53 protein-coding genes, 1 tRNA gene and 1 riboswitch (1 of these 55 running past the window's edge) are annotated in these 57,671 nt (G+C 60.8%); of the genes, 31 read left to right on the plus strand and 23 right to left on the minus strand.

All coding sequences use genetic code 11. From position 1 onward, the window contains the following. Positions 1–189: 189 nt before the first annotated feature. From pyk to ABH944_RS00020, 4 genes are all read right to left on the minus strand, one after another. The gene (pyk, locus tag ABH944_RS00005) at positions 190–1,626 is read right to left on the minus strand and encodes a pyruvate kinase (RefSeq protein WP_062081363.1); all 1,437 of its coding nucleotides are present in this window, start codon (positions 1,624–1,626) and stop codon (positions 190–192) included. 439 nt (positions 1,627–2,065) lie between these two features. Beyond that, the gene (locus ABH944_RS00010; RefSeq protein WP_404603782.1) at positions 2,066–3,256 is read right to left on the minus strand and encodes a phosphoglycerate kinase; all 1,191 of its coding nucleotides are present in this window, start codon (positions 3,254–3,256) and stop codon (positions 2,066–2,068) included. Between the two features lie 461 nt (positions 3,257–3,717). After that, positions 3,718–4,041 carry an AzlD domain-containing protein gene (locus tag ABH944_RS00015; RefSeq protein WP_404603784.1) on the minus strand — a complete coding sequence of 108 codons (324 nt, stop codon included), beginning with the start codon at positions 4,039–4,041 and terminating at the stop codon, positions 3,718–3,720. Then, positions 4,038–4,889 carry an AzlC family ABC transporter permease gene (locus ABH944_RS00020; RefSeq protein WP_404603786.1) on the minus strand — a complete coding sequence of 284 codons (852 nt, stop codon included), beginning with the start codon at positions 4,887–4,889 and terminating at the stop codon, positions 4,038–4,040. The genes ABH944_RS00015 and ABH944_RS00020 overlap by 4 nt, the downstream gene beginning before the upstream one ends. A 615-nt stretch (positions 4,890–5,504) precedes the next feature. Here ABH944_RS00020 and ABH944_RS00025 point away from each other — a divergent pair. The 8 genes from ABH944_RS00025 (at position 5,505) to moaC (ending at position 11,507) form a co-directional block, all read left to right on the plus strand. After that, on the plus strand, positions 5,505–6,428 hold the full coding sequence (locus ABH944_RS00025) for a branched-chain amino acid transaminase (RefSeq protein ID WP_404603788.1): 924 nt from the start codon (positions 5,505–5,507) through the stop codon (positions 6,426–6,428). A gap of 138 nt (positions 6,429–6,566) precedes the next feature. Then, entirely contained in the window at positions 6,567–6,761 is a 195-nt protein-coding gene (locus tag ABH944_RS00030) for a zinc-finger domain-containing protein (protein WP_062081241.1), read from the plus strand. 272 nt (positions 6,762–7,033) lie between these two features. Then, positions 7,034–8,083, plus strand: coding sequence for a lipopolysaccharide heptosyltransferase II (gene waaF / locus ABH944_RS00035; RefSeq protein ID WP_404603791.1), 1,050 nt, complete (start codon positions 7,034–7,036; stop codon positions 8,081–8,083). A gap of 298 nt (positions 8,084–8,381) precedes the next feature. After that, positions 8,382–8,828 (plus strand): nuclear transport factor 2 family protein, encoded by a 447-nt coding sequence (locus ABH944_RS00040; protein WP_062081245.1) that lies wholly within the window; start codon positions 8,382–8,384, stop codon positions 8,826–8,828. Further along, positions 8,806–8,973 (plus strand): hypothetical protein, encoded by a 168-nt coding sequence (locus ABH944_RS00045; RefSeq protein ID WP_404603793.1) that lies wholly within the window; start codon positions 8,806–8,808, stop codon positions 8,971–8,973. The genes ABH944_RS00040 and ABH944_RS00045 overlap by 23 nt, the downstream gene beginning before the upstream one ends. After that, a complete protein-coding gene (locus ABH944_RS00050) occupies positions 8,970–10,223 on the plus strand; it encodes a YheT family hydrolase (RefSeq protein WP_404603794.1) in 1,254 nt (417 codons plus the stop codon). Before ABH944_RS00045 ends, ABH944_RS00050 begins: the two co-directional genes overlap by 4 nt. Further along, on the plus strand, positions 10,216–10,800 hold the full coding sequence (locus ABH944_RS00055; RefSeq protein WP_404603796.1) for a DUF2946 family protein: 585 nt from the start codon (positions 10,216–10,218) through the stop codon (positions 10,798–10,800). Before ABH944_RS00050 ends, ABH944_RS00055 begins: the two co-directional genes overlap by 8 nt. Before the next feature lie 227 nt (positions 10,801–11,027). Continuing rightward, positions 11,028–11,507 (plus strand): cyclic pyranopterin monophosphate synthase MoaC, encoded by a 480-nt coding sequence (moaC, locus tag ABH944_RS00060; RefSeq protein ID WP_404603798.1) that lies wholly within the window; start codon positions 11,028–11,030, stop codon positions 11,505–11,507. A 32-nt stretch (positions 11,508–11,539) separates the two neighbouring features. Here the strand turns inward: moaC and ABH944_RS00065 are convergent, their stop codons facing one another. The 9 genes from ABH944_RS00065 to recA all read right to left on the minus strand — a co-directional run bounded on the left by ABH944_RS00065 (position 11,540) and on the right by recA (position 22,720). After that, complete coding sequence (locus ABH944_RS00065) at positions 11,540–12,745, minus strand: HNH endonuclease (protein WP_404603800.1); 1,206 nt, start codon at positions 12,743–12,745, stop codon at positions 11,540–11,542. A gap of 186 nt (positions 12,746–12,931) precedes the next feature. After that, complete coding sequence (locus tag ABH944_RS00070; RefSeq protein ID WP_404603802.1) at positions 12,932–14,752, minus strand: PglL family O-oligosaccharyltransferase; 1,821 nt, start codon at positions 14,750–14,752, stop codon at positions 12,932–12,934. 238 nt (positions 14,753–14,990) lie between these two features. Further along, the gene (locus ABH944_RS00075; RefSeq protein ID WP_404603804.1) at positions 14,991–15,614 is read right to left on the minus strand and encodes a pilin; all 624 of its coding nucleotides are present in this window, start codon (positions 15,612–15,614) and stop codon (positions 14,991–14,993) included. Positions 15,615–15,732: 118 nt separating this feature from the next. Next, on the minus strand, positions 15,733–16,443 hold the full coding sequence (locus ABH944_RS00080; protein WP_404603806.1) for a TerC family protein: 711 nt from the start codon (positions 16,441–16,443) through the stop codon (positions 15,733–15,735). A 142-nt stretch (positions 16,444–16,585) separates the two neighbouring features. Further along, the gene (gene sucD, locus ABH944_RS00085) at positions 16,586–17,467 is read right to left on the minus strand and encodes a succinate--CoA ligase subunit alpha (protein WP_031359567.1); all 882 of its coding nucleotides are present in this window, start codon (positions 17,465–17,467) and stop codon (positions 16,586–16,588) included. Positions 17,468–17,592: 125 nt separating this feature from the next. Further along, positions 17,593–18,774 carry an ADP-forming succinate--CoA ligase subunit beta gene (sucC, locus tag ABH944_RS00090; RefSeq protein ID WP_404604262.1) on the minus strand — a complete coding sequence of 394 codons (1,182 nt, stop codon included), beginning with the start codon at positions 18,772–18,774 and terminating at the stop codon, positions 17,593–17,595. Between the two features lie 169 nt (positions 18,775–18,943). Further along, positions 18,944–19,633, minus strand: a complete 690-nt coding sequence (locus ABH944_RS00095; protein WP_404603809.1) for a DUF2889 domain-containing protein — start codon at positions 19,631–19,633, stop codon at positions 18,944–18,946. A 365-nt stretch (positions 19,634–19,998) separates the two neighbouring features. Beyond that, entirely contained in the window at positions 19,999–21,627 is a 1,629-nt protein-coding gene (gene recX / locus ABH944_RS00100) for a recombination regulator RecX (RefSeq protein ID WP_404603811.1), read from the minus strand. 16 nt (positions 21,628–21,643) lie between these two features. After that, positions 21,644–22,720: a recombinase RecA gene (gene recA, locus ABH944_RS00105; protein WP_097261144.1), complete on the minus strand. Its 1,077-nt coding sequence runs from the start codon at positions 22,718–22,720 to the stop codon at positions 21,644–21,646. Between the two features lie 227 nt (positions 22,721–22,947). Between recA and ABH944_RS00110 the strand changes: the two genes are divergently transcribed. The 5 genes from ABH944_RS00110 to ABH944_RS00130 all read left to right on the plus strand — a co-directional run bounded on the left by ABH944_RS00110 (position 22,948) and on the right by ABH944_RS00130 (position 27,938). Next, positions 22,948–23,691, plus strand: coding sequence for a response regulator (locus tag ABH944_RS00110; RefSeq protein WP_404603813.1), 744 nt, complete (start codon positions 22,948–22,950; stop codon positions 23,689–23,691). 23 nt (positions 23,692–23,714) lie between these two features. Then, on the plus strand, positions 23,715–25,292 hold the full coding sequence (locus ABH944_RS00115) for a sensor histidine kinase (protein ID WP_404603815.1): 1,578 nt from the start codon (positions 23,715–23,717) through the stop codon (positions 25,290–25,292). Positions 25,293–25,519: 227 nt separating this feature from the next. Further along, positions 25,520–27,178: an MFS transporter gene (locus ABH944_RS00120; RefSeq protein WP_404603817.1), complete on the plus strand. Its 1,659-nt coding sequence runs from the start codon at positions 25,520–25,522 to the stop codon at positions 27,176–27,178. Between the two features lie 119 nt (positions 27,179–27,297). After that, positions 27,298–27,374 (plus strand) — tRNA-Met (locus ABH944_RS00125). A gap of 90 nt (positions 27,375–27,464) precedes the next feature. Beyond that, positions 27,465–27,938, plus strand: coding sequence for a DUF6538 domain-containing protein (locus ABH944_RS00130; RefSeq protein ID WP_404603819.1), 474 nt, complete (start codon positions 27,465–27,467; stop codon positions 27,936–27,938). A gap of 435 nt (positions 27,939–28,373) precedes the next feature. Here the strand turns inward: ABH944_RS00130 and ABH944_RS00135 are convergent, their stop codons facing one another. The 3 genes from ABH944_RS00135 to ABH944_RS00145 form a co-directional block, all read right to left on the minus strand. Next, positions 28,374–29,276, minus strand: a complete 903-nt coding sequence (locus tag ABH944_RS00135) for an alpha/beta fold hydrolase (protein ID WP_404603821.1) — start codon at positions 29,274–29,276, stop codon at positions 28,374–28,376. Between the two features lie 46 nt (positions 29,277–29,322). Beyond that, positions 29,323–30,372 carry a DedA family protein/thiosulfate sulfurtransferase GlpE gene (locus ABH944_RS00140; RefSeq protein ID WP_404603823.1) on the minus strand — a complete coding sequence of 350 codons (1,050 nt, stop codon included), beginning with the start codon at positions 30,370–30,372 and terminating at the stop codon, positions 29,323–29,325. A 163-nt stretch (positions 30,373–30,535) separates the two neighbouring features. Further along, positions 30,536–31,261, minus strand: coding sequence for a FadR/GntR family transcriptional regulator (locus ABH944_RS00145; protein ID WP_404603825.1), 726 nt, complete (start codon positions 31,259–31,261; stop codon positions 30,536–30,538). 124 nt (positions 31,262–31,385) lie between these two features. On the opposite strand from ABH944_RS00145, the gene dgoD reads away from it, so the two are divergent. Beyond that, the gene (gene dgoD / locus ABH944_RS00150) at positions 31,386–32,534 is read left to right on the plus strand and encodes a galactonate dehydratase (RefSeq protein ID WP_404603827.1); all 1,149 of its coding nucleotides are present in this window, start codon (positions 31,386–31,388) and stop codon (positions 32,532–32,534) included. A 290-nt stretch (positions 32,535–32,824) separates the two neighbouring features. Continuing rightward, on the plus strand, positions 32,825–33,130 hold the full coding sequence (locus tag ABH944_RS00155; protein WP_404603829.1) for a hypothetical protein: 306 nt from the start codon (positions 32,825–32,827) through the stop codon (positions 33,128–33,130). 36 nt (positions 33,131–33,166) lie between these two features. Here ABH944_RS00155 and ABH944_RS00160 read toward each other — a convergent pair whose 3' ends face one another. Beyond that, positions 33,167–34,102 carry a CopD family protein gene (locus ABH944_RS00160; RefSeq protein ID WP_404603831.1) on the minus strand — a complete coding sequence of 312 codons (936 nt, stop codon included), beginning with the start codon at positions 34,100–34,102 and terminating at the stop codon, positions 33,167–33,169. Between the two features lie 442 nt (positions 34,103–34,544). Between ABH944_RS00160 and ABH944_RS00165 the strand changes: the two genes are divergently transcribed. The 4 genes from ABH944_RS00165 (at position 34,545) to ABH944_RS00180 (ending at position 39,344) form a co-directional block, all read left to right on the plus strand. Next, positions 34,545–35,306 (plus strand): c-type cytochrome, encoded by a 762-nt coding sequence (locus ABH944_RS00165; protein WP_404603833.1) that lies wholly within the window; start codon positions 34,545–34,547, stop codon positions 35,304–35,306. Positions 35,307–35,327: 21 nt separating this feature from the next. Then, on the plus strand, positions 35,328–36,626 hold the full coding sequence (locus tag ABH944_RS00170; protein WP_404603835.1) for a c-type cytochrome: 1,299 nt from the start codon (positions 35,328–35,330) through the stop codon (positions 36,624–36,626). A 282-nt stretch (positions 36,627–36,908) separates the two neighbouring features. Further along, complete coding sequence (trhA, locus tag ABH944_RS00175) at positions 36,909–37,529, plus strand: PAQR family membrane homeostasis protein TrhA (protein ID WP_404603837.1); 621 nt, start codon at positions 36,909–36,911, stop codon at positions 37,527–37,529. Positions 37,530–37,850: 321 nt separating this feature from the next. Next, on the plus strand, positions 37,851–39,344 hold the full coding sequence (locus tag ABH944_RS00180) for a DEAD/DEAH box helicase (protein WP_404603839.1): 1,494 nt from the start codon (positions 37,851–37,853) through the stop codon (positions 39,342–39,344). A gap of 176 nt (positions 39,345–39,520) precedes the next feature. Here ABH944_RS00180 and ABH944_RS00185 read toward each other — a convergent pair whose 3' ends face one another. Together ABH944_RS00185 and ABH944_RS00190 are read right to left on the minus strand one after the other, a co-directional pair. Further along, a complete protein-coding gene (locus ABH944_RS00185; RefSeq protein WP_404603841.1) occupies positions 39,521–40,036 on the minus strand; it encodes a hypothetical protein in 516 nt (171 codons plus the stop codon). 87 nt (positions 40,037–40,123) lie between these two features. Beyond that, a complete protein-coding gene (locus ABH944_RS00190; protein WP_404603843.1) occupies positions 40,124–40,951 on the minus strand; it encodes a ferritin-like domain-containing protein in 828 nt (275 codons plus the stop codon). A 745-nt stretch (positions 40,952–41,696) separates the two neighbouring features. On the opposite strand from ABH944_RS00190, the gene ABH944_RS00195 reads away from it, so the two are divergent. Both ABH944_RS00195 and ABH944_RS00200 read left to right on the plus strand, forming a co-directional pair. After that, positions 41,697–42,476, plus strand: a complete 780-nt coding sequence (locus tag ABH944_RS00195) for a DeoR/GlpR family DNA-binding transcription regulator (protein WP_404603845.1) — start codon at positions 41,697–41,699, stop codon at positions 42,474–42,476. Between the two features lie 328 nt (positions 42,477–42,804). After that, positions 42,805–43,002, plus strand: a complete 198-nt coding sequence (locus tag ABH944_RS00200) for a hypothetical protein (protein ID WP_062089577.1) — start codon at positions 42,805–42,807, stop codon at positions 43,000–43,002. Positions 43,003–43,148: 146 nt separating this feature from the next. Here the strand turns inward: ABH944_RS00200 and ABH944_RS00205 are convergent, their stop codons facing one another. Next, entirely contained in the window at positions 43,149–43,529 is a 381-nt protein-coding gene (locus ABH944_RS00205; protein WP_404603848.1) for a hypothetical protein, read from the minus strand. A 245-nt stretch (positions 43,530–43,774) separates the two neighbouring features. Here ABH944_RS00205 and glpD point away from each other — a divergent pair, with 245 nt between their 5' ends. From glpD to ribB, 3 genes are all read left to right on the plus strand, one after another. Next, positions 43,775–45,367: a glycerol-3-phosphate dehydrogenase gene (gene glpD / locus ABH944_RS00210; RefSeq protein WP_404603849.1), complete on the plus strand. Its 1,593-nt coding sequence runs from the start codon at positions 43,775–43,777 to the stop codon at positions 45,365–45,367. Positions 45,368–45,523: 156 nt separating this feature from the next. Further along, positions 45,524–46,264: a helix-turn-helix domain-containing protein gene (locus ABH944_RS00215; protein ID WP_404603851.1), complete on the plus strand. Its 741-nt coding sequence runs from the start codon at positions 45,524–45,526 to the stop codon at positions 46,262–46,264. A 100-nt stretch (positions 46,265–46,364) separates the two neighbouring features. Further along, a riboswitch (FMN riboswitch) is annotated at positions 46,365–46,545 on the plus strand. 159 nt (positions 46,546–46,704) lie between these two features. Next, positions 46,705–47,430, plus strand: a complete 726-nt coding sequence (gene ribB / locus ABH944_RS00220; RefSeq protein WP_404603853.1) for a 3,4-dihydroxy-2-butanone-4-phosphate synthase — start codon at positions 46,705–46,707, stop codon at positions 47,428–47,430. Positions 47,431–47,570: 140 nt separating this feature from the next. On the opposite strand, the gene ABH944_RS00225 is transcribed toward ribB, so the two are convergent. The 3 genes from ABH944_RS00225 to ABH944_RS00235 all read right to left on the minus strand — a co-directional run bounded on the left by ABH944_RS00225 (position 47,571) and on the right by ABH944_RS00235 (position 50,182). After that, positions 47,571–48,440, minus strand: a complete 870-nt coding sequence (locus ABH944_RS00225; RefSeq protein ID WP_404603855.1) for a hypothetical protein — start codon at positions 48,438–48,440, stop codon at positions 47,571–47,573. A gap of 139 nt (positions 48,441–48,579) precedes the next feature. Further along, positions 48,580–49,758: an MFS transporter gene (locus ABH944_RS00230; RefSeq protein ID WP_404603858.1), complete on the minus strand. Its 1,179-nt coding sequence runs from the start codon at positions 49,756–49,758 to the stop codon at positions 48,580–48,582. A 10-nt stretch (positions 49,759–49,768) separates the two neighbouring features. Continuing rightward, complete coding sequence (locus ABH944_RS00235; RefSeq protein ID WP_404603860.1) at positions 49,769–50,182, minus strand: VOC family protein; 414 nt, start codon at positions 50,180–50,182, stop codon at positions 49,769–49,771. Between the two features lie 148 nt (positions 50,183–50,330). Here ABH944_RS00235 and ABH944_RS00240 point away from each other — a divergent pair, with 148 nt between their 5' ends. The 7 genes from ABH944_RS00240 to lnt all read left to right on the plus strand — a co-directional run. Continuing rightward, positions 50,331–51,296 (plus strand): LysR family transcriptional regulator, encoded by a 966-nt coding sequence (locus tag ABH944_RS00240; protein ID WP_404603862.1) that lies wholly within the window; start codon positions 50,331–50,333, stop codon positions 51,294–51,296. Between the two features lie 183 nt (positions 51,297–51,479). Continuing rightward, the gene (gene miaB, locus ABH944_RS00245; RefSeq protein WP_404603864.1) at positions 51,480–52,841 is read left to right on the plus strand and encodes a tRNA (N6-isopentenyl adenosine(37)-C2)-methylthiotransferase MiaB; all 1,362 of its coding nucleotides are present in this window, start codon (positions 51,480–51,482) and stop codon (positions 52,839–52,841) included. A 34-nt stretch (positions 52,842–52,875) separates the two neighbouring features. Further along, positions 52,876–53,961, plus strand: a complete 1,086-nt coding sequence (locus ABH944_RS00250) for a PhoH family protein (RefSeq protein WP_404603866.1) — start codon at positions 52,876–52,878, stop codon at positions 53,959–53,961. A gap of 26 nt (positions 53,962–53,987) precedes the next feature. Continuing rightward, a complete protein-coding gene (ybeY, locus tag ABH944_RS00255; RefSeq protein ID WP_404603868.1) occupies positions 53,988–54,455 on the plus strand; it encodes an rRNA maturation RNase YbeY in 468 nt (155 codons plus the stop codon). A gap of 3 nt (positions 54,456–54,458) precedes the next feature. Continuing rightward, on the plus strand, positions 54,459–55,139 hold the full coding sequence (locus tag ABH944_RS00260) for a gamma-glutamylcyclotransferase (RefSeq protein WP_404603870.1): 681 nt from the start codon (positions 54,459–54,461) through the stop codon (positions 55,137–55,139). A 234-nt stretch (positions 55,140–55,373) separates the two neighbouring features. Then, complete coding sequence (locus ABH944_RS00265; RefSeq protein WP_404603872.1) at positions 55,374–56,294, plus strand: HlyC/CorC family transporter; 921 nt, start codon at positions 55,374–55,376, stop codon at positions 56,292–56,294. Positions 56,295–56,515: 221 nt separating this feature from the next. Continuing rightward, positions 56,516–57,671, plus strand: the 5' portion of a protein-coding gene (lnt, locus tag ABH944_RS00270) for an apolipoprotein N-acyltransferase (protein WP_404603874.1). It continues 560 nt past the right edge of the window; only the first 1,156 of its 1,716 coding nucleotides appear in the window; the start codon lies at positions 56,516–56,518; its stop codon lies off the right edge, out of view.

Consider the following 57,671-nt stretch of genomic DNA (forward strand, 5'->3'; position numbering starts at 1 on the left):
CACTCGTTTGGTGCGTTTCGCTACGGTCATCGTTGCTCCTAGATGCTGGCAGTCTCCTGCCAAATGACCGTTTACACAAAACTAATTACACCCTCGCGTTAATGCCGGGTGGTCGGGGTCAATGCCACGCTGCTGCTTGCCGCAGCGCGACGTCATCAACCCCGAGCCCTATTCCTTGTACGAACCAACTTAAAACGGATCGCCTACCCGCACAATCTTCATTGCGTTAGTTCCACCGGCCTGCCCCATTGGCTCGCCGACAGTCAACACAACCATATCGCCGCGTGCGGCATATCCCTTCGATACAACCACCTCCAGCGCCTGCTGAAGCGCGATATCGCGATCGGTGTTCGTATCCAGGTGCAACGACGTCACGTTCCGATAAAGCGCCATCGTCCGCTCACTGCCAATGCGCGGCGTCAGCGCAAAAATGGGCACATGCGACCAGTGCCGCGACATCCACAATGCCGTCGCCCCGGACTCGGTCAACGCAACAATCGCCTTCGCGCCCAGGTGGTAAGCCGTGAACAACGCACCCATCGCAATGGATTGATCGATCCGCGTGAACGTGCGGTCAAGGAAATCCTTGTCCAGCTCGCTCTGCTCGGACTTCTCGGCCTCCAGGCAAATGGCCGCCATGGTCTCGATGGTCGTCACCGGATACTTGCCCGCCGCCGTCTCCGCCGACAACATCACCGCATCCGTACCGTCCAGCACCGCGTTCGCGACATCGGACACTTCAGCACGCGTGGGCACGGGCGCATGGATCATCGACTCCATCATTTGCGTCGCCGTGATCACAAACTTGTTCGACTCGCGCGCCATCCGGATCATCCGCTTCTGCAACGCCGGCACAGCCGCATTGCCCACTTCCACCGCGAGATCACCACGGGCGACCATGATGCCGTCCGAAGCATCAAGAATGCCCTGCAACGCCGGAATGGCTTCCGCGCGCTCGATCTTCGCGATCATCTTCGGCTTGATGCCATAAGGCGCGCCCGCGATGTTCGCCAGTTGCCGCGCCATCTCCATGTCCGTAGCGTTCTTCGGAAACGACACTGCCACGAAGTCCGCACCGAGGGACATTGCCGTCTTGATGTCCTCCATGTCCTTCTCGGTCAACGCCGGCGCAGTCAGACCGCCGCCCTGCCGGTTGATGCCCTTGTTGTTCGAAAGGTCCCCGCCCACTTTCACCGTGGTATGAATCTCTTCGCCGATCACCCGAACCACGTCGAGCACGATCAGCCCGTCGTTTAACAACAGCACGTCGTTGGCGCGCAGGTCACGCGGCAAATCGGGGTAATCCAGGCCAACGCGTTCGTCATTGCCCAACTCACAACGGGCGTCGAGGATGAACGAATTGCCCGCAATCAACGTGACCTTGCCGTTTTCGAACTTGCCCACGCGAATCTTCGGGCCTTGCAAGTCGGCCATGAGCGCAACTTCACGGCCGCATTGCTTGGCGGCGTCGCGAACGTATTGCGCGCGCTGACGATGGTCGTCGGCGGTGCCGTGCGAGAAGTTGAAGCGAACCACGTCGAGACCCGCCTGCATCATTTGCAGCAGGATCTCAGGGGTACTGGAAGCTGGGCCGATAGTGGCGACAATCTTTGTAGCGCGATGCATGGAATTCCTCGTCTGGGTGGTATCGCCTGAAACAGCGCTGCGAGTACGGTGTGCCGACGGGGATGAAAATGTCTCCGCCTGCGAACGCGCGCCGGCTCGAGCCGGCGTCGCTTTGTGATGGCTATTCGATATCTGCCCGGCGGCTGGAATCAGCGACGCACTCGCGCCGCCAATCATGACCGCCGCTTCCTTGCTGATTACCTTCCTTCTTTCCTGCTTTAAATTCGAGTCACGCCGGGCCGGCGCCGCAGCGGAACGCTTCGACTTGGCCGGTGCGCGAGCGGGGCCGGGGTCAGGTTTCACCCCGACCGCCACCCTCGATCCAATTTCGGCCGCCACCGATAAACCAGCGTCAGCAGCCAACTCTTCTTTATCTGCAGCAACTTCAGCGACTACGGACTCGGGACGATTGCTCTTCGACGTGGCTCGTTTCATGGGCTCAAGCCCGCGATTCAAGCACTTCCACTGCCGGCAACGTCTTGCCTTCCAAAAACTCCAGGAACGCACCACCGCCCGTCGAGATATAGGAGATTTTGTCGTGGATGCCGTACTTCTGGATGGCCGCGAGCGTGTCGCCGCCGCCTGCAATCGAGAACGCCGATGAGTTCGCAATCGCATCCGCCAACGTCTTTGTACCGTTACCGAACTGGTCGAATTCGAACACGCCAACCGGCCCGTTCCACACGATCGTGCCTGCCTTCTCCAATTGCGCAGCAAGCGCCTTGGCGGTGTCCGGACCGATATCGAGGATCAGATCGTCGTCCTGCACCTGATCCACGGCTTTCGTTTCAGCCTTGGCCGTCGCGGCGAATTCCTTCGCGGTCACGACGTCGCTCGGGATAGGCACCGACGCGCCACGCGCCCGCGCTTCGCTGATGATGGTCTTGGCTTCGTCGACGAGATCCTTCTCCGCCAGCGACTTGCCGATCTTCAACCCCGACGCGAGCATGAACGTATTGGCAATGCCGCCGCCCACGATCAGCTGATCCACCTTCTCCGCGAGGGACTTGAGGATGGTGAGTTTCGTCGATACCTTCGATCCCGCGACAATGGCGACCAGCGGACGCTTCGGCTCGCCAAGCGCCTTGCCCAATGCATCCAGTTCAGCGGCGAGCAGCGGGCCGGCGCACGCCACGGGCGCGTATTTCGCGATGCCGTGCGTGGTCGCTTCCGCCCGATGCGCGGTGCCGAACGCGTCGTTCACATAGATATCGCAGAGTTTGGCGAGCTTCTGTGACAGCGCGTCGTCGTTCTTCTTCTCACCCTTGTTGCAGCGGCAGTTCTCGAGCAGCACGACCTGACCCGGCTGAACCTGCACGCCGTCAACCCAGTCGGCGATCAGCGGCACATCGCGACCGAGCAATTCGCCGAGGCGTTTGGCCACCGGCGCAAGCGAGTCTTCAGGCTTGAACTGCCCTTCCGTCGGACGGCCCAGGTGAGACGTGACCATCACGGCGGCGCCCGCTGCCAGCGCTTGTTGAATGGCCGGAACCGAGGCGCGCACGCGCGTGTCTTCGGTGATGTTGCCCTGATCATCTTGCGGAACGTTGAGGTCGGCACGAATGAAAACACGTTTGCCGGACACTTTGCCTTCGGCGATCAGATCGGTGAAACGCAGTACTTTCGTCATGGGAGTCAGCGTGTGAGCGGTAATTGGAAAGCGGTTCGGGCGAGTTACATCTGCGAACCCTGGTCTCATGCCAGCAGGCTCACGAGGATCGCTACGGAGAAATTGAACTGCTCAGGACCATCCCGGCAGCGGGCCAGCGTGCGTGCAGCATCGCCAGGCGAGCGGCGCCAAGCGGACGATTCGAACAAGCAAGGTAATTCGGAGGCGACGAAACAAGGCGTGCCGCGCCTTTCGCCAAAGACCTGGAGGCCCAGGCGACGAGGCGTCGCAGAGGAGAATGGAGCGAGTGAAGCTGGTGTGCGGTGACTGCCGGATACACGTTTCGACCTCATTCGATACGACAGCGAGAGCGCCATTTTAACCGATACCCATGCCCGCCCGACGCTGGAAACGCAAATCCCCGAGATTCGGAAACAGCGATTTTGCGGTGCAGTGCATGACGCACCGCAACAAAATCAAACTCAGGCAAACAGCCGCAACGCTGTGAAAACGATCATGCCGATGACGATCGTCCCGAGCATTCCCCGACGCCAGAGAAACCAGGCGAGACCGCATAGGGATGCGTAGAGCGCGTGATTCGAGAAGGCGATCGACAGGCCGTCCGACGTGGTGAGCAAGTCAGGCACGACAACCGCGACAAGCGCCGCCGCCGGCGCGTAGCGCAGCGCGCGCTGCACGCGCTCGGGAAGGATCATGCGCTCGCCGCCCATCAGGAACAACGCGCGCGTGATGCCGGTGATCAGCGCCATGCCGGCTATCGCCAGCCAGACTTGAGCGGCGCTCATCGGGCGCTCCGGGTGGCTTTGGGGCTGACCGGCGACTTGTCGAGATCGGATGATGGGGGATTCTTCTGCGGCTCGGCGTCGGCGAGACGGGCCACGGGGTTTTCCGAACGCCTTGCTGCACCGATGGTCTTGCGCGCTGCGCCCATCTTCTCGGCCATGAGATCAGCGAACGTGCCGGCGAGCAGCGCCGCCGCCACTGCCAGCGGTAAAGAAAGCCGGTACGGCAGGTCGAGCGTAATCAACGCGATCACGCTTGCCACGCCGACAGCCGCCAGCGTGGAGCGCGTCGCAATAGCCGACACAATCAGCGGAATCAGCGCCAGCGTACCGGCGAGTTCGAGGCCCCAGTTATCGGGGAAAAGACTGGCGAGCAGGATCCCCGCTATGGACGACACTTGCCACGAGGACCAGCTCGTCGCCGCCATGCCCCAGAAAAACGCCTCCTTGCCGGGCTGATAGCCGGTCTGGAAATTACGCTTCTGGAACATCAGGTAAATGATGTCGCCATTGAAATAACCGAGCACCAGCCGGCGGCGCAGCGGCAAATAGGCGAAATGAGGCGCAAGCCCCGCGCTGAAAATGCCGAACCGCAGGTTCACCATGGCAGCGGTCAGCAGGATGGTCCAGAGGGGCAGCTTCGCGGCGAACAGCGGCAGCACGGCCAGTTGCGACGATCCCGCGTAGGCCGCGAGCGACATGCCGAGCGCCTGCGGCACGGTCAGCACGGACTTGGCCATCGCGATGCCTGTGACAAGACCCCACGAGAACGTGGCCGGAACTGCCGGAGAGAGGGTTTTGACGCCATCGAGAAATGCGCGTCGGTTGAGGTCTGACAGCCGGTCGAACATGGAGATTGGTGCGAGTCGCGGTGTGCTTGTGCGGTTGAGCGGCGGAATCCGGCGAAGAACGGGCAAGAGCAGACGGGAGCCGGACGGTTGGCGCGTTGGCGCGGACCCGCCGCGGACCGAGCCTGAAGCGTTGGCTATGAATCGCTGGCTAAAACAACCCGAAACCGCCGTGCCGAGCCTTGAATCGCGCCCTGTCACCACGCCGTATCAAGCCACCCGATCCGCATGGCGGCCTTTCAGGCATTCCTCACGGTTTGCTTTCGAACCGCGACTTTGACTGCACGCTGAGCACATCGCGTAACGGCGAAAGGTGAATTATAGCGTCGTGAAAGGCGCCAAATGGCCGACAGCGCCCATTTTTTAATCGAAAAGACGCTAAAATAACGGTCTTTGGCCGCCCGGCCGTTTGCCGGTTTTGCGCCGGAATCCCGCACCCCGCGCGCTGTCTTCGAAGAAGCGCAACGGCTGCGAACAAGGCGCAGAAGGCCCGTTGTCATCGTCATGCCGGTTAAGCGGGCGAAAGACGCGGGCAGGAAAACTGGCAAGCTAGCGGGATACGCTGGCGCAATCCGGCGGCCCACTCAATATCTGCACACAACTCGCCAGGAGAATCGTATGTCAATGGCCGACCGCGACGGCAAGATCTGGATGGATGGCAAGCTGATCGACTGGCGCGACGCCAACATCCACGTGCTCACCCATACGCTGCACTACGGCATGGGCGTTTTTGAAGGCGTGCGCGCCTACAAGACCGGCAACGGCACGTCGATCTTCCGTCTAAAAGACCACACCAAGCGCCTGCTCAACTCCGCCAAGATCTTCCAGATGGAAGTCCCGTTCGACCACGCTACGCTCGAAGCCGCGCAGCTCGAAGTGGTCGGTGTGAACAAGCTGGAATCCTGCTATATCCGCCCGATCATCTGGGTGGGATCGGAGAAGCTGGGGGTATCGGCTAAAGGCAACACTATTCATGTCGCAATCGCCGCGTGGCCGTGGGGCGCCTATCTCGGCGACGACGGTCTGGCGAAGGGCATCCGCGTGAAGACGTCGTCGTTCACGCGCCATCATGTGAACGTCTCCATGGTCCGCGCCAAGGCGTCGGGCTGGTACGTGAACTCGATCCTGGCAAACCAGGAAGCGATCACCGACGGTTACGACGAAGCGCTGCTGCTCGACGTGGACGGTTACGTGTCCGAAGGCTCCGGCGAAAACTTCTTCCTGGTGAACAACGGCAAGCTGTACACGCCGGACCTGGCTTCGTGCCTGGACGGCATCACGCGCGACACCGTCATCACGCTGGCACGCGACTTCGGCATTCCGGTGATCGAAAAGCGCATCACTCGCGACGAGGTCTACACCTGCGACGAAGCGTTTTTCACCGGCACGGCCGCTGAAGTCACGCCAATCCGCGAGTTGGACAATCGCACTATCGGCGAAGGCAAGCGTGGCCCGATCACCGAGAAGCTGCAAAGCGCATTCTTCGATATCGTGAGCGGCAAGAACGAAAAGTACGCCGGTTGGCTTGCGCAGGTTAAGTAACCGAGCTTAGGTATCTTTAAGCGCAACCCGACGAATGACGTGCAGCGGCGAGCCCGGTTTTCCGGGGCTTCGGGTCTGAATACCGGACTCGAAAACCAGGCTTGCCGCTTCCCCAGACTAGAACGAACGAGATTCCTCATGAGCGAACTGAAGGAAATGCCGCTGGTCCAGTTGTCGGCGAAAGATCTGCCGGCGTTCTGCCCGAACCCGAACATGCCGCGCTGGAGCACGCATCCGCGCGTTTTCCTCGACATTACCCACGGCGAAGCACGTTGCCCGTATTGCGGTACGCGCTACAAGCTGAAAGACGGCGAAACGGTCAAGGGTCATTGAATCTTCGTCTTCGCGAAGAAAGCGGCCGGTGGCCTGAACTGCACCGCCCGCTTTTTTCCGCGGCCACTCGCCATGTTGTGCCGCAACCAGCCGATGCTGCAGCCGATCCCGTTGAACACCACGCTCCGGCCGCGCTCGGCGCCTTGACAGCACAACACGTCGCGCCTCGACACCGGACACGCCGGGTGCCGGGCGCTCACACCCCGATAGCAACAACGCGCCCGCCTGCATGGCGTGAGCTGCGTTATTTTTTGAGACTGGAACTTACATAGATGCGTCGCGCGTTGGTTATCGCACCGAACTGGATTGGTGACGCATTGATGGCGCAGCCGCTGTTTTCGCTGCTGAAGAAGCTGCATCCGCGCATTGTCATCGATGCTGTCGCGCCCGCCTGGGTCGCGCCCGTGCTGGAACGCATGCCCGAGATCCACGACGTCTACGCCACCGATCTCGCCCACGGCAAGTTGCAAATGCTGCGCCGCTGGCAATTGGCGAGCGATTTGCGCGACGTGGGTTACGACGCCGCGTACGTGTTGCCGAACTCGTTCAAATCAGCGCTGATTCCGTGGATGGCGGGAATCAACCTGCGGGTGGGCTATACGGGCGAAAGCCGTTATGGCGTGCTCAACGTGCGGCACGCGAATCCGGGCAAGGGTCAACGCCCGCCGATGGTGGGCCAGTACGCCGCCCTCGCCTACGCGCCGGGCGCGAAGCTACCGTGGCTGCAGGAAAACGCGACGGTTCCCATGCCGGTACCGCGACTCGATACCGACCTGAACGAAGCGGCGCGCGTCTCCGCCCGTTTCAATCTGGATACGCGCGCGCCGCTCGTGGTGTTTTGTCCGGGCGCGGAATATGGTCCGGCGAAGCGCTGGCCGCCCGAGCATTTCGCGGCGCTCGCGCAGTTCATCGCGCAATCGTTCCCGTATGCACGAATCGTCGCGCTTGGGTCGCCGAAAGACTCGCCTATCGCACAGGCCATTGCCGATCGCGCGCCGAATGTGCGCAACCTGTGCGGGCAAACGTCCCTGGGCGAAGCCTGCGCACTGATCTCGCGCGCGAGCGCCGTGGTCACCAACGATTCCGGCCTGATGCATGTGGCCGCCGCGCTGCGTCGCCCGCTGGTGGCCGTGTTCGGCTCGACCGACCCGCGTCACACGCCGCCCCTCTCTGATCTCGCAAAGGTACAATGGCTGCACCTCGAATGCAGTCCGTGCTTTGCCCGCGAGTGTCCGCTGGGTCATTTGAACTGTTTGCGCGAACTCGGCGCCGAGCAGGTTTTCGGCGATTTGCGCGGCATGTTGATGATGCAGCGCCATTAAAGCGGGTCTGGCTGAAGCGGCTTCGGCGCCGTGGCTCATGCTGATTGGGCCGGCTTGGCCGAACCGCTTCGAAGATTGCTTCATGACATCGTCAGAGCAGCGTCTGCCACGTCAGGTTCTCCGGCGCCGGGTCCGCGTCCTCCGAGCTTCCATCGGCGGCGTGTTTGCGGTTCCGAGCCAGTCCTGACATGCCAATGTCCCTAAGCCGGGGCATGCTTTTGAAACTTGACCGAACCATGGCGCTTCACTGTCCGACACCATCGGGCGCCATGCATCGACTGTTAGAGACCCACTAGCCATGCCACGTTTTGCCCGCCTCTTCGAAGCCGCCGCCGATACCCTCAACGCCTACTACCAGGCTGTCGCGGAGGGCAATATCGACAGTGTCATGGCACTCTGGATCGACGAGGAATTCGCCACCTTCATCTGTGCGGACGGTTCGCACCTGAGCGGCCTGGACAGCATTCGCGCGGGCCTTTCGGCGCAACTGGAGAACCGGCCGGTCACGGTCGAGCCACTCGATATCCGCGTCTACGACAGTCTCGGCACCGTGGTCTACGCCATCGCCGAAGCGCATCAGCCGGCCGAACCGGGCAGTTCGCCCATCATGGTGTTCAGCACCTATGTAATGGTCCACGAACGTGGGGAATGGCGCATTGCACATATCCACGCTAGTGCGATGCCAGACGAAGCCGCCGGCCAGGTTGCGGCGAAAATGCGACATGGACAAGGTCCGCTGCATTGACATCGGGTTTGCGGGTACGCTGGGCAAGGTAGCCGGCGTCCGGGGCTCGACGATTGCTCTGGCTGATTGTGAAATCAGCCAGCAAACCGTTCAGCAGACCGCCTACCCGTTCGCATCCAGCATCCTGTGTGAAGACGCGCAATGAAACGCGATCCTGCTCATCTAATCCCTGACGCTCCGGCGCTCAATACCCCTTCTGCGCCTGAGCAGACCGCTTCGGCCGCTCTCCGTGCGGTGAGCCAACCCAAACCTGAAGCCCTGGCCGAATGGCTGTATCTGCCGCCTCGATGGCTGCCCACCGCGCATGCGCAGACCATCGTGCCGGCCTTGTTCGCACAGCGGCCGGCGGTGAAATATCGGCGGGAACGATGGACAACCCCGGACGGCGATTTCATCGATCTCGACTGGCTGTCTTATGACGCCGATGGTGAGGGCCACACGCGCACGGCGCAAGGCGAACGACAGGAAACGGTCTCCGCAGCGATCGATGAAGCCAGGCCGTCGCAAAACGGGGGCTCGGCAGCAGCGCAGCCCGCATCGCCCTTCCCCGACTCCAGCGCCCCGCTTTTTGTGCTGTTCCACGGACTCGAAGGCAGCTCGGACTCGCACTACGCACGCGTGTTGATGGCCGAAGCGAAGGCGCGTGGCTGGTTTGGCGTCGTGCCGCATTTCCGCAGTTGCGGCGGCTCGATGAACCTCCTGCCGCGCTTTTACCATCTCGCCGATAGCGCCGAAGTCGACTGGGTCCTGCGTCGATTGAAGGTGCAACATGCGGGGCCGGTCATCGCGGCGGGGGTATCGCTGGGCGGCAACGTGCTGCTGCGCTGGCTGTGCGAGCAGGAACAGGACGCAGCCGCCATCCTGGATGCCGCCGCGGCAATCTCCGCTCCTCTCGACGTCCACGCCGGCGGCCACGCAATCTCGCAGGGTTTCGGCATGGTCTATACACGCAGCTTTCTCAAGACACTCAAGCGCAAGGCGCTGGCGAAACTGGAGCAGTATCCCGGCCTGTTCGACCGCGACGCCATGCTCGCGGCCCGCACCATGCACGCTTTCGATAACGCCGTGACCGCGCCGCTGCACGGTTTCCGCGATACCGACGACTACTGGACCCGCGCCACCACGCGGCCCTATTTGCCGCGCATCGCCATTCCAACGCTGCTATTGAACGCCCGCAACGATCCGTTCCTGCCGGGGCGCGTGTTGCCATCGGCGGCGGAGGTTTCGGCGGCAGTGACCCTCGATCAACCCGCGCATGGCGGCCACGTCGGTTTTATGACCGGGCCGTTTCCGGGGCGGATAGACTGGTTGTCGCAGCGGGTGTTCGGCTATTTGCAGACCCATGTGCAGCCGGCCAAACCCGCACACCCTTCACCGGATTCCGAGCATGGATGAGATCGTCAAACAGGCGCTGGCCAAATGGCCCAACGTCCCGCATTGCACCGGCTGGCTGCTGCTCGACCGGCGCGGCCAGTGGCGCATGCGCGACGACGCCACGCAAGCTGCAGGCCTTCCCGGCGATATCATCCGGCACGACGCGTTGCTCGGCTTCATCAACCGGAACTATGCCGCCGATGCCGACGGTCAATGGTTCTTTCAAAACGGCCCGCAGCGCGTGTATGTGGAGCTGGGTTACACGCCGTGGATCGTGCGGCTGAGTGAGTTTCACGACGCGACGGACGGGACGCTGCGGCTGACCGATCACGCAGGCGGGCGGTTTGAACCGACGGCGGCTTGGCTCGACGATGAAGGCGCTGTGCTGTTCTCGGATGGTTCGGATGCTCCGCGCGTCGCCGCGCTGCACGATCACGATCTCGATCTGTTTTCCACATACGCCGATCTCGACGATAACGGCGGCGTGTTCCATTTCGCGGCTGGCGTGGATCTGGCGCTGGGGCGTATCGATCGGGCGGATGTGGCGGGCAAGTTTGGGTTTGTTACGAGTCCGGCCGCGAACGCGGCGGCCTCGTAAAGCCTCCTAACTATCGTCCTTCTCCAGCTCCCAACGCGGCGGCAACTAGTCGGTTTGGACGCATGGCAAACTCTGCTACACGGTCGCCGGGATGGCGTGCGGCCACCGGCTGGAACGCTGTGAACGGACAAGCGAAAACGATTTGAAAGGCTTACCGTAGCAGCGTGTGCGCGCCTGGACCACCCGTGCGCCGCTGTTATGATGAGCGCCTGTTGCAAGGAGAGGTTATGTCCGGACTTACACATTTCGATGCTTCTGGCGAAGCGCACATGGTCGATGTCGGCGACAAAAGCGAGACGCGTCGCGTGGCCATCGCGCGCGGTTCCATCGTGATGCTGCCTGCCACGCTCGCGCTGATCCGCGACGGCAAGGCTAAAAAAGGCGATGTGCTCGGTGTCGCGCGAATCGCTGCGATCCAGGGCGCAAAACGCACCTCCGATCTGATCCCGCTATGCCATCCGCTGGCGTTGACGCGAGTGGCGGTGGATTTTTCCATCGATGAAAAACTGCCCGGCGTGTTTTGCGAAGTACGCGTGGAAACGGTCGGGCGCACAGGCGTGGAAATGGAAGCGCTGACCGCCGTGCAGGTGGGACTGCTGACGGTTTATGACATGTGCAAGGCTGTGGACCGCGGAATGACGATCACCGATGTGAAGGTGCTGGAGAAGCATGGAGGGAAGTCGGGGGATTGGGTGGCGGGGAATTGAATTTGAAAGTCTCCTGCCATGTCCCGTAAAACCTAGTTATAAGCCCGTGCCCTCAATGCAATAAAGCCAGATTTCAGGGCTTCGCGACTCTCGCCGAAGTGCGCCTCTCGGTGATGCGACGGACAAAGACACACGACGTTATCGATTGTGTCTACCCCACCGTCAGCGAGCGGCTGGATATGATGAACTTCGCAATACGGCTTGCGATCTTTGCCATTGAAACTTGGATGCGCGCAGCCGGCCACCTCGCATTGAAACTCCGCGCGCACCTTTGCGATAGCAATGACAAGAGGATCGCGTTCGAATACGGTACGTCTGGCGGCCCGACTACTGGGCCTGTCCGCCAGAGCGAGGTGCGACTTCTGCGTCGCATATTTCAAAATCAGATCCTCGTACGTCTGCTGGGCCAGCGTTACCGCCTCTCGATCGATTGCCGTTTCCAGTGCTGCGGCATCAGGTACCACGTCAATCAATGAGTCACTAGTCCCCCACAAACGTTCGTATTCGGCATAAATAGCTGTCGTACACAATTCGAGTGTTTCAGCGTTAAAGAACTCAGCCCAGACGGCTTTATCGATTTCGCCACCACCCGACATGCCCGCGCGAAGGTCCCGCGGATCGATGCTGCGGAAGTTCATGACTTTGTTATAGACTCCGCCGACCGCGCGCCCCGTTACTAGCGAAACGGCGGCGACTGGTGAATTAGCCAGCTTTGATACTGGAATTCCGAGTGTTTTGACGTAGGCCCACAATCCCGCGATCGACTCGCTTCGATTCCAGTCTTGCCCAACGCAAGCCCACATTTGAGCCATCCGGGCCGCTTCTTTTTCGGACAGTAGAAAGTTCGTGTTCGTGGGCTCTTTCAGAATCAGCATGCCTGAAAGTACGGGGTCTTCTTTCAGCCATTCGCGTCGGAGTTGTTCGCGGGAGCTGCCCACCCGAATAATCTTTAACCAAACGCGCTTGGATTCGAGCTGGGCTTCGCTTTCATCAAGCCGAAATCCAGCACCGATAGTGTCGGACGCGTTCGACGCCACCAACGAACTAATGAACGCCTCCGCGACGACGCCAGCCTTGTCTTTCTCGCTACCAGCAGCTCGCCAGATATAAACGCGATCCCCAACATGCATTTGATCGGCTTGATCGAAAACGGGCCAAGTTAATATGCTGGGACGTGTCGCAGAAAAACCTTCTATGTCGAACCTTTCGGGGTTCGCTTGGAATATCCAACTGTGCATGTCGCCTCTCGCTTTGCGCGTAGTTGCCACGAGATTACTGGCAATTTCACGCTGCGAAAAGCCCACTTGAGCGAAGCCTCGCTCAAGCGGTTGTCTCGGGACAACAGCAGAAGGTGCCGCTGAATGGATAGAACGGGTTCTGTTCTGGACAGACCTTAAAGAGCCGCGTGAACCACGGCCCTCTCCTCAATCATCCTCATCATCGCTATCGTCATCCTTGGTCGACGGTGCGGGCACGCCATACATCTTCATCAGTTCAGCCTTGAAGCCGGCCAGCGGCTTACCCTGATCGTCGAGTAGCTGATAAACATCTGCGAGTTGTTGCGGCCAGTCGTGAAGCTCGGTGGAGAAGATCTTCAACCGGGCGATGGTATCCAGCGCGTCCTGCGACTGTCCGGCCAGCGCCTGCAACACCGCATAGCGCCGCAACACAGTTTCCCCCGGCAACAACGCCAGCGCCTGACGATGCATCGCGAGCTTGGTGGCGAGGTCCTGGCTGTTCATCGGCAGCAAAGTCGCGGCGCCGTACTCACCCCAGGCGCGGAACAAGAACGACGGATCCTCACGATATTGCTCAGCCGGTTGCGAGCCGTAATAGAGCACTTCCGACCGGTTGTAATCACGCAAGATGGGGTACAGCGAAGCCAGTCCAAGCACCACCAGCACAACGTACAACCCATAGGAAAACGACCGCGACACCCACCGCACCGGCCGCGTCTCGAGCAAGCCGAAGACCAGCATCGCGGGCATCAGGAAAAACATGTACTGCTGCGGATACTCGACCAGCGCATGCATCATCAGCACGCCCAGCAGCGACAGCGCGAAAATCCGCGCCGGCGTATGCGGCGCACGCAGCACGCGCACGAGCCAGCACACCACGCTGAACAACACAATCGCCATGCCAAGCAAACCGGTTTTCGCGAGCAAATCGATAAAGATATCGTGCGAATTGTTCGCAATCTCCACGCCGCCAAGCTCACCCACGAACTCAAACTGATGCAGCGGGAACTCGCCCCAGCCAACACCCAGCAACGGGTGCGTCAGGAACATGGTCCAGCCATACTTCCAGAGCGCAAGCCGCGGCGCGATCTGATTCGCGTCCTGCATCCGCTCCGCAGCCGATTGGCCAAGTTCAAGTTGAAAACGCAAGTTCGCCCAGCGAATCGCCGCGTTCACGACGAAGAACAACACGAGCAGCACGATCGGAATCAACCACGCGCGTGTTTTGTTGCGGGCGACACGGCTCGCAGGTCCATCCGGGTCATCTGCCCGGGTCGAGCGGCCCTGGATGAAGGCCATCCAGAATCCCCCGACCACGATCACACCCATCTGCAACCACGGCCCCCGCGACACGGTCAACGCCAGCCCTGCGGAAAATATCGCGGACAGGACGAGCCATACAATCACCGGCAAACGTCGTGTCTGCACGAGGTACAGCGCACCCGCCGTTGCGAACGCAATGTAGGTCGCAAGGTGATTCGCCTGCGCCATGTTGCCGAACGGCCGCCGTTCGATCTCGATGTTGTAGGCCACCACGAACGGCGAAAACTTCGGCTCCATGTGGAACAACTGCACGACCTGGCAAAACACGGCGAACAAACCACCCACGATCAACGCCGCTGCACCCCAGCGCAACGCCTTCTCGGCAAGGCCGGCGCGCACGAACCCATAACCGGTATGCACCGCGATAAACGATGCGAGCAGATACCCACCGCCAAGCCAGTTCATCGACGGCTGCGACACCGGCAATACCACCGTCTGAACGACGAGCAGAAAGCCGAGCACAAGCGGCATTAACGCGATGACCGGTGTGGCGAACGGCACCCGCGGTTCGGATAACCTCACGATCAACACCATTGCGCCGCCAAGCACCAGGAACAGTCCAAGCGCGCTGAACTCGGCGTAGAAGGTCGGAATGGGGTACGTGTGGTTGACGACCGCGAACGGAATCGTCAGTGCCAGGCAGAGGACAGCAAGAGAAAGGTAGCGCGCGATGTTTGAAGGCATGTGGGGTCGGGAACGTCGGCAACCGGCGCACTATACAAAAAATTACTGTTGCTGTGCGGCGCAGCGCATGAAATGCGCCGAAATCCCTGTCATTCCTGAAAATTCCGTGGTGGTTTAGGCAAAACATCGAGGCTGTCCGCAATCCGCGTGCTCGCTTACAAGCGTCGTGACGACGATTCACTGCGATTACGGTTTCGTGCGGGCAGCCTTTCAGCTTCGCTAAACGCCTTTCGACTCCCTACGTCCGGCATTCCGGCGGTGCGAGATTAGGCGGCAACGTGGGTGCTTGCGAGGGCGATGGACCCGCGCCTGGCGCCGGCAAGGAAGACGCCGTTTTCGTGGCCGCAAAACATTCCCACGTAATCGATCCGGCCTGAACCGAACCCTTGGTCAGGACGGTTCGCGCCGTTGGCGTCTCGGCATTGTCCGGCGTTGAAGGCACGAGCACGAGCGTGTTCGATCCGGCCGGCGCCACGCGCGTGGAAAACGCGATGGTGACTTGCCCGTTGGTGTCGTCGACATGAATCGATTCCACGTTCCGGGTTCCCGGTGGCGACGCAGATCCACCGCCCAGATCCGATCCGCTCGCGGCGTTCTCCGCCACCGCCAACCGTGCCGACGACGCCAGCGACAAACCCTCGCCCACCCGGCTACGCGCCAGGTAATCCTGATAAGCCGGAATGGCGTACGGCGCGACCACGCCGGCAATCGCGAGCACGATCATCAACTCGATCAACGTGAAGCCCATCCCAAAACGCTTTATCTTGCCGCGCGTAATCAGCCTTCGAAACCAAGCTTTGCTACCACTCGGACTACCTGCTTCATCCGACCTGCATACCGCTGCTGTTATTGCTGCTGCCATTGCTGAACTCCCAAAAAGACGAAGCGCCTGGTTGTGTAATGCAATCCAGACGCTTCGATCTTATTGAGCCCTACCCGGTCTCAACAGTCAGCCAGACGGCTAACGGTCGAACCGAAAATCAATGTGCGGCTTTCGCTTCCGCCGCCAGCACGCGTCGGCGGAAGTACCAGCCGAAGCCCAGCACCAGCACCGCACCTATCACGTGCGCCGTGTATTCAACGCCCAGCAGATTCGATGCGGGCCATCGATCGAGAAACGGATCGTCGATTATCAACCCGCCCGCGATCCACCCGAGCAAACCGGCACCGAGCGCAATCACGATCGGGAATTTATCGAGCAGCTTGAGCACCAGCGTGCTACCCCACACGATCAACGGAATGCTCACCAAGAGGCCAAAGATGACCAGCGCCAACCGATGTTGCGGATCGGCGGCCTCCGCGGCGCCCGCAACCGCGATCACGTTGTCGAGGCTCATCACGGCATCGGCCACGATGATCGTCTTGATCGCGGCCCAGAGCTGGTCCGCCGGCTTGATATTCGGGTCGCTGTGATCCGGCATCATCAGCTTCACGCCGATCCACAACAACATGAGGCCGCCAACGAACTTGAGGAACGGAACATCGAGCAGCAAGACCGCGAACGCAATCAACGCAACCCGCAAGACGATTGCGCCGAGCGTGCCGAGCAGCACGCCACGCGTGCGTTGCTGCGGCGGCAAATTCCTGCAGGCGAGCGCGATAACGACCGCGTTATCGCCGCCGAGAAGAATATCGATGACGATAATCTGAAGAACAGCGCCCCAATGGAGCGTGGCGAAAAATTCGAGCATGAAAAAACCAATGACGGATAGCGACAGAAAAAACGCGCAATAAAAAAGCGGGGAAGCCTTGGCTCCCCCGCTTTTAGTACCGACGTTCTACGAAAGGCTTACGTAAGCATAACGCAGCCCCGCGTTTTCTGTCGATCAGTCCTTAAAGCATCGCCTTCAACAAACGCGCCATTTCCGACGGGTTTTTCGTGACGGTGATACCGCAAGCTTCCATGATTTCCAGCTTGGCATCGGCCGTGTCCGCACCGCCCGAAATCAGCGCGCCTGCGTGACCCATGCGCTTGCCGGCCGGAGCCGTGACGCCCGCGATGAAGCCAACCACCGGCTTCTTCATGTTGTCCTTGATCCAGTAAGCCGCGTTCGCTTCGTCCGGGCCGCCGATCTCGCCGATCATGATCACGGCGTCCGTGTCGGGATCGTCGTTGAACATCTTCATGACGTCGATGTGCTTCAGACCGTTGATCGGATCGCCGCCAATACCGACTGCCGACGACTGGCCAAGGCCAATAGCCGTCAACTGGCCGACTGCTTCGTACGTGAGCGTGCCTGAACGCGACACCACGCCAATACGGCCCTTACGGTGGATATGACCCGGCATGATGCCGATCTTCAGTTCGTCCGGCGTGATGGTGCCCGGGCAGTTCGGTCCGAGCAGCAGCGTCTTGCGATTTTCGCGACGCATACGGTCCTTGATCTCGAGCATGTCGCGCACGGGAATGCCTTCCGTGATGCAGATGGCGAGATCCAGATCGGCTTCAACCGCTTCCCAGATTGCAGCAGCGGCGCCAGCCGGCGGCACGTAGATCACCGAAACGGTTGCACCCGTTTCAGCCTTCGCTTCCGCGACGCTTGCGTAGATGGGGATGCCTTCGAAATCTTCGCCGGCGCGCTTCGGGTTCACGCCCGCCACGTAAGCTTCACGGCCGTTCGCATACTCGCGGCAAGCGCGGGTGTGGAACTGACCGGTCTTGCCGGTAATACCCTGGGTAATGACCTTGGTGTCTTTGTTGATCAGAATCGACATAGTGTGACCTCTGTTCGTCGACGCCGCTTTTCACCTGCGCACCTTGTTTCAAGGCGCGGCGGGCGGAAAAGCACCGCCTTTCGTGTCTGGTGGAACGCTCGTAATTGCCGGAATGACCCAGGCGATTACTTGCCCTCGGCTGCTGCAACAACCTTCTGCGCAGCTTCTTCCATGCTGTCGGCCGCGATGATCGGCAAGCCTGAATCCGCCAGCATCTTCTTGCCGAGATCTTCGTTCGTGCCCTTCATGCGCACGACCAGAGGCACCTTCAGCGACACGGCCTTCGACGCTTCGATCACGCCTTCCGCGATCACATCGCAGCGCATGATGCCGCCGAAAATGTTCACGAGGATTGCCTTGAGGCCCGGGTTCTTCAACATGATCTTGAAGGCTTCCGTTACCTTCTCGGTCGTAGCGCCGCCGCCCACGTCGAGGAAGTTGGCCGGCTCGCCGCCGAACAGCTTGATCGTGTCCATGGTGGCCATTGCCAGACCGGCGCCGTTCACCAGGCAGCCGATGTTGCCATCGAGCGAGATGTAGGCCAGATCGAACTTCGATGCTTCCACTTCAGCCGGATCTTCTTCGTCGATATCGCGATACGCGACGATGTCCGGATGACGGAACAGCGCGTTGGCGTCGAAGTTGAACTTGGCGTCAAGTGCGATCACCTTGCCGTCGCCGGTGACGATCAGCGGGTTGATTTCAGCCAGCGATGCGTCCGTTTCCCAGAATGCCTTGTACAGGCCTTGCAGGATCGCGCGTGCTTGCGGGATCGAGCCTTCCGGAATGCCGATCTTGCGCGAGAGCTCGTCGGCGTCTTTGTCCAGCAGACCCGTCGACGGCTCGACGGCGAACTTGTGCAGCAGTTCCGGTGTCTTTTCCGCGACTTCTTCAATGTCCATACCGCCTTCGCTTGATGCCATCACCACGACTTTTTGCGTGATGCGGTCGAGCACGAGGCCGACGTACAGTTCCTTCTTGATGTCCGCGCCTTCTTCGATCAGCAGGCGGTTCACCTTTTGGCCTTCAGGGCCGGTCTGGTGCGTGACGAGTTGCATACCGAGGATCTGGTTCGAATATTCGCGAACCTGTTCCAGCGTCTTTGCAACCTTCACGCCGCCGCCCTTACCGCGGCCGCCAGCGTGAATCTGAGCCTTGACGACCCATACCGGGCCGCCCAGCTCTTCAGCGGCCTTGACCGCATCGTCCACCGAGAACACGGGCTTGCCGCGCGGGACCGCGACGCCGAACTTCCGCAGGATTTCCTTTCCCTGGTACTCGTGAATCTTCATGCGTGATTCCTTCAGTCTGAGAGTTGGATTGAACTTCGATTACTTGGATTAATGAGTTGCTTGAATTACTTGAATTGCGTTCAGCGTTGCTTCCGGCGTGTCCGGCGTGAACAGTACGCGCGTCCGGAGTCATGCTGATGTTTCCTGGTCGGCCAGTTCTGGGAACCTGCTCTTGCTAATTTGGCTAATTTCGCTGAGCCGGCTCCACGTCGCTTCCGGCCTTTTTGGAGTTGTCCTGATTCGCTATCCGGTCCGTCCCGCTGCGGGGCGCGTGGCCAAACCAGCGCGGATAATATTGCCGAACGGCTTCACCGTCGAAACGCAACGCGTTGCAACGGCCAAGCTGGAACGGGGGTTTGTCGGTTTCTTTTTCGGCTTCTGTGCCTGCTGCCGCACTTTCTGAACTATCCGATGACGTGCCCGGCGCGCCGCCTTTTTCGGTGTTCCACACTTCGCCGGCGAATGCCTGGATGGCCGCTGTGGGCAACACGGCGCAGAGTTCCGTGATATGCGTGCAACCGGTCGTGCCGGCCAGCAAACGGCTGGATTCACGACGGAAATTCTGCACAAGATTGAGTCCGATGAGCGCGCGGTAAGCGGAGTTCGATGCCGCGCACAGACCCGCATACGGTGCCCACTCGGAAGCCGCTTCGGCGTCGACGATGGTGAACGTGCGGTCAATGGTGATGCGCAGCCAGAGTTCATGGATCGGCAGGCCTTGGGGCCGGACGCCCGCCGCGAGTTTGACGTCGCGCGGCTTTTCATCAGTTAGACAGGCTTCGATATCCCACAAGCCATCTTCGCGCTCAAACGCTTCCATTCGAATCGCGCGGCGATGGCGCAACTGTCGGGAAACGGGCGGAGAAAGCGGCATGTGCAGAGGAAGGCCGGAATGAGAAAACGCCGAAATTTTACCATACTGGCCATTTTCAGCCGGACCGAGTTCCCGTGGGGGAAGCTTGAGGGGGAATGCGCGGGCTGGTGCGGCGGTTTGTTTCGCGATGACGGCGGGTGATGGGGGATTCCGCTCAACGTCGGAGTTGGGGTTTTTGTTTGTGCTTTTGGGGATGGGGGTTTGTGGTGTTTTGCGGCCCGTTTGCGCGTTGTTGGTGCGTCGTTTTTGTCGAGCCGGCTGAGGCGTGAAGCGTCCGTTATTCGCGCGTTAGAGCCTCAGTCATGTGTTGGAGCCTCAGTCATGTTCGTTCGTTGCACGCTTGCGGACCTAATTTCCGTTGGCGCCTATTCGTCGATGAATTCGTCATCGCCCGCTTTCAGCACTTTCACGATCGTCCCGCCGTTGAACCCTCGCGTAGCGAGAAAGCGCGCTTGTTTCGCACGCTCGGCGGGTGTCGTCGGTAGTTCGCCGAATTTCCTGCTCCAGACGTCGCGAGCACGGGTGAGCTCGGTCTTGTTCAATTCTGCGCCGGCGTCCTGAATCAACGTTTCGTCAATACCGTTCCGCTTCAACTCATTGACGATCCGGCTTGTGCCAAGACGATTGCCCCGCCGATGAACCACGCTCTCGACAAATCGCTCATTCGATAACCACCCTTCACGCTCCAGCGCGTCGAGCAAGGTATCGAGGGAATCGCTTTCGGCGAGATGGGGTGTCAGCTTACGGGATAACTCAGCGCGGCTGTGTTCACGACGCGATAAGTAACCGAGAGCACGGCCACGTAACGATAGCTGCGGCCCCTTTCGCTTCGAATCGCCCGTTGCCGTGGGTTTTCCACGTCCGGCGGATCCGCGCGAATAAACCGGCTCGGCGTTTTGGGTTTCGCTAACTGCATCCGCTGCCGATGGCGCGCACTGTTCGAACGGCTCGAATGGATCGGCTATGTCGATGGTGGTGTCTTGCTGAATGCCCGGAGAAATTACTGGGGCTTTCGATTGCGATTTTCTGGCAGCTTTTGCAGGCGCGGCCTGCGATTGAACAAGCGCTTGTTCGAGCACCGCCCGAGCGCGCCTTAAGCGTTCGTCCGCGTCGACTGCGTCCAAACCAGCAACCGAATCAGAGGCCGAATCAGGCTGCGGCGGCTCAATTCGTTGCTCGTCAACTTGCGGCACAACCGCGATATCGGCGCTTTCTGCGTTTTTCTCGTCAGCGGGTTTCGCTGACTTCGGCACGGCGCGACGGCTGGTTTTTCGGTCGGTGGACCGTTCGAAAACATCGTCGCCGTCAGCAGGCTGAGGTGAAGATTTTCCACGCGAGGCCGAGCCGATTGCTTTGCGTCCCGACAACCCGCCGCGTCCAAATTTGCTGCGATCACTCGACCGCTCGTACTCAGCCGGGGCCTCCGCCGATACGCGATCCGAAGAAGATGACCGCGCCGACGCCCCGCCACCAAACGATCCGCGTTTCGGATGGGCACGATCACTCGACCGTTCGAACACCGGTTCGCTGTCCTGCTGCGTGGTTTCACCGGCAATTTCCAGACTCGCGGCGATTGCCTCCGCCTTGCTGGTGCCGGACGATAGGCTTGAACCACCTGTGCGTCCAAAGCTGCTTTTCCTGGCGAAGCTGCTGCCGCTGCTACTGCCAGCACTCTTGCCGCTGGAAAAACCACCGCCCTTATTAAACCCACTGCTCCCGCTCTTCTCGCCGGAAGCCCCGCCGCTCTTCGAGAAGCTGTTTCCAAACGAACGACGCGCCGGCGCAGATCCCTCCGCACCGGCGCGTTCGCTTGCTGCTGCGCGGTATCGATCGCTACTTCTTTCATAGTGATCAACTCCTTCCTCGGCGCTGGGACTTTCGTCTTCGTCACCGATGGAATTCGAGCCGTCAGGATCTTCCTTTACGTCATGCTCCGCGTCACGATTTGAATCGCGACCGGTCTTTGATCCGAACCGGCTCTTGCTGCGCATCATCTTTACCGCCTAAAACTCATTCTTCTTCATCTGCCACTTCGGCAACACCCGGTGCAACTGCGTCGGCCATTGCATTGACGCCCAGCGACTCGCGAATCTTGTTTTCGATTTCGCGTGCCATTTCAGGATTCTCACGCAGGAATTCGCGTGCGTTGTCCTTACCCTGGCCAATCCGTTCGCCGTTATAGCTGTACCAGGCACCGGCTTTATCAACCAGCTTGGCTTGCACGCCCAAGTCGATGATTTCGCCCTGACGCGAGATACCTTCGCCATAGAGAATGTCGAAAATGGCTTCGCGGAACGGAGGCGCAACCTTGTTCTTCACCACCTTCACGCGCGTTTCGTTGCCGATCACTTCGTCGTTCTTCTTGATCGAGCCGATACGGCGAATGTCCAAGCGCACCGACGCGTAGAACTTCAGCGCATTACCACCCGTGGTGGTTTCCGGATTGCCGAACATCACGCCAATCTTCATGCGGATCTGGTTGATGAAGATGACCAGGCAGTTCGTACGCTTGATCGTGCCGGTCAGCTTACGCAGGGCCTGTGACATCAAACGCGCTTGCAAACCAGGCAGCGAGTCGCCCATTTCGCCTTCGATTTCAGCCTTCGGCACGAGCGCCGCGACCGAGTCGATCACGATCATGTCGATGGAACCCGAGCGCACAAGTGCGTCGCAGATTTCCAGCGCCTGCTCACCCGTGTCCGGCTGCGAGATCAGCAGGTCCGACGCGTTCACGCCAAGCTTTTGTGCGTAAGCGATGTCGAGCGCGTGTTCCGCGTCAATAAATGCTGCCGTGCCGCCGATCTTCTGCATTTCGGCAATCACTTGCAGCGTCAGTGTGGTCTTACCCGACGATTCCGGACCGTAGATTTCCACTACGCGTCCACGCGGCAAGCCGCCAACGCCCAATGCAATATCCAGTCCGAGCGAACCGGTTGAGACCACTTGAATGTCTTCAATGGCTTCGCCGGCGCCGAGTCGCATGATCGACCCCTTGCCGAATTGCTTCTCGATCTGCGCGAGCGCGACGGCCAGCGCCTTGCTCTTCTCTGCAGACATCCCGCCCGGGCCTTTCTTGCTATCTTCCATGAATCGTCCTTTGCTATGATGAACGGCGTCTGGCGCATGCCCTTGGGACTTTTTTTCCGGTTGGGCGCACTGCTGCAGACACTGTATAAAAAAACAGGTGTTTTTGCAAGTCCGATCGGAGCGCGTAGTTTCAGCGCCACGTTCGACCCATGCGGGACACCACTACACCTGGAGACCGCCGCGCCGGGCGAATTGCGGTGCCGGCAATGCTTTTTGCGCACACTACGATGCGAATCCTCATTGCCGAAGACGACAGCATACTCGCGGACGGTCTCATTCGATCACTCCGCCAATCGGGCTATGCCGTAGATCATGTGAAGCACGGCGTGGACGCGGACAACGCGCTTTCGCTCCAGACTTTCGACCTTCTGATCCTTGATCTGGGCCTGCCGATGATGTCCGGCCTGGAGGTCCTGAGACGCCTCAGAGCCCGCAATTCCCAGATACCCGTGCTGATCCTGACAGCCTCCGACAGTGTCGACGAACGCGTCAAGGGCCTCGACCTCGGCGCCGACGACTACATGGCCAAACCGTTCGCGCTGAACGAACTCGAAGCCCGCGTGCGCGCCCTTACCCGGCGGGGCGCGGGCGGCGGCCCCACCGTCGTCAGACATGGCGCGCTCGCGTTCGATCAGGTCGGGCGCATTGCGTCCATCAACGACCAGGTGATCGAGTTATCGGCGCGCGAACTCGGTGTGCTTGAAGTCCTGCTGCAGCGGGTCGGCCGGCTGGTCTCAAAGGAACAGCTCGTCAACCACCTTTGCGAGTGGGGTGAGGAAGTCAGCAATAACGCGATCGAAGTCTATGTCCATCGGCTAAGAAAAAAAATCGAGCCCGGTGGGGCGCGCATCATAACCGTTCGCGGGCTAGGCTATAGCCTTGAAAAAGCCGTTGCCGCGATGACGAATCCTGCTCCGTCTGCCCCGGCAAACCCCGACGAGCCCGTCTCGCCCAGCCAGCAGTACAAGTAACAGTAACCACGAGTAACCACGCCATGGGCTCGCCAGCGTCCCCCGAGCGCGCCGCTCCGGCGTTGCGCGAGCTGACACCTCTACCGCCGGATTTGCCGGAAGCCGACCCTGACGCTTCCCGCGACGCGCGTTATGCCAATCCGTTCGCTCCGCCCGACGAGCTCGAGCCCGACGGCGAGCCCGCGCCGCGTTCGCTATTCGGCGAGATCCTAGACTGGATGCTCGCGCCGCTGCTGCTTCTGTGGCCCATGAGTATTGCGGTCACGTATCTCGTCGCCAAGTCGATCGCCAACGGGCCGTTCGACCGCGCACTCGAGACGGATGCCTACGTGCTCGCGCGGCAGATCGCGCCGGTGAATGGCGTCGCGGAATTACGCCTGCCGAGCGCCACGCGAGACTTCCTGCGCGCGGACAACGTGGATAGCGTGTTCTTCCAGGTGCTCGGTACGCGCGGCGAATTGGTAGGTGGCGACGCCGATATGCCCCTGCCTCACGACGATGACCGGCCGCAACCTGGCATTGTGGAATTTCGTGACGACGTGCTGCGCGGCAACGACATTCGCGTCGCGTACACGACGGTGGAAGCGCCAACGCTCGCTCATCCGGTGCTGGTCCAGGTGGCCGAGACGCTCGATAAACGCAGCCAGTTGGCTAACGACATCATCAAGGGCGTGATCCTGCCGCAGTTCGTGATCTTGCCGTTGGCTATTGTGCTGGTCTGGTTCGGGTTGTCGCGTGGACTCGCGCCGCTGCATGCGCTGCAAGCGAATATCCGCGCCCGCCGTCCCGATGATCTCTCGCCGCTCGAAGCCAGCCGCGCGCCGCCGGAAATCGCGCCGTTGGTGGCCTCGTTCAACGATCTGCTCAACCGGCTCGAGCAGAACATGCAGTTGCAGAAGCGGTTCATAGCCGACGCCGCGCATCAGATGAAAACGCCGCTCGCGGGCTTGAGGACGCAGGCCGAGCTGGCGTTGCGGCAGGATGTATCGGCGGAAGTGCAGCGCTCGCTTGAACAGATTTCGACGAGTTCCGAGCATGCGGCGCGGTTGGTGACGCAGTTGCTCGCGTTGGCTCGGGCGGAGAACCGGATGTCGGGCCAAATTTTCTCGCGCGTGGAGTTGACCGACCTCGCGCGGCTCGCCGTGCGCGACTGGGTGCAGGCGGCGTTGGCCAAACGGATGGACATTGGTTACGAGGAGCCCCCGAATCCGGTCGCGGTTGAAGGCAATGCGGTGATGTTGCGCGAGATGCTGTCGAATCTTATCGATAACGCCATTCGCTATACCCCGCCCGGAGGACGAATCACGGTCCGCGTGCGCACCGACGAGTCCGACACGCGGCACGTCTTTCTCGAAGTGGAAGACACGGGATTGGGCATTCCGGCGGCGGAACGCACGCGTGTGCTCGAGCGGTTCTATCGCATTCTTGGGCGTGAAGGAGATGGCAGCGGACTTGGTCTCGCGATCGTCCGCGAGATCGTGACGATGCACGGCGGCACCCTCGATATAGGCGATCACGTGTACAGCGAAACGCCGCGGCAAGCTGGAACGCTTGTCAGGGTGGGCTTGCAACGGGTTTATCCTGCCCGGGACAAACCCTGATCGCCATCGGTCTGATATTTTTGCACAACCCGATTTAGACCGACGTTACCTACTTTATTGAGATAGAAGAAAGCTTATTTCAAGCATTTGAATCAATATGATAATAAGAAACCGCCTGAGCGCGCTCCCCTTCCGCGTCAGAACGCCGTAAGTTTTCCTTCCAATAATCAATGCACGGCGCTGCTATCCGTGGGTGCCATTCAAAGATCAATACAGGAGACGACTTCATGGCAACGGTCGAGGGGCGCATTTCCCACTCGCCGATGACGAGCGAAGAACGGCGCGTGATTTTCGCGTCATCGCTAGGCACGGTGTTCGAGTGGTATGACTTTTATCTGGCGGGCTCGCTTGCCATCTATATAAGCAGGACCTTCTTCTCCGGCGTCAATCCGACGGCCGCTTTCATCTTCACCTTGCTCGGCTTTGCGGCGGGTTTTGCCGTGCGGCCGTTCGGCGCGATTGTGTTCGGGCGTCTCGGCGATATGGTCGGGCGCAAGTACACCTTCCTTGTCACCATTGTGATCATGGGTCTGTCGACGTTCGTGGTCGGGCTGCTGCCCGGATACGGCACGATCGGCATAGCCGCGCCTGTGCTCTTCATCGCGATGCGGCTGCTGCAAGGGCTCGCGCTCGGCGGGGAATACGGAGGGGCGGCGACTTACGTGGCTGAACATGCGCCCGCCAACAAGCGCGGCGCGTGGACTGCGTGGATCCAGACCACGGCTACGCTCGGGCTTTTCATCTCGCTGCTCGTGATCCTGATCGTGCGGACTTCCGTTGGTGAGGAAACGTTCGGTGCATGGGGCTGGCGCGTGCCGTTCCTGGTGTCGATCCTGCTGCTTGGCGTCTCCGTTTGGATCCGGCTGAAACTGCACGAATCGCCGGTATTCGAGCGCATCAAGGCGGAAGGGAAGACGTCGAAGGCGCCGCTTACCGAAGCGTTCGGCCAGTGGAAGAACCTCAGGATCGTGCTGCTCGCGCTGTTCGGGCTGACGATGGGACAGGCCGTGGTTTGGTATACGGGCCAGTTCTATACGCTGTTTTTCCTGACGCAGACGCTGAAGGTTGATGGCACCAGCGCCAATATCATGGTGGCGGTGGCGTTGTTGATCGGGACGCCGTTCTTCCTGTTCTTCGGGTCGCTCTCGGACAAGATCGGGCGCAAGCCGATCATCATGGCCGGCTGCCTGATTGCCGCGCTGTCGTACTTCCCGCTCTTCCATGCGCTGGCTCACTACACGAATCCGACGCTGGAAGCCGCGACGGCCAAGGCGCCGATCAGCGTGATTGCCAATCCGGACGAGTGTTCGTTCCAGTTCAACCCGGTGGGTACGTCGAAGTTCACGAGCTCCTGCGATATTGCCAAGAGCGCGTTGTCGAAGGCCGGTTTGAACTACGAGAACGTGGCCGCTCCGGCGGGGACGATCGCGCAGGTCAAGGTGGGCGACACCGTGGTGGATACGTATGACGGCAAGGCGGCGGATGCGAAGGAGAAAGGCGCCGCGTTCGACAAGACGCTGGCTGGCACGCTGAAGTCGGCGGGTTATCCGGCGAAGGCTGATCCGGCGCTGATCAACTGGCCGATGGCTATTGTGATCCTGACCATCATGATGATCTTCGTGACGATGGTTTATGGGCCCATTGCCGCGATGCTGGTCGAGATGTTCCCGGCGCGGATCCGGTACACGTCGATGTCGCTGCCTTATCACATTGGCAATGGCTGGTTCGGCGGGTTCTTGCCGGCGACGGCGTTCGCTATCGTGGCCGCGAAGGGAAATATCTTCTCGGGGCTGTGGTATCCGATCGTGATCGCCTTGGCGGCGTTCGTGATCGGGATGCTGTTTGTTAAGGAGACAAGGGGCACGGCGGTTTATGACTCGGATTGATTTCCGGGCGGTCTGGGGAGAGGTTGTGGGGTGGTCGCTTTCCAGGCTAACTTGTCTCTAGGAATGAGCCTGGAAGGGGTTGACAGGTTTCGCAACCCTCTTCATAATCTCGATCTCTTGGCGAATTAGCTCAGCCGGTTAGAGCGACGGAATCATAATCCGCAGGTCCGGGGTTCGAATCCCTGATTCGCCACCAGTATTACCTAAAGCCCTTGACCCTCACGGTCAGGGGCTTTTTGCTTTCTCTTGCCCGGTCAGGTGCAGCACAAAGGTGCAGCACACGACTATGCCAAGTCAATTCTTGCAGCGATCCCGGCACGGGACCGTGTTCTATTTTCGACGTCGAGTTCCCTCGGATATTTCGCTTGTGACAGGTCAGCAACAGGTCTTTAAGTCCCTGGGCACGACAGACCCGCGTCAGGCGATAATTCGCGCCCGGGCGCTTGCCGTCCAGACTGATCAACTTTTCGCGCACATTCGATCTATGCCGCAGGGTGAATGGAAAGGCTTCAACGTGGGCTACACGTTGAAAATTGAACTTGACGGACAGAGTCGCCCAAAGGCACTTTCAATTGAGGCTGAGCCTCATGAACACGAAGCCGTTCAAAAGGCGTTAGAAACCGCTATGGCGGGCTTCGCTGGGCTTAGTTCGGCTTCCCCGGCAGCAGAACCATCGCTGACCCTGGCGCAAGCGGTCAGAGACTACTTGGCAGGAGTAACAGTCAAGCCGCTCACCCTAGCAAGCTACGAACACGGTTAAACCATTCGCTTGACGAACTACGGAAGCCCGAGCCACGTTTTAACTCTGGCCCACCAACCCAAATTCACGTCCGTCAACGGCTGTTGAGAGTCCACGAACGTGTAGTTCGATTGACGAGGAGCAAATGATTGTGGAGATGATGGCGGCTTGGCGCCCTCCTGCGGAGGAGTTTGCTGCTGCCTATCTATCTCACGCTGGCGCTTCAGGTGTGGAACTTATTGCGTATGCTCGATAAGCCGAATATACGGCACTAGATAACAGACTGTGACAAAAGTCGTCCGCAGGTGCTCGTTCAATTGTCAGTGTGACTATCAACGTGCGCGGGGCATCCGGGCGCAGCAAGCGATCGTCTCGCTACTGTCCCCTTCACCGACTCGCACTCGTGATCCTCTACAGTGCCGAGACACCTTGCCACTAACGCTCGTAGGGTTCGGACTAGTACTCCCCACCCCGTTGTTGTCCTCCGACCAGACGATTAAACACTCCCGCATGCGTGACGTTCATCCCATGCGATGCGCCCTCAATCGTCCCCCTCCGCGCACCTTCAATCCACCCCTCCAACGCCCCCACCGCGTCCCGAAACATCCGCGGACTCTTCTCCCCATCGATTAGCAACGTAGGGCATTGCACCCTCGACGCCGTATGCGCATCGTAGGCCGGCAACGGATCGCGGAACTGCAGCGCCAGCGTATTCGCGTTATCCATCGCCATCGCTTTGAACTCTTTCGGACTCCTCGCCCAGAACCCCGGCCGACTCACCGAATCGACAAAAAGCCCCAACCCCTCATCAACCTCCCCTCTACCAATCAACTCTGCCGCCTTCGCCCGCAGCGCATTAACCGGCGCAGGCAACACCGTCCGCGCTCTCCCATCATCACCGCCCCGAGCCACCGCCCCACCCGGATCAGCAAGCACCAACGACTTCACCAACTCCGGGTATCTCACGGCCAGATGAAAAGCGACACACCCACCCCGCGAGTGCCCAACAACATGAACCGGCCCAGCCGCCAATCGCTCGATAAACCGCCCCAACTCATCAACATGCGCGTCCCAGCTAAACTGCCTTGATCCGCCGGCCATCGCACCAAACCCCAGCACCCCCGTAGGCCAATAATGCGAAAGACTGGGCGCGACACATCGATACTGCTTGGCAAGCGGCCCTAACTGCGGCTTCCAGTATCGAAAGTCACAAAGCGACCCATGCACGAACAGCATCACCTCGTGATGCTCGTGCCCTGTCTGTACAAAGGGAACTTGCAGACCATCATCAAGCGTGGCGATATCCGGCGCTGGCAGGCCAAAAAGTTGCGCGGGATCCACTCCATCCAACAGCTTCATCCGTTGCAACTCCAATAACGAAAAACCGCAAAAGCCCGCAAAAAACTCACTCCGGCGCCGTAGCCCGAACGGTCACCATATCGCCCATGCTCCGATCATCGTCGTCATCGAGCGAAGAGGAAGAGGGCTCGACACCCAACGCCCCAGAACTCAAAGAATCAAACGGAATAGCCTCCACCGGAAACCCCTTCTTCTCCCACGCGTCCAACCCGCCTTTCAGCGGCCTCACGTTCCGAAACCCCTTCACCTTCAACTGCTGAACAATATGCTTGGCCGTCGCTTCATTCGGACACACGCAATACACCACGACCTCATGCTCCCGAAACATCGGATCGATTTTCCTCGACGACTCCAGATCCAGCGGAATCGCCCCTTTGATCCGATGCGCCTCCTTCCTCCGCACCTCTGGCGGCCGGGCATCAAAAATAACGGGCGGCGCATCTGACCGCATCATTTCATCGAGTTGTTCGGGCGTGATCCGATACTTCGCGAGCCATCGGCGGAACTGAATACGCCGCGCCCATCGGTACGCCAAAAACGCGCCCGCGGCCATCGCAAGCACATCGAGTGCGGTGAGCCCATACGTCCTCACAAACACCAGCAGATGCGCCACCTCGGCATTCAGGATCGCGCCGCCAAGCATCCACGCCGACGCCCACAACCCTGCGCCCACCAGATCCCAGAACAAGAAAACCCGCACATCAATCTGCGTGGTCCCGAGCAACGGCGACGACACCAGTCCAAGTCCCGGCACGAACTTCGACAGCGCCAGCAAAGGCACGCCAAACCGCTCGAACCAATGCCGGGCCGTACGCAAAGTCGTATCGAGGGAAAGCGAGAACCGCACGAGCGAGTTGAGAAACCGCCGGCCATATACACGCCCGGCAGTAAACCAAAGCGCATCGGCGATAACCACCGCAATAACCGCGGCCGCCAACATATGCCAGAACGAAGCCAGCCCGGCCGCGACTAACGTGCCGGCCAGCACCAGCATGGGTGCAGCGGGAATGGGGACGCCGAGTTGGGTGGCGAGCACGCTGACGAACACGGCCCACGCGCCCCACGACGACACAACAGAAATCGGGACGTGCGGCAATTCGGGCTCCTTCCGGATGATGCGGAGCGCCGCCTGCCGGAGAGATCACCTAAAAATCTCGGCTAAAACCAATCCAAAACAGCGCTCGGACCCGCAACTTTATCTCGAAAATGGAAATATCGCCGAGTGCGCTGAACGTCGTTTATCTCCCGCCTACTCCTCTCTACCCCTCAATTCTCGCCCGCGTCACGCCGAGCAAACCACCCATCGCGTCCCGCGCCGCCGCCGAATTCCGCGCGACGATGGCATCGAAAACGGCCGTATGTTCCGCCATCGATGCGTTGAAAACCTCCGCCCGCCGCGCATTCAACCGCAACTGCGCCTCGAGCGTGCGCTCGATCAGCGTCCCGAGCGGTACCAGCAATTCATTGCTGCACGCATTCAACACGCTCAGATGAAACCGTAGATCGGCACGCACCCATTCATCGACATTGCGCGCTTCCAGCATTGCTTGATGTGCCTGGCTTAAACGAGCCAGCGCCGCGTCGTCGTGGTTCGCAGCGGCCAACGCAGCGGCATAAGGCTCGATCATCTCGCGCATTTCCTGCAGCTTGATCGCGAACTGCAACGGCTTGGCAACGCGCGAATACCATTCCAGAACATCAGCATCGAGGAGATTCCATGCCTGCTGAGGCCGCACACGCGTACCAATCTTCGGCCGCGATTCGATCAATCCCTTCGATGTCAGCGTGCGCAACGCCTCCCGCAGCACGGTCCGGCTGACGCCAAAACGCTCCATCAGTTCGGCTTCGCGCGGCAGCGTCGACGCTGGCGGAAAATCGCCGCGCAAAATCTCGGTGCCAAGCTCGTACGCCACGCGTCCGTGCAGATCGTGCTGGATAACTTTCCCCTTTTCCCAGAGTTGACGCCGGCAATCAAAACGACGCAATTATACGGACCCTTTCCCCACAAGGCTTTCCGTCAAATAGTACTATTAATATACACATCAAACGGATTTTTGATAGCATAGAAACCCTCGTTCCCCACTCACCGGATAATCAGGAGACGCCAGCATGAAAATCACCAAACTCGAGACTTTTATCGTTCCGCCGCGCTGGTGTTTCCTGAAGATCACGACCGATGAAGGCATCGTCGGCTGGGGCGAACCGGTGGTGGAAGGCCGAGCACACACGGTCGCGGCGGCAGTCGATGAGCTGTCGGACTACCTGATCGGCAAAGACCCGCTGCTGATCGAGGATCACTGGCAAGTCATGTATCGCGCGGGGTTCTACCGCGGCGGCCCGATCGGCATGAGCGCGATTGCGGGCGTGGACCAGGCGTTGTGGGACATCAAGGGCAAGCATCACGGCGTACCCATTCACGCGCTGCTCGGCGGCCAGGTCCGCGACCGGATCAAGGTGTATTCGTGGATCGGCGGCGACCGCCCAAGCGACGTCGCGAACAACGCGCGCGCCGTGGTGGACCGCGGTTTCAAGGCGGTGAAGATGAACGGTTCGGAAGAACTTCAGATCATCGATACCTTCGACAAGGTCCAGGCCGTCATCAACAACGTGGCGGCGGTGCGTGAGGCGGTGGGACCGAATGTTGGCATCGGTGTGGACTTCCACGGCCGCGTGCACAAGCCCATGGCGAAGGTTCTCGCGAAGGAACTCGACCCGTACAAGCTGCTGTTTATCGAAGAGCCCGTGTTGTCGGAGAACGTTGAAGCGTTGCGCGACATCGTGAACCAGACCAGCACGCCGATCGCGCTCGGCGAGCGTTTGTACTCGCGCTGGGACTTCAAGCACATCCTGGCCGGCGGCTACGTCGACATCATCCAGCCGGACGCGTCGCACGCGGGCGGGATTACGGAGTGCCGCAAGATTGCATCGATGGCCGAAGCCTACGACGTCGCCCTCGCCCTCCACTGCCCGCTTGGGCCCATCGCGCTGGCGACCTGCCTGCAAATCGATGCGGTCAGCTACAACGCCTTCATCCAGGAGCAAAGCCTCGGAATTCACTACAACAAGGGCAACGACCTGCTCGATTACATCAAGAACCCCGAAGTCTTCAAATACGAAGACGGCATGGTGATGATTCCGCAAGGACCGGGCTTGGGCATCGAGGTGAACGAGGAAAAGGTGCGCGAGATGGCCAAGGTGGGGCATCGCTGGCGCAATCCGGTGTGGCGCCATGCCGACGGCAGCGTTGCAGAGTGGTGATGGAAGAATTGCGTTGCACCGCACTATGCAGATAGCGCGGGCATCGTAGAATAGCGTTATTGAGACGGGAATTCCGTCTCGATGGCGTTACGTAACGTGCTGGCCGGATTTAATCGGCCAACGGGTTACAGCACTGGAAACGGCGGCCTTGTGGCACACGAAACCTATGTGCAGCAAGGCTTTGCATGCGGTGACAACGCCTGGCCCGCGTCTTGCATGATCTCGCGTACGTGTTTTTGTTTCGACCCAGCGCCCGGGAAGAGCGCGACGACAAAGCTAGAGAGTCCAGCATGTATTACTACACCCTTCCAGATGAATTCGTCCGCACGCAGATGGCCGTCGGCGCATTGGTGCTGTTTGGCGTGCTGCGCGTGATCTGTGCCGCCGTAGGCGCCCAGCGCAGCTGGCGCATGTCGACGGTGACGCGCTGCTTTATCGGCGCGGCCGTGCTGTTTTGCTTGCCTCAACTCCTCGATGTAGTCATGTCGTCGCCCATGTCGCACCGTGCGTTCGTCGAGCTTCAAGGCAAGGCGATAGGATGCGCGCTGGCGCTGTTCTGCGCACCGATCGTGAGTCACAGGCTGGGCTACGAGTAACTATCGGCATCAATTAGCCGAACTCATGCGGCCCGTCTAACCCATCGCAGAAAAACCCGGCACGCTGTGCGACAGCACGGCGGCCGCGACAAACACCGCAACAATCAGCAACGCCTCCATTCGCATGATCCCGGTGAACGCGTGCGCATCGACTGTCGATGCGGTGCGTTGCAACCGCGGCATGACGGACCATCGGTTCATCGCACCGAGCAGCAACGCGGTCCCAATAAGCACACCCTTCACAACCAGCGCGTGGCCCCAGCCGCTGGTTTCGAGCGCCTGCGCCGATCCGCCCAACCCCCGCCACGCGTTATAAATCCCGGTGAGAATGACTAAAGACACAGCGACCACCGCTGCCGTGGAGACCTTCCCGGCAATACGAATCAAAAAAGCCCGCGCGAGCGATGTCCTCAGCGCCGGCAACACCCGCCAAGCGCTTGCGATGACCAGCCCGCCCCAAACGGCCGTTGCCAGCAGATGAACGGTCTGCACGCCTTCGGCGAGCGAAAACGCGCCGGCATCGGCGGCATGTCCCACCGACGCCTTGCCCGCCGCCGCCACGAGTGCCCCGACCGCGAACAATCCGACTCGCGGACCACCCTTCGGTTTACCCAACGCCGTCGCCAGGATCAGCAGCACGCTGCCGGCGAACGCGATCGCCCAGCCCTTGCCAGCGTACGTACCCGTGACCACGGTAACCACGGCATCGAAGGCCTGAAAGAGAGGCGCACCGCTCATGGACGCCGCCTGCAGCCAGACCAGCACAAGATCCGCCACCGCGAGCACGACCGCGCCCCCTGTGCTCAGCCGCCGCGCCCTCACCCAGCCGAGACGCGCCGGCGAAACGGGCGCAGGCGCGTTTTCCTTCGATAACCACACACTCAGGAACGCCCCGCCGAGCGTGCAGGCAAACGCGATGTCGGCGAGCGCGGCAACGAGGACTTGGGCCAACCACAGCGGATCGTCACTCATGACCATGCCTTGACGGAGAGATTCAGGCTGAAAGCAAACAAGGAATGCATTGAAGGTTCGAGGAAGGTCGAAGAAAAAACAAAACACACCGCATGGGCCGGAACGCGAGTCTAGCGGAATGAGCCTGCGAAATGCACCAATGCCCAAGGGCACCCGAGCCCAACAAAACCGTCGCCAAATCCGACAAAATCCGTCGATACTTTGTCATTCACCGCCGACAACCAACTACGACGCACGTTCAAAAACCCCTGTCGATCAGTCGCGCGGCAAATTGTCGCGTACACGTTGAAGGTGCAGTGCAACAGGGCGATGCTCAAATAGTCATCATCAGGCAACGATGATAGAATGCCGCGTCGCATCAGGGGCTCGCAGAGCCAATGTGGCAATGGTTCACCACATATTCGCACCGGGCCGAACGAAGCTCGGCAGGTCCTCGAAATTCATGGAGTGTCGCGTGTCTTCAAGACGCATATTTCGTCCGTTGCTCGCCCCGCTAATGGCTCTGGCGCTGATCGGCACAGCCAGCATTGCCGGCGCAGCAGAAGCCCCGGCGCCCGCTACAGCCGCCGCCCAGCCAATGGCGCCGGACACCATGGCAGCGCGTGTTCAGGGTTGCACGGCATGTCACGGCGTCCACGGCGAAGGCACGGACAACGACTATTTCCCGCGGCTTGCCGGCAAGCCGGCTGACTACATCTACAACCAGTTGCAGAACTTCCGCGAAGGCCGCCGGAAGTATCCGCCAATGAACTACCTCGTCACGTATCTCTCCGACGACTACCTTCATGAGATCGCCACGTATTTCTCCGAACAACGTCCTCCGTATCCGCAGCCGGCCAAGCCGACTGTGTCACCGTCAACGTTGTCGAAAGGCCAGCAGATCGTGCTGAAGGGCGACGCAGGGCGCGGCATTCCCGCCTGCGCGGCATGCCACGGCACGAACCTGACGGGTATGCAACCGGCTATTCCGGGTCTTGTGGGATTGCACTCCGACTACATCAGCGCGCAGCTTGGCGCCTGGCGTGCGGGCTCGCGTCACGCGAAGGCACCTGACTGCATGCAACAGATCGCCACCCGCCTGACCGACGACGACGTGACCGCTGTCGCCGCCTGGCTCTCCACGCAAACCGCACCGGCGAATCCGGTACCCGCGCCTGCAGGCTCGCGCAAGACGCCGCTCGCCTGCGGCAGCGAACCGCAATAAGGCGCGAGGAGCGAGAAGAATATGAAACGCAAGTCCCTGTTCGCACTTTCGGCTGTTGTCGTGATTACGGCCGCCGCAGCCGCCGCCGCACTCTGGTCGGGTGGCGAGACCTTCCATTCGAGCGGCGCCGTCGCCGCAGTCCCCGCCGACCAGACCGAGCTGATCAAACGCGGCGAATATCTGGCCCGCGCCGGCGACTGTATCGCCTGCCACACGGTCCGCGGCGGCAAGACGTTTGCCGGCGGCCTGCCCATGCTCACGCCGTTCGGCACGCTCTACACGCCGAACATCACACCAGACGATCAATACGGCATCGGCAAGTGGACGTCGGACGACTTCTACCGGTCAATCCACGTCGGCCGCTCGAAAGACGGCAGCCTGCTGTACCCGGCCATGCCGTTCACGGCTTATACCAAGGTCACGCGCGCCGACTCGGACGCCATGTTCGCGTACATGCGCTCGGTGCCGCCGGTCAATGAACCCAGCCGTCCGCACGAACTGCGCTTCCCGTTCAACCAGCGCAACATGCTGATTGGCTGGCGCGTGCTGTTCTTCAGCGAAGGCGAATTCAAGCCAGATCCCACCAAGTCGGTTGAATGGAACCGCGGCGCTTACCTGATCGAAGGCCTTGGCCATTGCAGCATGTGCCATACATCGATCAACCCGCTGGGCGGCCCGGTCAGTTCGGCTGCGTTCGGCGGCGGCCTGATCCCGCTGCAGAACTGGTACGCACCGTCGTTGACGTCGAATAAGGAAGCTGGCCTGGGCGACTGGGACATCAAGGACATCAACGACCTGCTGAAGACCGGCGTGTCGCAACGCGGCGCAGTGTTTGGCCCGATGGCCGAAGTGGTCCACAACAGCTTGCAGTACATGACGGACGCGGACATCAGCGCGATGTCGACGTTCCTGAAGTCGATCCCGCAAAAGGGCGAAGCGCCGGAAACCATGCAGTTCGAAACATCGGCGCAGTTCGGGTCGGAATTGCTGCAACAGGGCAAGAAGATCTACACGGAAAACTGCGCGAAGTGCCACGCGGAAAACGGTCTGGGCAAACCGCCGGCCTATCCGCCGCTTGCCACGAATCAGTCCATCCAGATGCAGTCGGCCGTGAACCCGATCCGCATGGTGCTCAATGGTGGTTACCCGCCGAGCACGGGCGGCAACCCGCGTCCGTATGGCATGCCGCCGTTCGCGCAAGCCCTGTCGGATACGGAAGTGGCTGCGGTTGTGACGTACATTCGTATGTCGTGGGGCAACCACGGTACGCCGGTGTCGCCGCAACAAGTCAGCAACCTGCGCTCAGCCCCGCTTGACTGATCGAAGAAGGGTTTTCCGCAGGTAGAGTAAAATGCGCTCAAGGGCGCAAGCAGGGCGCAGGCCTCGAAACCGGGGCTGCGCCCTTCGTCTTTTTTGCGCACGAATAAGCTGGAACGTGGGTACGCAGGCGGGATAAACCACCGGCGCGGTAAAATGCCCGGGTTGGTAGACCGGATTGCACCGGTTTTGCTCCGGTCTCAGCATTCATTTCCTTAATGTAGAAAATAAGGCAGAAAGCGCGGCGTTGCAGGCAGGATCACAACGACGTGATGAGGATGGTCGATGCACTTTGGTGAGCGGTTCAACAGCGTTACCCACCTCGTCGGCACAGTGCTGTCGGTGGCAGGGCTCGCTACGCTTGTCACCATGGCCTCGATGGAACGCGACCCGTACAAGATCGTCAGCTTTGCCGTGTACGGCGCCATGTTGCTCGTGCTGTACGCTATTTCCACGCTGTATCACTCGGTCCGCAACCCGCGGCTCAAGTCGGTATTGCAAAAATGCGATCATTCGGCCATTTACTTGCTGATCGCAGGAAGCTACACCCCGTTCACGCTCGTTACGCTGCGCGGCCCGTGGGGCTGGTCGTTATTCGGGGTAAGCTGGGGGCTTGCCGCTCTTGGCATCGTTCAGGAACTCACGCTCGGGCGTCGAACCCGCAGCGTATCCATGGTGATTTACGTGATGATGGGCTGGCTCGCGCTCGTAGCCATCCGTCCTCTCGTTACAGCGTTACCGCCCGCCGGCACGGCGTGGCTGCTGGCCGGCGGTTTGATCTACAGCGCCGGCATTTACTTTTTCATCAACGACGAGCGCATCCGGCATGGACATGGCATCTGGCACCTGTTCGTGTTGGGCGGCAGCTTGTGTCAATTCGTCAGCATTGCACGCTACGTTGCTTGAGCACTTTGCTTGAATACGTTGCGTGCGTACGTGCATGAGCCTGCCCTGATCGGCACCTAATGCCTGACGCGAAGCGTTTTACGGCGTTTCAAATGCAACTTAACGCCAGTCAGCGTGTCTTGATAGCGCGTTGATCTTCGCGGCAACTTTCCCGGCGCTCGTAGCGTGTACCTCGAGCAAGCGCCCCGAACGTCATGCCGCCCGATTTCCTCGATCGTCGTACGCACGCACCAAGTTGTGCGGGCCGCCTTTTTTGGGGCTTCAAGCCTTTTGGGGCTACAAGCGATAGCGCCGGTCGTCATACCGAATCTGTGAACACTTATGTCTTTTGATTCCCTCGGCTTGTCCGAATCCCTGCTTCGCGCTGTCAACGAACTCGGCTACACCGTCCCTACCCCCATCCAGTTGCAGGCCATCCCGGCTGTGCTGAACGGCGGCGACCTGCTCGCAGGCGCGCAAACCGGCACGGGTAAGACCGCCGGCTTCACGCTGCCTATCCTGCAACGCCTGTCCGAAGCGCCCTCGCCGGCGGCTGGCGCCAAGCGCCCGGTCCGCGCGCTGATCCTCACGCCCACGCGCGAACTCGCCGCCCAGGTAGAAGAAAGCGTGCGCGCCTACGGCAAGTACCTGAAACTGAAATCGACCGTGATGTTCGGCGGCGTGGGCATCAATCCGCAAATCGATGCATTGCGACGCGGTGTGGACATTGTCGTGGCAACGCCGGGCCGGTTGCTCGATCACATGCAGCAGAAGACCATCGACTTGTCGAAGCTCGAGATCCTGGTCCTCGACGAAGCCGACCGCATGCTCGACATGGGCTTCATTCACGACATCAAGCGCGTGCTGGCCAAGTTGCCGCCGAAGCGCCAGAACCTGCTGTTCTCGGCCACGTTTTCGGAAGAAATCAAGACGCTTGCGGACAGCCTGCTCGACCGTCCGGCGCTCATTGAAGTGGCACGCCGGAATTCGACCGTTGAAGCCATCGCGCAGAAGATCCACCCGGTCGATCGCGACAAGAAGCGCGAGCTGCTCACGCACCTGATCCGCCAGAACAACTGGTTCCAGGTACTGGTGTTCACGCGCACCAAGCATGGCGCGAACCGGCTCGCCGAACAGTTGACGAAGGACGGCATCAGCGCGCTCGCCATTCACGGCAACAAGAGCCAGTCGGCACGTACGCGTGCTTTGGCCGAGTTCAAGGACAACACGCTGCAGGTATTGGTCGCGACGGACATTGCGGCGCGCGGTATCGATATCGACCAGTTGCCGCACGTCGTCAACTTCGACCTGCCGAATGTGCCCGAGGATTATGTTCACCGGATCGGCCGTACCGGTCGTGCCGGGGCAACGGGTGAAGCGCTGTCGCTGGTTTGCGTCGATGAACACCAGTTGCTCAAGGACATCGAACGCCTGATCAAGCGGCCGATTCCGCAGGAAGTTATCGCGGGCTTCGAGCCGGATCTGACGCAGAAGCCGGAACCGATTCTCCGTCGCGGCCAAGGCGGAGGCGGTGCGCGTCAAGGCCAAGGTGCGCCGCGTCAGGGCGCGCCGAAGCAATCGAACGGTGGCGGCCGTCCGTCGGCCAAGCCGGCGAATGGTAACGGTGGCGGTGGTAATGGTGGCAACGGTGGGGGCTACGGTTCGCGCTCGCAGAAACCGGTCGCCACGAAAACCGGCGGCAATGGCTCCGCGCCGCGCAAACCCGAAGGCTCACGGCCGGCCGGCGCCGCGCTGCTGGGCGGCAAGCCGCGCAGTGAAGGCGGCGGCGGTGCAGGTCGACGCGATACGCCGCGCACGGGACAACGTGGGCGTTAAATAGCGCGATGGCGTGGGCGGGACGTCTCGCCTATACCGCCTTCTACGCGCTGCGAGCGAGGTTGTTTTTAGCCTCGCTATGTTGGAGCAAGGGCAGATGGAGGCCCTTTGCGGCGCAACCGCCCGACACTGCACTCGATAAAAAAGCGGAGCCCCTCGGCTCCGCTTTTTGCATTTCAAGCGGCGGCGCTCGCCGCACGCTTCAGCACATCGATCTGTTCTCCCCAGCGCTCCAGCACCGCGTCCCCCTGCCCCTGCGCGAACTCGAATCCAATCCCCTGCACGAGGCGCGCATAAGGCACTTTCTGCCACTCCCCGCTTTCTATCGTCGCAATAAAACAGGTGACCGACGCCCCCTCCAGCGGCGCGATTTGCGCCTGAAGCTGCACCTGGAAGAAGGCTTCATCGAAGACGAAGGTCAATGTGGCGCACCCCGTCTTCGACACCAGCCGCGCCGCCCGCGACTGCGGCCACAGCGAAAAACACAAGGTACCCGGGTCCGGCGCGAACAACTCGCCAACGCTCAGCAGCGACGTCCGCACGCGGCCTTCATTGGCTGCAAGCAACGACGCCGTGAAGCCCGTTTTCGTCTCGATCGACGTGCCGTCGAACAACGTCCGCAACTCCGGAGGCCATTCGTCGAACGTGCCGTGCTCGAAACCATGAGCACCGGACGCAGTGGAATCAGTCATGCGGATCTCCGTGAAAAGACGATGGCCCGCGAAAGCGGGCCATCGATTAAAGCTTGGCGAACCGTTCAATGCAAACGGCAAACCGGCCTAGCGGAAGAACACGTGCTGCGTAATCTTCGCGAGCGGATAGTGCACGCTGGGCTGAATTCGAGCCGGCAGATCAAGCGGCTTGAGCAGCATTTTCACGCACATATCAGCCGACAAATTGCGCCGGACCAGTGCATTCACCCGCGCCGCCAGCTCCCGATTGTGCGCGGTGTCATTCGCGCGTTCAGGGTAACGAATGGCAAATACATGGCGCAGCGCTATCTCAGAATCTTCGCTCTTGATTTCTATTACACGACGCAACAACGCACCAAGTACGGCGAAACGGCCATTGCCTTCGATTTTGTTGTACTTCTTGAAAAAGCGGAAGAAGTGCTTGTAATGGCGGACTTCATCTGTGCGGATGTTGTCCGTGAGTTGCTTGAGCACCGGCTCGTCCGAGCACTCGTTAATGGCCCGATACAGCGTGGCCGTACCGGTTTCAACGACACAACGCGCGACCATTTCCAGCGCACGCGTTTTTTCGAAGTCCTCGACTGAACACGTCAGCGAATACTCGGCGAAGAAGTTCTTGAATGCCGTATCCCAGTCGAACTCGGGCCACACATGATGGATATACGTTTTCAACGCGCGGCCGTGCTGCATCTCTTCCGGTTCCCACTCGTTGTTGAGCCAGTCGGAAACCTCGGGGTCGTCGTTGAAATACGTGCTCAGGTTGCTTGTATAAAGATCGGTCCCGCTCTCAATGAACGAAGCCGCGCAAAGCAACAGGAGAAGGTGTTCGTTGGATGCCGCTTTGCGCCGGTCGATCCGGGACAGGTCGATATCTTCGATCCGCCAGGGCATCACATGGGTACTATCAGTGTGCATAAAAATCGCGCTCCCAAAGCTGTATTGAACGCGCCGTCAGCCAAACCGGCCGAAAATCAGGCGACGCCGTGGACTTAAGGCCGCGGCGTCCTCATGTGGTTAAAGACTTAGAGCCTGCATCTTAGCCGGGTTGCAACGAAGCTGCAGGCCCGGAGAGAGACCGTCAAAACCACATGTCAGTTCCGGATACCGCACAAATCAGCATAAATCGTACCGCCCCCGAACGCGTGGTGATAGCGCACGTCAGGCTTGATTCCCGCCCGCTTACAGACATATTTCGGCAAGCCATTCGAAGACGATTCAACCATCCGACTTTCGCCGACCCGTCTCCGAGCAGAGCCCGTATGCCTCCCAACGGCTTGCCGGCCGCTCGCCCACGTTCAGACTCGACACAATCAATTTTGCCATCCTGACGAGTTGCCGCGCAGGAAGCGCAGCATGCAATCCGGACAGTTGGTGCGGACATCGGGTCATGCGGACATGTACACGTATCGATCATGCAGAATCATGCAGGAGCGGCTTTGGTCCTGCCCGGTCGCGAAGGCCTAGCGGCGTAATGCGTCGTAACGAACTCGCTGCTTTCCATGTGGCGCCGGCGCCGTAAACTTCCCCGGCACGGTGCGTCGCGAAGCGCTTGCGTCCGCGGGCGAGCGGCAATTGCGGATGATCGAGCATTGCAGCTCCACCGGGCCTTTCCCTTACAATACGGGCCACCTCACGACAATAAAGCGCACTCTTCGACGCCATGACACGAGATCCCCGCATCACCTTGAACGCACGGCAGCAAGAGCTGCTCGACTGGGTGCAACGCGACGGCTTCGTGACGGTAGAGGACCTGGCCACGCATTTCGACGTCACGCCGCAAACCATTCGCCGCGACGTCAACTGGCTCTCCGACATGAACTTGCTGCGCCGCTATCACGGCGGCGCGAGCCTCCCAACCAGTTCGGAGAACGTCTCGTACACCGCGCGCCAGCGCATGTTCCACGACGAAAAACGCCGCATAGGCGCACTGGTCGCACAGCACATTCCCGACCAGGCGTCGCTCTTCATCAACCTGGGCACCACGACCGAGGAAGTCGCCCGGGCGCTGAACCGGCATCGCGGGTTGCACGTGATCACGAACAACCTGAACGTGGCCAGCATGATGAGCGGTTATCCCGAATGCGAGGTGCTGATCACCGGCGGTATTGTCCGGCCCTGGGACAAGGGCATTGTGGGCGAACTGGCTATCGACTTCATTCGTCAGTTCAAGGTCGACTTCGCGATCATTGGTGCGTCGAGTATTGAGTCCGACGGGACACTGCGCGATTTCGATACCCGCGAAGTCCGCGTGGCCGAGGCGATCATCAAACACGCGCGCACGGTGTTCCTCGCCGCCGACCACTCGAAGTTCGGACGCCCGGCGCTCGTCCGGCTCGGCCACCTGAACCAGATCGACGCGCTTTTCACCGATGCCCCCACGCCGCCCGAAATGGCCCAAACGCTCGCCGAGGCGAACACGCAGGTATTCGTGGCGGAGTAGCAGTCCGCAGTTACCTGCCGAAAAACCCGGCACGGCTTATGTGCGCTGCGACACAAACCTCAGGTAATTTCTACGATTCGGCTCGTCCGCCGAACCGCTTTCGCGCCACCAAAAAGTCAAACCCAATATTTTCCGCAAGCGTTTGGCACACGCCCGGCGCTTGCCTACAATCAAATCCCGGCAATGCAGCGCCGCGTTTCGGCGCCGCCAACCGCGCTTAGCATCATGCGTCTGCCGGACACGAAGTTCCAGACTCGCACAACGTTCCTGAGTACCAAGGCCGGTCGCCGACCGGTCAAAGTGCCATTCGATCGTCATGGAGAACACGATGCTCAGTCCGCATGAATTTGCCACGCTGCTCCTGTTGCAAGAAGCGCCCAACCAGATGGAAATGGTGCGCGACGAACTCGACGCCCTGCTTGAGCGCCAGCTTGTGCAGTTGGAAAATCTCGCGTCCGGGCGCCAGTTGTGGAGCCTCACGGCTTCCGGCGACTCCACGATCAAAGCAATCAAACGGTATTCGTAACTTTCGCCAACGCGCGGCTCTTCGGTCAAAGCCAGCGCTTTGACCCACTTGAGCCGTCACTCGCCAAGCGAGTAAATCACGCAGTGTGAGCTAGCCGATAAGCCTGCCAACCAGCGGGCCGGCGAGCGAACCAATTCAAACGCCAATCAGCCAGCGCGCAGCGTTGGGTCGACGGTTGCGCGCCAGCTAAGCGCCTGAGCCCGCTGATCCGCGAAAAACGAAGCCCACGCGCTTTGCGCCTCCTCCGTACGGCTGGCACTGAAGGCCGCATACTGAGTCGCTATACCCGCCTGAAACGCGCAGAACTGCTCCTTTGGCAGCTTGCCGCGCTTTTGCGCCACGTAAGCATCGAGAAACGCCGAATACACACCCTGCGCGTCCGTGCCGTAGTCAACGGCATTCCCACCGCACATGGACTGGAGCGCAGCCAGCGAAGGCGCTCCGCGGGACCCCGACACATCCGGTGCGGTTATGCATCCGCCCAGCATCAGCGCGCCTAGCGCACCAGCCACCAAAATCTTTCGCATTGCGTCTACTCCGTCATCTCCAGTAGCTACAGTATCGGTCGGCGACCCGCTCCGCGCCACTCGGTCGAACGGCCTATGAGCCCAAAAACGACCGGAATCTGCACTTTTCCGGCAAAACGGCGCGATAACAGAGCGTTAGCCGTTCAGACGACTTTACATTTTCGTTTTTGTTCGTTAAATTTCGAATTCGAACATTCTTATGTTCCGACGGAGTTTTCTGTTGGTGGCCACGGGGCGGACAAGCGATGCAAGGCAATCTTTATGATGTGCTGGTGGTGGGCGGCGGGGTCAACGGCACAGGTATAGCGCGGGACGCGGCGGGCCGTGGCCTCAGCGTCATCCTGTGCGAGAAGGACGACCTGGCTTCGCACACGTCGTCGTCGAGTACGAAACTCATTCACGGCGGCCTTCGTTATCTCGAATACGGTGAATACCGGCTCGTGCGCAAGGCGCTCCAGGAGCGTGAAGTCTTGCTGCGCGCGGCGCCGCACATCATGTGGCCGCTGCGTTTCGTGATGCCGCACATGCCCAACCTGCGCCCTGCCTGGATGATCCGCGCCGGCCTGTTTCTCTACGATCACCTCGCCCGCCGCGAATTGCTGCCCGGCTCCCGGGGGATCGACATGCGCCGGCACCCCGCCGGTGCACCGCTGATCGACTCAATCAAACGCGGTTTTGTTTATTCCGACGGCTGGGTGGACGACGCACGGCTGGTCGCACTCAACGCAGTCGACGCTCAGGAGCACGGCGCGGTAGTCAAGACACGCACGCGCCTGGTAAGTGCGCATCGCAGCGAAGGCTTGTGGTTCGCCACGCTTGCCGACAACGACGGCGTGACCTTCGAGGTGCGCGCGCGCTCCATAGCCAACGCTGCCGGTCCGTGGGTCAGCGACCTGCTCAAGGATTCGCTCAACAGCAACACACATACGCGCCATACGGTGCGGCTGGTCAAGGGAAGCCACATCGTCACGCGGCGTCTTTTCGAGCACGACCACGCGTATATTTTCCAGAATCCCGACAAGCGCATCATCTTCGCGATTCCGTATGAGCACGACTACACGCTGATCGGGACCACGGACCTCGAGTATCACGGCGACGCGTCCAAAGTCGCCATCAGCCCGGAAGAGACCGCGTACCTCTGCGACTCCATCAATCGCTACTTCAAGAAGCACATCAGTCCGGCAGACGTCTGCTGGACCTATGCCGGCGTGCGTGGTCTGCTCGAGGACGAAAACGCGGAGAACGCGTCGGCCGTCACGCGCGATTACCTGCTCGAACTCGACACACCCGCGAACGAAGCGCCGTTGTTGTCGGTGTTCGGCGGCAAGATCACCACGTTCCGCAAGCTGGCCGAAGAAGCGGTCGACAAACTCGGCGAAGCGCTGCAGTCACCGGCCCGGAGTAAAACCTGGACGGAAGGCGCCCCGCTGCCGGGTGGGGACATTGCCAATGCCGACTTCGCGGTGTTCCTCGCATCGTTCAAGCAGCGCAATCGCTGGCTGCCCGGCGAACTGGCACATCGCTACGCCCGGGCTTACGGTACGCGCGCACAGAAGCTCCTGGGCGATGCAAGCTCCCTCACCGATCTCGGCGAAGCCCTGGCGCCCGACCTGTATGAAGCGGAACTCCGCTACATGCGCGACAACGAATGGGCAACCTGTGCGGACGACGTGCTCTGGCGCCGGTCGAAACTCGGCCTGCATCTGGAGCCGGGGTCGCTTGACGACGTGATTCGCCGCATCGACGGGTGGTTCGCGTCAAGCAAGCCGGAAGCGGAGCCGCGGGCGGAGTCATCCGCGTCAGCCACGTCATCCACGCCCGCTCGCACGGTCGTTTGACGAGGCGTTGCCGTGAATAGCTACCCTGCGGCACCTGATAACGGTGTGACGATATCTTCGTTTGACGCACGTTAAGCCGATGCTAGTCTTGCCTTCACTCGTTCCCGCGCCGTTTCGCTGAGCGGGTTTAATCGACAGAACGACTGGAGGCTCATCATGGTTGCACCGGCTTATTCATCGCTGGAACTCGTGCGCGAGCCGTTCGATGCGCACGCACCGGCCGAACTCGCCGAGGCAACACAGGCGGCGTCGGCCAACGCTCATCAGGTCGAGATTCAGGAAGCGAACGACGCGCTCGAATATCTCGTCGGCGTGAACCTGGCGCGGCTGCGTGCCGAACGGCAACTCTCGCTCGATGCCCTCGCTCGTGCGTCCGGCGTATCGCGGGCCATGCTGGCGCAGATCGAATCCGGGCGCAGCGTGCCGTCCATCAAGGTGCTGCACAAAATTGCAAGCGCCCTGAAGGTATCGGTGGCGGCGTTCCTTCGGCGCCACGCGACCAATGGCATCGAATATTTGCCGGCCGAACGGGCAACGCGCCTGGTGACATCGAACGGACGCTTTTCTGCCCGGCCGCTATTTCCGCTGAACGCGCCCGCATCGGCGGAATTCCACGAACTTCGCATCGCACCACTGCACGCGGAATCCGGCAATCCGCGCCCGCCCGGCACCACGATCAATCTGGTCGTCAGCGACGGCACGCTGGAAATCCGCGTGCATGACCGGGCGCAGTTGCTGGCTACCGGCGACGCCATTGTGTTCGACGCCGATCAGCCCCACACGCTGCGCAATCCCGGCAACACGGAAGCACGCGCGTACCAGGTGACGGTGAACGCGGAAACGCCGCCGCGCTGGCATGTTCCGGCGGATTCACGTCGTATCGACGAAGCCGGCTAGGCGCGCTTGCGTACAAGCTAACGACCAGCAGTACTGCAACATCGGCTGGTCTGTTGTATCCTGAAATAAGTCGCGCTTTTAAGTGTTTAGCGACAAGTCAGTACGTCTTCAGGGCGGGGTGCAATTCCCCACCGGCGGTATGCGAGTGGCGAAAGCCTCTCGTGAGCCCGCGAGCGCCCGTGAACGCAGCTCGCTTTGCAAGTGCGAGCCACCCAACGGGGTCAGCAGATCTGGTGAGATGCCAGAGCCGACGGTCATAGTCCGGATGGAAGAAGATGTGCAGACGGTCATGTCCGTTTCGCGTGTTTGCCGCGGCGTATTTGCGTCTGCGTTGAACCGGCGCTGTCGAGTTGACGGCGCTGAAAACGCGTGTCGTTCTGTCTGTTTGCAATGCCCTGAAACGTTTTTCGCCCAATTTCTTTTGCGAGAGCGTTTCACTCATGTCCGACTCAGTGTCCAGTTTCACCTCCCCGGCTACCGCCTTTGCCGATCTTGCGCAACTTCGCGCAGGCGACGCGCCCGTTGCTATCCCTCGTCGAATTGCCGCTGCCCTGCAAGCGTTGCGCGAAGGCCGCGCGGTCGCGCTGCTCGACGACGACGATCGCGAGAACGAAGCCGATCTGATTTACGCCGCTGAAAAGCTCGACGTCGAAGGCATGGCGTTGATGATCCGGGAGTGCAGCGGCATTGTGTGCCTGTGCCTTCCGGACGAGACCGTCCGCGCCCTCCACTTGCCGCCCATGGTCGCCGACAACGGCAGCAAATACGGCACGGCATTCACGGTCTCGATCGAAGCGCGCGAAGGCGTGACAACGGGTGTATCAGCCGTTGACCGGTTGACCACGATCCGCGCTGCCATTGCCGATAACGCCAAAGCCGGCGACATCGTGAGTCCCGGCCACGTGTTCCCGCTGCGTGCACAACCGGGCGGCGTGCTGACCCGGCGCGGCCACACGGAAGGAACCGTCGACCTGACGATCCTCGCCGGGCTGAAGCCGGCCGGCGTGCTGTGTGAGTTGATGAACCCCGACGGCACAATGGCGCGCGGTGCGCAGATCGATGCGTTCGTGAAGGAGCGCAACATTCCGGTGCTCACCATCGCCGAACTCGCCGATTTCCGCATGGCGCTCGCCGCCGCGCGGGAGCTGACGGAAGAAACGGTTTAACGGCGGGAGGCTCCGTTCGTTCACCGGAGCATCAAAGCAATGAAAAACGCGGCCCTGAACTGAAGGGCCGCGTTTTTCATTTGCGCATCGTGGAAAAGCTGCGAGAGCTGCCGAGCGACTCAAACACCGCCCGCGCAAAATCACGTGGATTCCGTCCTCAAGATCGCCGCGAACTTCCTGTAAAGCCAGACCGAGCAGGTCGCGCCCGTCGCGGTATAAAGCAGCGTTCCCACGCTTTGCACGACCATCAACCCCATCGTCAAACCGCCGGCGGACGCTGCCGTCGCCAGCATTTCCGCGACCACCGTCAACACGGTCGCAATGCCGATGACCGGCAGGATCGCAAGCACCGCGGCTGTCGTGATAAACCAGAAGTGCCCGCGCGTGTCCTCCCAGGCTGCCCGCCATTGAATCTGGCCACCGGCGGCGGTGTGTGGGAACAGCAAGGAAAGCCTCGCCGACACATAACTCATGCCGCACACGGCCAGCACCGCGAGCGTGGCGGCAGCGGCCGTTGATGTGCCGCTGGACATTCCCGCCAGCCGCAACCCGATCCAGGCGATTAGAACCGCGAGCGTCGCGCCCACGTACCCGGCAATCAGCGCGATACAGAGCAGGAAATAGCGGCGGACACCGGCGTCCCAGAGACGCATTGGCGGGGCCGCAGGAGCCGGCCGTGCGGAAACTGCGCCGGGTTCAGCGTGCAACTTGATGGCAAAGCGGACCACGAACACGGCCAGCACAGCGAGAACCAGAGTCTGCACAAACGTGACGCCAAGAGAAACCAGCCCCTGAGTGGCCGCGGAAGCGTGACCGGCGCTGCTGCTGGTCATGGCAGTCAGCGATCCGCCGGCAGCGGCCATATCGGAGAATTGGGCCTTGTATCCGGCGGTTCCCGTTGCGAGCACAGCCACGAACGCCACCAGAAATACGATCGGCATGTGCCGCACGGCGGAGGCGGCGTCGCGCCATGCGCCCTTCAGGCACTGGCGCAGCGTGATGTCTTCCATAAAACCTCAGTCGAAAAGCGTGATGAAGCGATAAGCCGCGGACGCGGCTCGCACGACACGCTAGTCGGTTGAGGACGCCGGGTCAACATCCGGCACGGTCTTGGCGTGCGTATTCCCCCATGCAGCACGCCCCGCGGACTCAAACCGCGTCCACTGCCCCCGCCCCTGCACCCTGTCCGCTGCGATCGAGCCGCGCCGCATACCACGTCACGCCGAGCGCCACCACGGCCACAACGGCGGCGACCCACGGCAACGAGTCCAGCGGTCGCCCTTGGCTCAGCACAACGCCGCCGAGCCACGCGCCGCCGGCATTACCGAGATTGAACGCGCCGATATTCAGCGTCGACGCCAGATTCGGCGCGTGCCGGGCCTTCTCGACCACGCGTGTCTGCAGCGGTGGCACCGTTGCGAACGCGGCGACACCCCAGATGAAGATGGTGATGGCTGCCAGCATCTGGTTATGGCTGGTCTTCGCGAACACCGCCATGATGATGGCGAGCGCGACGAGAATGCCCATCAGCGACGGCATGAGCGCCCGGTCGGCCAGTTTGCCGCCGACCGTGTTGCCGATCGTCAGGCCGACACCAAACAGCACGAGCACCAGCGTGACGCCGTGCGGTGAAAATCCGCTGACCTGTTCGAGGATCGGCGCGATGTAGGTGAAGACGACGAACACGCCGCCGAAGCCGAGCACGGTCATGGCCAGCGCGAGCCAGACTTGCGGCTCTTTCAGCACGCGCAGTTCGTGGCCCAGGTTCGACGGTCCCGAATCATGTTTGTTCGGCACGAGCGCGGCCACGCCGATCAGCGACGCCACGCCGAGCCCGGCCACGATCCAGAACGTCGTGCGCCAGCCGAATTCCTGCCCGATAAACGTCCCGAACGGCACACCCAGCACGTTCGCGAGCGTGAGCCCGGTGAACATCAGCGCAATCGCGCTCGCGCGCTTTTCCGCCGGAACCAGCGATGCCGCGACCACCGCGCCAATGCCGAAGAACGAGCCGTGCGCAAACGACGTCACCACGCGGGCGACCATGAGCATCGAATAACCGGGTGCAACGGCGCACAGCACATTGCCAACGATAAACACGCCCATCAGCAATTGCAGCGCGAGCTTGCGCGGCATTTTTGCGGTCAGTACGGCAAGCAACGGCGCGCCCACAGCCACGCCCAACGCGTACCCGGTGACGAGAAAACCCGCCGATGGAATGGATACAGCCAAGTCGCGGGCCACGTCGGGCAGCAGCCCCATGATGACGAACTCGGTCGTCCCGATGGCGAACGCGCTGATCGCGAGCGCCAGAAGTGGAATAGGCATGAAAATCCCCTTAGTTTGAGATTGCGGAGAATGCTGAGAATGTGGAATTCGACGTCACGAATTCGATGACCACGCCCGGCGCAAGCTGCACGAACACTTGCTGCTCACGGGTGAGCGGAACGTCGACTGAGGAAAACGGGATTGCGTGTTCGTGCAGGCGCGCGAGCAACGCCTGCCATTCGGCCTCGCCTTGCACGCGCAGCGCGAGATGATCAATACGCGTGGCGGCCCGGCCACCGGGCGGCGAAGCCAGCACCGAGCCGTTCTCGATCAGATGCACGGCGGGCGCGCCATCGACATAAAGCCAGTACCCGCCTACGCCGAACGGCGGTCGCGGGCCGACTTTCATGCCGGCTATATCGACGAAAAAATGGCGGATCGGCTCGCAATCCGGCGCGACGATCGTGACGTGATCGAGTTTCATCGCGGAACACGCGTCACGGCGCGTCCGGAAAATTCGGGCTGCATGATCGGCCTCATACGCTGCAATGCATCAAATTTTGCACGTCGAGAAGCGTTTTGATAATTGGCGTAGCATTTGAAGCATTATCAAAAGCATATTGAGAATCACGATGGATCGACTCGGCGACATGCGCCTGTTCACGGAAGCGGCAGCGCTCGGCAGTTTGTCTGCGGCGGGACGCAAGCTGGGTTTGTCGCCGGCGGCGGCCAGTGCCCGGCTGCTCAAGCTGGAGAAATCGCTGACCGCGCGGCTGTTCGAGCGCACCACCCGGCAACTCAGGCTCACCAACGAGGGCCGGCTTTATCTGCAGCATTGCCGGATCGCGCTGCAGGCTATCGACGACGGCGAAGCCGCGCTGCACGCCGGCCAGAATCTCGTGCGCGGCAAGGTGCGGATCTCGGCCACGTCGGATTTCGGCCGCAACCTGCTATGCCACTGGCTCGATGAATTCAGCCGCCTGCACCGGGACGTGAGTTTTTCGCTGACGCTGTCGGATTCGGTGTCGAATCTGCTGCTGGACGATATTGATCTGGCGATTCGCTTCAACCAGCCGTCGGAGACCAATCTTATTGCGCGGCGGCTGGCGCCGAACCGGCGTGTGCTGTGTGCATCGCCGGACTATCTGGCCCGGCACGGCGAGCCGAAAACGCCCGCCGATCTCGCCACGCACACGTTCGCGGTATTGGCAACTTCAACCGCCACGTTCAACGTGTTCCAGTTCGTCCGTGGCGACGAGCGTTTCACCCACACCGTGCCGCTCGACGACGCCTGGGAAACCAACGACGGCGCGCTGTCCCGCGCCTGGGCGCTGTCGGGCCAGGGCATTGCGCATAAATCGATCTGGGACATAGCCGCCGATGTCCACTCCGGCGCGCTGAAAATTTTGCTGGCAGACTGGTGTTCGAACGAGGCGGCGGTGCACGCGGTGTATCACTGCAACCGGTACATGGCGCCGCGGGTGCGCGTGCTGCTGGATTTCCTGATCGAACGCTTCGGCCGCGCGACCGCGGAATTGCTCGGCGACCTGGCCTACCCGCCCGGCCACCAGGGGCACGAAATCGAGCGGACGCTATAATATCGAGTTGAACTGTCGAGGCGCGCGTCGTGTGATTTCCGGCCATTTCAGGCGAAATGGGTCGAAAAGGGATCTAAAAACGAGCGCAAAATCCGACGAAACGAAACACGCAAATCCCTCGCTGTCTCCTTTAACGCATTAAAAACCGCGCCCCCAGACTAATCACTGCGACCGGCGAAATTCATGACCAAGAAAGTGTATGTAAAGACCTTTGGCTGCCAGATGAACGAGTACGACTCCGACAAAATGGTCGACGTGCTCGGAGCAGCCCATGGCCTCACCCAGACGGATACGCCGGAAGACGCCGACGTCATTCTCTTCAACACGTGTTCGGTGCGCGAAAAAGCGCAGGAAAAAGTGTTCTCCGACCTCGGCCGCGTGCGCGAGCTTAAGGAAGCGAACCCGAACCTGATCATTGGTGTGGGCGGTTGCGTGGCGAGCCAGGAAGGCGCGGCGATTGTGTCCCGCGCTCCGTACGTGGACCTGGTGTTCGGCCCGCAAACGCTGCATCGTCTGCCGGAAATGATTGCGAAACGGCGTTCCAGCGGCCGTTCGCAAGTCGATATCTCGTTTCCGGAAATCGAAAAATTCGATCATCTGCCGCCGGCGCGTGTGGACGGCCCGAGCGCGTTCGTATCGATCATGGAAGGCTGCAGCAAGTACTGCAGCTATTGCGTGGTGCCCTACACGCGCGGCGAGGAAGTATCGCGGCCGCTGGACGACGTGCTGACCGAAATCGCGGGCCTCGCCGACCAGGGTGTACGCGAAGTCACCATGCTCGGCCAGAACGTAAATGCGTACCGTGGGCCGGTAACACAGCATTCCACTGACATTGCCGATTTCGCCACGCTGATCGAATACGTGGCGGAGATTCCGGGCATTGAACGGATTCGCTACACCACGTCGCATCCGAAGGAATTTACGCAGCGGCTGATTGATACGTACGCGAAAGTGCCCAAGCTCGTGAGCCACTTGCATTTGCCCGTGCAGCACGGTTCCGACCGTATCCTGATGGCGATGAAACGCGGTTATACCGTGCTCGAATACAAGTCGGTGATCCGCAGATTGCGGGCGATCCGTCCGGATTTGTCGCTGTCCACGGACATGATCGTCGGGTTCCCGGGCGAGACGGAAGACGACTTCCAGAAGATGATGAAGCTCATCGACGAAATGAGCTACGACACCAGTTTCTCGTTCATCTACAGCCCGCGCCCCGGCACGCCCGCTGCAAACCTGCACGACGACACCCCGCGCGAAGTGAAGCTCAAGCGTTTGCAACATTTGCAGGCGACCATTGAGGCGAACGTGGCGAAGATCAGCAACGCCATGCTGGGTTCGGTGCAGCGCATCCTGGTGGAAGGCCCGTCGCGCAAGGATCCGAGCGAACTCGCCGGACGCACCGAGAATAATCGCGTGGTGAATTTCCCCGCGCCAATCTCGTCGCACAAACGGTTGATCGGCCAGATGGTCGATGTGGAAATCAACGTGGCGTATCCGCATTCGTTGCGCGGCGAGCTGGTTTTGACGCCCGCGACGACTCACTAAACCCCGCAGCTTCGACAGGAACCCGACTCTCGCCTTGAAGACCGCTCAGCAGCATATGGAATTCACCGCACCGCGCGACGACAACGCGCGGCTCGCCAACCTGTGTGGCCCGCTCGACGAAAACCTGCGGCAGATCGAGCAGGCGCTCGACGTGACGCTGACGCGTCGCGGACACAAGATCACCATCCGCGGGCGCGGCGCGAAGGTTGCGCTGGCGGCGCTCGAGAATTTCTACAATCGCGCGAAGGACACGTTGTCGGTGGACGACATCCAGTTGGCGCTGGTCGAAGCGCGCAATGCGGCACGGCGCGACAAGCCTTCGAACAACCTGAACTCGGATCCCGTCGATCCGCGTTTTCGTGGTGACCCTGATCATCCGTTCGATGAACCCAGCGCAACCATCGACCTGGGCGAAGAAGAAGATCCGGGTCCGAAGCTGTACACGCGCCGCGCCGATCTACGCGGCCGCACCCCAATGCAGCGCGAATACCTGAAGCAGATCATTGCGCACGACGTAACTTTTGGCATTGGCCCGGCGGGTACGGGCAAGACGTATCTGGCGGTGGCGTGTGCGGTGGATTCGCTCGAACGCGATCAGGTGAAGCGCATTGTGCTGACGCGTCCCGCAGTGGAAGCCGGCGAGCGCCTGGGTTTCCTGCCGGGCGATCTCGCGCAGAAAGTGGATCCGTATCTGCGCCCGTTGTACGACGCGCTCTACGACCTGCTCGGCTTCGATAAAACCGCAAAAATGTTCGAGCGCCAGATGATCGAAATTGCACCGCTTGCGTACATGCGCGGCCGGACGCTGAATCACGCGTTCATCATTTTGGACGAGGCGCAGAACACCACGCCCGAGCAGATGAAGATGTTCCTGACGCGGATCGGTTTCGGGTCAAAGGCCGTTGTGACCGGCGACACCACGCAGGTCGATCTACCGCGCGGGCATCGTAGCGGGCTGATTGAAGCGCAACACGTGCTGGCCGACGTGCGCGGTATCGCAATGACGAAGTTCACGAGCGTGGACGTGGTGCGGCATCCGCTGGTCGCGCGCATTGTGGAAGCATACGACGCGCAGTCGGCGCGTGATGCCGTTGCTGCCACGGCGTCAGCCGGAAAATAATCGCGCACCTATTCGCCCGAATCCGCATGCCCAAACTTGCCCTGACGCTGCAGTTTCCCGCCGCCAAAACGTTTCCTGAACACAAGGCGCTGTTGCCGCGTGCAACTGTCGCCGGCTGGATCAAGGCGTCGTTGTTCGCGGACGCGGAACTGACCGTGCGTTTCGTCGATACCGAGGAAGGCCGGACGCTGAACCGGTCTTATCGGCAGAAGGATTACGCGACCAATGTGCTCACGTTCGCGTACGCCGAGTCGGAAGACGATCCGGTCACGGGCGACCTGGTGCTGTGCTGTGCTGTAGTGGAACGCGAGGCGCGCGAGCAGAACAAGCCGCTCGCCGCGCATTACGCGCATCTGATCGTGCACGGTACGCTGCATGCTCAGGGCTACGATCATGAAGATTCGGCGGAAGCGGAAGAAATGGAATCGATCGAAACCGGCATCATGCAAAAACTGGGTTTCACCGATCCTTACCTGCCGTTGCCGCCCAACTAAGCCGTGACTCCCGACCCTTCCCCGCTCCCCGGACTGCCCGCCCAGATTCCCGACGACTACCCGCCGGTGTTCGGGGAATCACGTCTTCTTACGGACGAAGAACTCGCGGCATCGCGTGAAAAAGCGCTCGCGCACTGGGATCGCAAGAGCGATCTCTGGCTGTTCGGCTATGGCTCGCTGATCTGGAACCCGGGCCTGCCCGCCGTGGAAACGGTGCGCAGCAAGGTGCACGGTTATCATCGCGGACTGTATTTGTGGTCGCGCGTGAATCGCGGCACGCCCGAGCAGCCCGGCCTGGTGCTGGCGCTGGATCGCGGTGGTTCGTGCTCCGGCATGGCGTTCCGGCTTGCCGCCGAGGGCGCGGAGCCGCACCTTGAAGTGCTGTGGCGGCGCGAAATGGCGATGAATTCCTACCGCGTGGCCTGGTTGCCGTGCACGCTGGTGGATGGCCGCCGCGTGGAGGCGCTGGCCTTCGTGATGCGACGCGAGGCGTCCACCTACACCGGCAAGCTTGCCGACCCGATGGTGCGCCACGTGCTCGGCTGCGCCACCGGCCGGTACGGCACCACGCTCGACTACGTCAGCCGCACGGTGGCGGCGCTGCGCGAATGCGGCATGCCGGACCGGCAGCTCGAAGCGCTTTTGCAGCGGTGCTGCCGGGACTCAAATTCGTCGCAGGAATGAGCGTGGCGGCATGCGTTAAAGGTGCACGTAACACTGCTCGAATGCTTAGTAACATACCCAACGGCGGCCAATCGGCCAGCGTCACCGGCTCGACATACTCGGCCGATATTTATCAGTTAGGATGTTTCTACGAGATTTGAACGTCTTCGTGCCGGCCCGAATTGGCGCGAATTTTCCTTGGTGTATTCTTAACTTTCCGTAATTTCGCGTTCGGAACCATCCGGACGCCCCACTATGAACGACGCCTATCCCAGTCGACGACAAACCGACAAACCGCAGGAAAAGCGCACGCTGCTCGAGCGCCTGACCGATTTCATCTCGCACGAACCCGAATCGCGCGACGAATTGCTGGAAGTCCTTCAGGACGCCCACGAACGCAATCTGCTCGACGCGGATTCGCTCTCCATGATTGAAGGTGTGTTCCAGGTCTCGGAACTCTGCGCGCGCGACATCATGATTCCGCGTGCCCAGATGGACGCCATCAACATTGCCGAAACGCCCGAGCAGTTCATTCCGTTCATGCTCGAAAAAGCGCACTCGCGTTACCCGGTATTCGAAAGCAACCGGGACAACGTGATCGGCGTCCTGCTTGCAAAAGACTTGCTGCGTTATTACCACGAAGAAGAATTCGATGTCCGCGGCATGCTTCGCCCCGCTGTGTTCATCCCCGAATCGAAACGCCTGAACGTATTGCTGCACGATTTCCGCGTGAACCGGAATCACATTGCCATCGTCGTTGACGAATACGGCGGCGTGGCCGGACTGATCACGATTGAAGACGTGCTGGAACAGATCGTTGGCGACATTGAAGACGAGTACGACTTCGATGAAGAAGCCGGCAACATCATTGCGACGCCGGATGGAGCGCATCGTGTGCGTGCGCTGACCGGCATCGAGCAGTTCAACGAACAGTTCGGCACGCACTACTCCGACGACGAAGTCGACACCATCGGCGGGCTGGTCACGCACCGGTTCGGGCGTGTGCCGCATCGTGGAGAGAAGGTGCGGATTGACGACTTCGTGTTCGAGATTCTGCGCGGCGACGCCCGCCAGATCCACGTGCTGCGCGTACGGCGCGCACCGAATATGAACGTGCTCGACGGGAATTCGCGTCGCGAACACTACGACAACGTTCACGACGACGAACGCGATTGAACGCGTTTGATCCCGTTTGATCTCAAGAATAGAGAACGCGCAGATGCGCCCCTGATCCGGCCCTGACCTGCTTAAGCCTGTAACACAGCGTGTTCACACTACGCGTCGGTTGCAGCAGCGGCGTGCCAGGCGGTTATGCAGGCGTTTTGCACCTTTTTCGTGAAATGACACGCGCCGGTCACGCTTTGTCTTTCGCTTACGTTATGCCGACCCCGCAATCCATGGCCGACTCTTCGACTCCTGTTACCTCACGACGCGGCTCACAGCCCGTTCCCTCTGAAAAACGCGCTGGAACGGCTCAGTCCCTCCCGTTCTGGCATTACCTGGTCGCGGCAGTCCTCGGCGCCGCCAACACGCTGTCGTTCGCGCCCACGCCGCACGGCGGCTGGCTGGAACTGGTGATCTTCGTGCTGTTTTTCGCGTGGCTCACGCGCACGAGCGGCTGGAAAGGCGCGGCCTTGACGGGCTGGGCATTCGGATTCGGCAACTTCGTGACGGGCGTGTGGTGGCTGTACGTCAGCATGCATGACTACGGCGGCATGGCAGCCCCGCTGGCGGCTGCGGCCGTCGCGTTGTTCTCCCTATACCTCGCGATCTATCCGGCGCTGGCAGGCGTGGTGTGGTCGCTGTGTGCAGGCCGTGCGCGGTATGACGACAATGAGGACAACAACGGCTCCGCCGCCGATGAACCCCGCTTCGTGCCGACGTGGCACGGCGCGTTTGCGTTCGCGAGCGCATGGGCGCTGGGCGAATGGTTGCGAGGCCTCGTATTCACCGGTTTCCCGTGGCTTGCCAGCGGATATGCGCAGGTCGATGGCCCGCTGGGGGGCTTCGGATCCGTCGCCGGCGTGTACGGCGTGGGCTGGGTGCTGGGACTCGTGGCGGCGTTGCTCGTGCAGGGGTTCTACAGCTTCAGGCATGGAGCAGCGAGCGGGAGTTCGATGGGCGCGCGTCTCGCGCCCTGTATCGTCGCGGTGCTCCTGGTTGCGTCTGGCATGTTGCTTTCGCTGGTCGAATGGACGACTCCGGCGAACGCGCCGCTCACCGTCAGGCTGCTGCAGGGCAACGTGAAGCAGGAGATGAAGTTCGAGCAGGAAGGCGTGGGTCAATCGCTGGCGCTGTATAAAAAGCTCATCACCGAAAAACCTGCGGATCTCATTGTCACGCCGGAAACGGCATTGCCCATTCTTGCCGTCCAGGTGCCGCCTGACCTGGCGCTCGCGTTGCGCAATTTCTCCAATACAACCAACTCATCCATCCTGTTCGGCGCTATCGGCGTGACGGCTTCCGAAGGCCGCGTGACCGGCTACACGAACAGCCTGTTCGGCATCACGCCGAACCAGCGGGACGTGTTCCGCTACGACAAACATCATCTCG

It is taken from the genome of Caballeronia udeis (genome assembly GCF_044909315.1).
GTDB classification, from domain to species: Bacteria; Pseudomonadota; Gammaproteobacteria; order Burkholderiales; family Burkholderiaceae; genus Caballeronia; species Caballeronia udeis_A.

Coding starts and splice junctions, on each gene's coding strand:
- ABH944_RS00235 (WP_404603860.1), bottom strand. CDS start 50,182: ATGAAACTCGATCACGTCACGATCGTCGCGCCGGATTGCGAGCCGATC.
- ABH944_RS00110 (WP_404603813.1), top strand. CDS start 22,948: ATGCGAATCCTCATTGCCGAAGACGACAGCATACTCGCGGACGGTCTC.
- ABH944_RS00230 (WP_404603858.1), bottom strand. CDS start 49,758: ATGCCTATTCCACTTCTGGCGCTCGCGATCAGCGCGTTCGCCATCGGG.
- ABH944_RS00130 (WP_404603819.1), top strand. CDS start 27,465: ATGCCAAGTCAATTCTTGCAGCGATCCCGGCACGGGACCGTGTTCTAT.
- ABH944_RS00120 (WP_404603817.1), top strand. CDS start 25,520: ATGGCAACGGTCGAGGGGCGCATTTCCCACTCGCCGATGACGAGCGAA.
- ribB (WP_404603853.1), top strand. CDS start 46,705: ATGTCCGACTCAGTGTCCAGTTTCACCTCCCCGGCTACCGCCTTTGCC.
- ABH944_RS00040 (WP_062081245.1), top strand. CDS start 8,382: ATGCCACGTTTTGCCCGCCTCTTCGAAGCCGCCGCCGATACCCTCAAC.
- ABH944_RS00200 (WP_062089577.1), top strand. CDS start 42,805: ATGCTCAGTCCGCATGAATTTGCCACGCTGCTCCTGTTGCAAGAAGCG.
- ABH944_RS00050 (WP_404603794.1), top strand. CDS start 8,970: ATGAAACGCGATCCTGCTCATCTAATCCCTGACGCTCCGGCGCTCAAT.
- ABH944_RS00165 (WP_404603833.1), top strand. CDS start 34,545: ATGGAGTGTCGCGTGTCTTCAAGACGCATATTTCGTCCGTTGCTCGCC.
- ABH944_RS00065 (WP_404603800.1), bottom strand. CDS start 12,745: ATGCACAGTTGGATATTCCAAGCGAACCCCGAAAGGTTCGACATAGAA.
- waaF (WP_404603791.1), top strand. CDS start 7,034: ATGCGTCGCGCGTTGGTTATCGCACCGAACTGGATTGGTGACGCATTG.
- ABH944_RS00075 (WP_404603804.1), bottom strand. CDS start 15,614: ATGGCAGCAGCAATAACAGCAGCGGTATGCAGGTCGGATGAAGCAGGT.
- ABH944_RS00170 (WP_404603835.1), top strand. CDS start 35,328: ATGAAACGCAAGTCCCTGTTCGCACTTTCGGCTGTTGTCGTGATTACG.
- ABH944_RS00195 (WP_404603845.1), top strand. CDS start 41,697: ATGACACGAGATCCCCGCATCACCTTGAACGCACGGCAGCAAGAGCTG.
- ABH944_RS00190 (WP_404603843.1), bottom strand. CDS start 40,951: ATGCACACTGATAGTACCCATGTGATGCCCTGGCGGATCGAAGATATC.
- miaB (WP_404603864.1), top strand. CDS start 51,480: ATGACCAAGAAAGTGTATGTAAAGACCTTTGGCTGCCAGATGAACGAG.
- ABH944_RS00205 (WP_404603848.1), bottom strand. CDS start 43,529: ATGCGAAAGATTTTGGTGGCTGGTGCGCTAGGCGCGCTGATGCTGGGC.
- dgoD (WP_404603827.1), top strand. CDS start 31,386: ATGAAAATCACCAAACTCGAGACTTTTATCGTTCCGCCGCGCTGGTGT.
- ABH944_RS00045 (WP_404603793.1), top strand. CDS start 8,806: ATGGACAAGGTCCGCTGCATTGACATCGGGTTTGCGGGTACGCTGGGC.
- ABH944_RS00265 (WP_404603872.1), top strand. CDS start 55,374: ATGAACGACGCCTATCCCAGTCGACGACAAACCGACAAACCGCAGGAA.
- ABH944_RS00225 (WP_404603855.1), bottom strand. CDS start 48,440: ATGGAAGACATCACGCTGCGCCAGTGCCTGAAGGGCGCATGGCGCGAC.
- ABH944_RS00215 (WP_404603851.1), top strand. CDS start 45,524: ATGGTTGCACCGGCTTATTCATCGCTGGAACTCGTGCGCGAGCCGTTC.
- trhA (WP_404603837.1), top strand. CDS start 36,909: ATGCACTTTGGTGAGCGGTTCAACAGCGTTACCCACCTCGTCGGCACA.
- ABH944_RS00160 (WP_404603831.1), bottom strand. CDS start 34,102: ATGAGTGACGATCCGCTGTGGTTGGCCCAAGTCCTCGTTGCCGCGCTC.
- ABH944_RS00180 (WP_404603839.1), top strand. CDS start 37,851: ATGTCTTTTGATTCCCTCGGCTTGTCCGAATCCCTGCTTCGCGCTGTC.
- ABH944_RS00010 (WP_404603782.1), bottom strand. CDS start 3,256: ATGACGAAAGTACTGCGTTTCACCGATCTGATCGCCGAAGGCAAAGTG.
- moaC (WP_404603798.1), top strand. CDS start 11,028: ATGTCCGGACTTACACATTTCGATGCTTCTGGCGAAGCGCACATGGTC.
- ABH944_RS00080 (WP_404603806.1), bottom strand. CDS start 16,443: ATGCTCGAATTTTTCGCCACGCTCCATTGGGGCGCTGTTCTTCAGATT.
- recX (WP_404603811.1), bottom strand. CDS start 21,627: ATGATGCGCAGCAAGAGCCGGTTCGGATCAAAGACCGGTCGCGATTCA.
- ABH944_RS00185 (WP_404603841.1), bottom strand. CDS start 40,036: ATGACTGATTCCACTGCGTCCGGTGCTCATGGTTTCGAGCACGGCACG.
- ABH944_RS00115 (WP_404603815.1), top strand. CDS start 23,715: ATGGGCTCGCCAGCGTCCCCCGAGCGCGCCGCTCCGGCGTTGCGCGAG.
- ABH944_RS00055 (WP_404603796.1), top strand. CDS start 10,216: ATGGATGAGATCGTCAAACAGGCGCTGGCCAAATGGCCCAACGTCCCG.
- ABH944_RS00030 (WP_062081241.1), top strand. CDS start 6,567: ATGAGCGAACTGAAGGAAATGCCGCTGGTCCAGTTGTCGGCGAAAGAT.
- pyk (WP_062081363.1), bottom strand. CDS start 1,626: ATGCATCGCGCTACAAAGATTGTCGCCACTATCGGCCCAGCTTCCAGT.
- ybeY (WP_404603868.1), top strand. CDS start 53,988: ATGCCCAAACTTGCCCTGACGCTGCAGTTTCCCGCCGCCAAAACGTTT.
- ABH944_RS00025 (WP_404603788.1), top strand. CDS start 5,505: ATGTCAATGGCCGACCGCGACGGCAAGATCTGGATGGATGGCAAGCTG.
- glpD (WP_404603849.1), top strand. CDS start 43,775: ATGCAAGGCAATCTTTATGATGTGCTGGTGGTGGGCGGCGGGGTCAAC.
- ABH944_RS00135 (WP_404603821.1), bottom strand. CDS start 29,276: ATGAAGCTGTTGGATGGAGTGGATCCCGCGCAACTTTTTGGCCTGCCA.
- ABH944_RS00155 (WP_404603829.1), top strand. CDS start 32,825: ATGTATTACTACACCCTTCCAGATGAATTCGTCCGCACGCAGATGGCC.
- ABH944_RS00070 (WP_404603802.1), bottom strand. CDS start 14,752: ATGCCTTCAAACATCGCGCGCTACCTTTCTCTTGCTGTCCTCTGCCTG.
- sucD (WP_031359567.1), bottom strand. CDS start 17,467: ATGTCGATTCTGATCAACAAAGACACCAAGGTCATTACCCAGGGTATT.
- ABH944_RS00095 (WP_404603809.1), bottom strand. CDS start 19,633: ATGCCGCTTTCTCCGCCCGTTTCCCGACAGTTGCGCCATCGCCGCGCG.
- ABH944_RS00020 (WP_404603786.1), bottom strand. CDS start 4,889: ATGTTCGACCGGCTGTCAGACCTCAACCGACGCGCATTTCTCGATGGC.
- recA (WP_097261144.1), bottom strand. CDS start 22,720: ATGGAAGATAGCAAGAAAGGCCCGGGCGGGATGTCTGCAGAGAAGAGC.
- ABH944_RS00015 (WP_404603784.1), bottom strand. CDS start 4,041: ATGAGCGCCGCTCAAGTCTGGCTGGCGATAGCCGGCATGGCGCTGATC.
- ABH944_RS00240 (WP_404603862.1), top strand. CDS start 50,331: ATGGATCGACTCGGCGACATGCGCCTGTTCACGGAAGCGGCAGCGCTC.